At 42.1% G+C, this 49552-nt stretch carries 46 protein-coding genes and 1 pseudogene; 23 read left to right on the top strand and 24 right to left on the bottom strand.

Translation table 11 applies throughout. The annotated features are described in order from the left end of the window. Positions 1-673: 673 nt before the first annotated feature. Both ACPUEY_RS09675 and tyrS read right to left on the bottom strand, forming a co-directional pair. On the bottom strand, positions 674-967 hold the full coding sequence (locus ACPUEY_RS09675) for a hypothetical protein (protein WP_092820916.1): 294 nt from the start codon (positions 965-967) through the stop codon (positions 674-676). A 530-nt stretch (positions 968-1497) separates the two neighbouring features. Continuing rightward, positions 1498-2730 (bottom strand): tyrosine--tRNA ligase, encoded by a 1233-nt coding sequence (tyrS, locus tag ACPUEY_RS09670; protein ID WP_180043256.1) that lies wholly within the window; start codon positions 2728-2730, stop codon positions 1498-1500. 63 nt (positions 2731-2793) lie between these two features. Here tyrS and ACPUEY_RS09665 point away from each other — a divergent pair, with 63 nt between their 5' ends. Beyond that, a complete protein-coding gene (locus ACPUEY_RS09665; RefSeq protein WP_425121930.1) occupies positions 2794-3921 on the top strand; it encodes an anhydro-N-acetylmuramic acid kinase in 1128 nt (375 codons plus the stop codon). A gap of 98 nt (positions 3922-4019) precedes the next feature. On the opposite strand, the gene ACPUEY_RS09660 is transcribed toward ACPUEY_RS09665, so the two are convergent. The 4 genes from ACPUEY_RS09660 to ACPUEY_RS09645 all read right to left on the bottom strand — a co-directional run bounded on the left by ACPUEY_RS09660 (position 4020) and on the right by ACPUEY_RS09645 (position 8148). Then, positions 4020-5306 (bottom strand): lytic murein transglycosylase, encoded by a 1287-nt coding sequence (locus ACPUEY_RS09660; protein WP_425121929.1) that lies wholly within the window; start codon positions 5304-5306, stop codon positions 4020-4022. Between the two features lie 662 nt (positions 5307-5968). Continuing rightward, entirely contained in the window at positions 5969-7090 is a 1122-nt protein-coding gene (locus ACPUEY_RS09655; RefSeq protein ID WP_425121928.1) for a 5-(carboxyamino)imidazole ribonucleotide synthase, read from the bottom strand. 27 nt (positions 7091-7117) lie between these two features. Continuing rightward, complete coding sequence (purE, locus tag ACPUEY_RS09650; protein ID WP_131273565.1) at positions 7118-7630, bottom strand: 5-(carboxyamino)imidazole ribonucleotide mutase; 513 nt, start codon at positions 7628-7630, stop codon at positions 7118-7120. A gap of 179 nt (positions 7631-7809) precedes the next feature. Continuing rightward, the gene (locus ACPUEY_RS09645; RefSeq protein ID WP_092820924.1) at positions 7810-8148 is read right to left on the bottom strand and encodes a DMT family protein; all 339 of its coding nucleotides are present in this window, start codon (positions 8146-8148) and stop codon (positions 7810-7812) included. Between the two features lie 256 nt (positions 8149-8404). Between ACPUEY_RS09645 and mpl the strand changes: the two genes are divergently transcribed. Then, entirely contained in the window at positions 8405-9769 is a 1365-nt protein-coding gene (gene mpl, locus ACPUEY_RS09640; RefSeq protein ID WP_092820925.1) for a UDP-N-acetylmuramate:L-alanyl-gamma-D-glutamyl-meso-diaminopimelate ligase, read from the top strand. 62 nt (positions 9770-9831) lie between these two features. On the opposite strand, the gene ACPUEY_RS09635 is transcribed toward mpl, so the two are convergent. Continuing rightward, positions 9832-10305 (bottom strand): BLUF domain-containing protein, encoded by a 474-nt coding sequence (locus ACPUEY_RS09635; protein WP_425121927.1) that lies wholly within the window; start codon positions 10303-10305, stop codon positions 9832-9834. A 239-nt stretch (positions 10306-10544) separates the two neighbouring features. On the opposite strand from ACPUEY_RS09635, the gene ACPUEY_RS09630 reads away from it, so the two are divergent. Next, positions 10545-10856: a hypothetical protein gene (locus ACPUEY_RS09630; RefSeq protein WP_425121926.1), complete on the top strand. Its 312-nt coding sequence runs from the start codon at positions 10545-10547 to the stop codon at positions 10854-10856. Between the two features lie 358 nt (positions 10857-11214). Then, positions 11215-12299: pseudogene (locus ACPUEY_RS09625) on the top strand (zinc-dependent alcohol dehydrogenase family protein). A gap of 54 nt (positions 12300-12353) precedes the next feature. Here the strand turns inward: ACPUEY_RS09625 and ACPUEY_RS09620 are convergent. Continuing rightward, positions 12354-12638 carry a GNAT family N-acetyltransferase gene (locus tag ACPUEY_RS09620; RefSeq protein WP_261182900.1) on the bottom strand — a complete coding sequence of 95 codons (285 nt, stop codon included), beginning with the start codon at positions 12636-12638 and terminating at the stop codon, positions 12354-12356. A 379-nt stretch (positions 12639-13017) separates the two neighbouring features. Here ACPUEY_RS09620 and ACPUEY_RS09615 point away from each other — a divergent pair, with 379 nt between their 5' ends. The 4 genes from ACPUEY_RS09615 (at position 13018) to ACPUEY_RS09600 (ending at position 16691) form a co-directional block, all read left to right on the top strand. Then, a complete protein-coding gene (locus tag ACPUEY_RS09615; protein WP_425121925.1) occupies positions 13018-13974 on the top strand; it encodes a TerC family protein in 957 nt (318 codons plus the stop codon). A gap of 215 nt (positions 13975-14189) precedes the next feature. Continuing rightward, positions 14190-15506, top strand: coding sequence for a guanine deaminase (guaD, locus tag ACPUEY_RS09610; RefSeq protein WP_425121924.1), 1317 nt, complete (start codon positions 14190-14192; stop codon positions 15504-15506). Between the two features lie 222 nt (positions 15507-15728). Further along, positions 15729-16256, top strand: a complete 528-nt coding sequence (gene hpt, locus ACPUEY_RS09605; RefSeq protein ID WP_092820932.1) for a hypoxanthine phosphoribosyltransferase — start codon at positions 15729-15731, stop codon at positions 16254-16256. Positions 16257-16433: 177 nt separating this feature from the next. Further along, positions 16434-16691, top strand: a complete 258-nt coding sequence (locus tag ACPUEY_RS09600; RefSeq protein ID WP_092820933.1) for a GlsB/YeaQ/YmgE family stress response membrane protein — start codon at positions 16434-16436, stop codon at positions 16689-16691. A gap of 435 nt (positions 16692-17126) precedes the next feature. Here ACPUEY_RS09600 and ACPUEY_RS09595 read toward each other — a convergent pair whose 3' ends face one another. Further along, the gene (locus ACPUEY_RS09595; RefSeq protein ID WP_425121923.1) at positions 17127-17828 is read right to left on the bottom strand and encodes a DsbC family protein; all 702 of its coding nucleotides are present in this window, start codon (positions 17826-17828) and stop codon (positions 17127-17129) included. 81 nt (positions 17829-17909) lie between these two features. Continuing rightward, complete coding sequence (dmeF, locus tag ACPUEY_RS09590; RefSeq protein ID WP_425121922.1) at positions 17910-18890, bottom strand: CDF family Co(II)/Ni(II) efflux transporter DmeF; 981 nt, start codon at positions 18888-18890, stop codon at positions 17910-17912. Positions 18891-18944: 54 nt separating this feature from the next. Between dmeF and ACPUEY_RS09585 the strand changes: the two genes are divergently transcribed. Both ACPUEY_RS09585 and ACPUEY_RS09580 read left to right on the top strand, forming a co-directional pair. Next, positions 18945-19211, top strand: a complete 267-nt coding sequence (locus ACPUEY_RS09585; RefSeq protein ID WP_092820981.1) for a metal/formaldehyde-sensitive transcriptional repressor — start codon at positions 18945-18947, stop codon at positions 19209-19211. Positions 19212-19326: 115 nt separating this feature from the next. Then, the gene (locus ACPUEY_RS09580) at positions 19327-20535 is read left to right on the top strand and encodes an MFS transporter (RefSeq protein ID WP_425121921.1); all 1209 of its coding nucleotides are present in this window, start codon (positions 19327-19329) and stop codon (positions 20533-20535) included. 88 nt (positions 20536-20623) lie between these two features. Here the strand turns inward: ACPUEY_RS09580 and ACPUEY_RS09575 are convergent, their stop codons facing one another. Continuing rightward, a complete protein-coding gene (locus ACPUEY_RS09575; RefSeq protein WP_425121920.1) occupies positions 20624-20959 on the bottom strand; it encodes a DUF1622 domain-containing protein in 336 nt (111 codons plus the stop codon). A 228-nt stretch (positions 20960-21187) separates the two neighbouring features. Between ACPUEY_RS09575 and ACPUEY_RS09570 the strand changes: the two genes are divergently transcribed. Beyond that, positions 21188-21334 (top strand): hypothetical protein, encoded by a 147-nt coding sequence (locus ACPUEY_RS09570; RefSeq protein ID WP_425121918.1) that lies wholly within the window; start codon positions 21188-21190, stop codon positions 21332-21334. A gap of 339 nt (positions 21335-21673) precedes the next feature. Here ACPUEY_RS09570 and mnmE read toward each other — a convergent pair whose 3' ends face one another. The 5 genes from mnmE to rpmH form a co-directional block, all read right to left on the bottom strand. Further along, a complete protein-coding gene (gene mnmE, locus ACPUEY_RS09565; protein ID WP_425121917.1) occupies positions 21674-23029 on the bottom strand; it encodes a tRNA uridine-5-carboxymethylaminomethyl(34) synthesis GTPase MnmE in 1356 nt (451 codons plus the stop codon). Between the two features lie 99 nt (positions 23030-23128). Beyond that, entirely contained in the window at positions 23129-24883 is a 1755-nt protein-coding gene (yidC, locus tag ACPUEY_RS09560; RefSeq protein ID WP_131273576.1) for a membrane protein insertase YidC, read from the bottom strand. 5 nt (positions 24884-24888) lie between these two features. Beyond that, positions 24889-25209: a membrane protein insertion efficiency factor YidD gene (yidD, locus tag ACPUEY_RS09555; RefSeq protein WP_092820943.1), complete on the bottom strand. Its 321-nt coding sequence runs from the start codon at positions 25207-25209 to the stop codon at positions 24889-24891. A gap of 9 nt (positions 25210-25218) precedes the next feature. Continuing rightward, positions 25219-25608: a ribonuclease P protein component gene (gene rnpA / locus ACPUEY_RS09550; protein WP_092820945.1), complete on the bottom strand. Its 390-nt coding sequence runs from the start codon at positions 25606-25608 to the stop codon at positions 25219-25221. A 30-nt stretch (positions 25609-25638) separates the two neighbouring features. After that, positions 25639-25773 (bottom strand): 50S ribosomal protein L34, encoded by a 135-nt coding sequence (rpmH, locus tag ACPUEY_RS09545; protein WP_000831329.1) that lies wholly within the window; start codon positions 25771-25773, stop codon positions 25639-25641. Positions 25774-26435: 662 nt separating this feature from the next. On the opposite strand from rpmH, the gene dnaA reads away from it, so the two are divergent. From dnaA to ACPUEY_RS09520, 5 genes are all read left to right on the top strand, one after another. Continuing rightward, complete coding sequence (dnaA, locus tag ACPUEY_RS09540) at positions 26436-27815, top strand: chromosomal replication initiator protein DnaA (RefSeq protein WP_092820947.1); 1380 nt, start codon at positions 26436-26438, stop codon at positions 27813-27815. Positions 27816-27924: 109 nt separating this feature from the next. Continuing rightward, positions 27925-29070, top strand: coding sequence for a DNA polymerase III subunit beta (dnaN, locus tag ACPUEY_RS09535; RefSeq protein ID WP_425121915.1), 1146 nt, complete (start codon positions 27925-27927; stop codon positions 29068-29070). A gap of 27 nt (positions 29071-29097) precedes the next feature. Next, entirely contained in the window at positions 29098-30180 is a 1083-nt protein-coding gene (gene recF, locus ACPUEY_RS09530; protein WP_425121914.1) for a DNA replication/repair protein RecF, read from the top strand. A 54-nt stretch (positions 30181-30234) separates the two neighbouring features. Beyond that, complete coding sequence (gyrB, locus tag ACPUEY_RS09525; RefSeq protein WP_425121913.1) at positions 30235-32703, top strand: DNA topoisomerase (ATP-hydrolyzing) subunit B; 2469 nt, start codon at positions 30235-30237, stop codon at positions 32701-32703. Positions 32704-32877: 174 nt separating this feature from the next. Then, positions 32878-33273: a hypothetical protein gene (locus ACPUEY_RS09520; protein ID WP_425121933.1), complete on the top strand. Its 396-nt coding sequence runs from the start codon at positions 32878-32880 to the stop codon at positions 33271-33273. A gap of 352 nt (positions 33274-33625) precedes the next feature. Here ACPUEY_RS09520 and ACPUEY_RS09515 read toward each other — a convergent pair whose 3' ends face one another. Continuing rightward, a complete protein-coding gene (locus ACPUEY_RS09515) occupies positions 33626-35560 on the bottom strand; it encodes an ATP-binding cassette domain-containing protein (protein ID WP_425121912.1) in 1935 nt (644 codons plus the stop codon). A 240-nt stretch (positions 35561-35800) separates the two neighbouring features. Between ACPUEY_RS09515 and ACPUEY_RS09510 the strand changes: the two genes are divergently transcribed. From ACPUEY_RS09510 to erpA, 4 genes are all read left to right on the top strand, one after another. Next, positions 35801-36808, top strand: coding sequence for a putative solute-binding protein (locus tag ACPUEY_RS09510; protein ID WP_425121911.1), 1008 nt, complete (start codon positions 35801-35803; stop codon positions 36806-36808). A gap of 234 nt (positions 36809-37042) precedes the next feature. Continuing rightward, positions 37043-38053 carry a putative solute-binding protein gene (locus ACPUEY_RS09505; protein WP_425121910.1) on the top strand — a complete coding sequence of 337 codons (1011 nt, stop codon included), beginning with the start codon at positions 37043-37045 and terminating at the stop codon, positions 38051-38053. Positions 38054-38291: 238 nt separating this feature from the next. Continuing rightward, positions 38292-39302, top strand: coding sequence for a putative solute-binding protein (locus tag ACPUEY_RS09500; RefSeq protein WP_425121932.1), 1011 nt, complete (start codon positions 38292-38294; stop codon positions 39300-39302). A 117-nt stretch (positions 39303-39419) separates the two neighbouring features. After that, positions 39420-39755 (top strand): iron-sulfur cluster insertion protein ErpA, encoded by a 336-nt coding sequence (gene erpA / locus ACPUEY_RS09495; protein ID WP_092820961.1) that lies wholly within the window; start codon positions 39420-39422, stop codon positions 39753-39755. 92 nt (positions 39756-39847) lie between these two features. On the opposite strand, the gene ACPUEY_RS09490 is transcribed toward erpA, so the two are convergent. The 5 genes from ACPUEY_RS09490 to grpE all read right to left on the bottom strand — a co-directional run bounded on the left by ACPUEY_RS09490 (position 39848) and on the right by grpE (position 44581). After that, entirely contained in the window at positions 39848-40225 is a 378-nt protein-coding gene (locus ACPUEY_RS09490; RefSeq protein ID WP_165493289.1) for a hypothetical protein, read from the bottom strand. A gap of 119 nt (positions 40226-40344) precedes the next feature. Further along, on the bottom strand, positions 40345-41256 hold the full coding sequence (locus ACPUEY_RS09485) for a matrixin family metalloprotease (RefSeq protein ID WP_425121909.1): 912 nt from the start codon (positions 41254-41256) through the stop codon (positions 40345-40347). Between the two features lie 140 nt (positions 41257-41396). Next, complete coding sequence (locus ACPUEY_RS09480) at positions 41397-41846, bottom strand: hypothetical protein (RefSeq protein WP_425121907.1); 450 nt, start codon at positions 41844-41846, stop codon at positions 41397-41399. A 119-nt stretch (positions 41847-41965) separates the two neighbouring features. Next, positions 41966-43909, bottom strand: a complete 1944-nt coding sequence (gene dnaK / locus ACPUEY_RS09475; protein ID WP_092820969.1) for a molecular chaperone DnaK — start codon at positions 43907-43909, stop codon at positions 41966-41968. Positions 43910-44032: 123 nt separating this feature from the next. Continuing rightward, the gene (grpE, locus tag ACPUEY_RS09470; RefSeq protein WP_425121906.1) at positions 44033-44581 is read right to left on the bottom strand and encodes a nucleotide exchange factor GrpE; all 549 of its coding nucleotides are present in this window, start codon (positions 44579-44581) and stop codon (positions 44033-44035) included. A 946-nt stretch (positions 44582-45527) separates the two neighbouring features. Between grpE and ACPUEY_RS09465 the strand changes: the two genes are divergently transcribed. Beyond that, the gene (locus tag ACPUEY_RS09465) at positions 45528-45758 is read left to right on the top strand and encodes a hypothetical protein (RefSeq protein WP_131273584.1); all 231 of its coding nucleotides are present in this window, start codon (positions 45528-45530) and stop codon (positions 45756-45758) included. Positions 45759-45996: 238 nt separating this feature from the next. Here ACPUEY_RS09465 and ACPUEY_RS09460 read toward each other — a convergent pair whose 3' ends face one another. Further along, entirely contained in the window at positions 45997-46512 is a 516-nt protein-coding gene (locus ACPUEY_RS09460; protein WP_425121905.1) for a hypothetical protein, read from the bottom strand. 203 nt (positions 46513-46715) lie between these two features. On the opposite strand from ACPUEY_RS09460, the gene ACPUEY_RS09455 reads away from it, so the two are divergent. Next, a complete protein-coding gene (locus ACPUEY_RS09455) occupies positions 46716-47786 on the top strand; it encodes an alpha/beta hydrolase (RefSeq protein ID WP_425121931.1) in 1071 nt (356 codons plus the stop codon). A gap of 55 nt (positions 47787-47841) precedes the next feature. On the opposite strand, the gene ACPUEY_RS09450 is transcribed toward ACPUEY_RS09455, so the two are convergent. Then, entirely contained in the window at positions 47842-48510 is a 669-nt protein-coding gene (locus tag ACPUEY_RS09450) for an acetoacetate decarboxylase family protein (protein ID WP_425121904.1), read from the bottom strand. Positions 48511-48612: 102 nt separating this feature from the next. Here ACPUEY_RS09450 and ACPUEY_RS09445 point away from each other — a divergent pair, with 102 nt between their 5' ends. Then, the gene (locus ACPUEY_RS09445; RefSeq protein WP_425121903.1) at positions 48613-49182 is read left to right on the top strand and encodes a peptidylprolyl isomerase; all 570 of its coding nucleotides are present in this window, start codon (positions 48613-48615) and stop codon (positions 49180-49182) included. Positions 49183-49552: the final 370 nt, after the last annotated feature.

Raw genomic sequence — 49552 nt, 5'->3', positions numbered from 1 at the left:
TTGCTCAAATAAACTTCGAGTAATTTCTACCATCAATCAATGAAAATAATTTCGATCGATCAACCAGTAAAAATCCACACAAGTTGTTCTTCATAATCTCTTAATGATCTTTCTAACACCTCGTCAGTGCCAGAAGCTGGATTCAATAAACTTAACAACTCAACGCTTCGCGTTTTGTTCGTTTCCGTCTATCTCGTCGGTATGGGGTGCATTCTAGAGGATTTCAGAATCATTGCAACCCCCAATTCACTATATTTTTCACGTATGTATCTTTTTTCTACGAATTTTATTAAAAAATCACTTTTTTATCTAAATTTTGAGCATTTTTATCAAATAAATACCGTATTCATTGCTTTTCAAATATAAATAGCTGGATTTTTTAAGACCTGATAGCTATCAAAAAATCATAAAAAATACATAAGAGCTAAAAAATGAATCTCGATCTGCAAAATTTTTCTAAATTCTCTAAACAAGCTGAGCAATATTTCCTACTTTTCTATCAGACTTATAGATTGCACACCCGATTTGACGTCTACTGAATATTTTTATATTTACTTTCCTTATCCATCTAAACTTTTTAGTTAGAAAGTATCGAGCTATTTCGTGATAGCTTTATATCTCTCACAAATAAACTCGATATTTACAGCATACCTGACAAGAATTTAAACACTCATTAAGCCGCATGTTCCTGAGAGTTACACCCCACCCAGTGCCGCATTACTTCCATAATCACTTCTTTCTTGCCACTATAGTCTTCAGCAGCAAATAATAATTTAGCCCGACGTGGTAATCGTTCTTTGACCAAAGAAAACAGAAGATAGTGTGATGCGAGATCTAATTGCTGAAACAAGGCTTGTGCTTGGGCAAAGGATTGTTGTTTCTGTTCAGGCGAATCGTATTCGAACAGGAAACGTAAAATGAAATCAATTTCCTGGTCAAAAATATTTTGAGTCTGGTAATGGTACATAAATAATACTTATCCTCTTTTTATAACTTTTATAGATCTTCTTTGAGACCTCATATCATGAGCATGCTGATAAGGTGATTCAATTTCAGCACTTACACTGCAGTCTAACCTGTATTTTAAATAAATGAAAAATGTAGCAATTGAATCAAAGTCAAAGGAAATAACGAAAATTTGGAAATAAAAAAGGAAGAGATCTCTCCCAAAATCTCTTCCTTGGAGTTGAATCTTTATTCGATCCATCGTGTCATTATTATAGTTATCTACAAAAATTTAAAAAAAGTCTCCTGGGGAAGAGACTTAAAAATTGCGGAGCTTTTCTTATAGAGTTACCCTCTAGATATGTTTTCTACACAATGTCTAGATGGATAAATCTTAAACATAAAATATGACAAAATCAAGACAATTGGAAAAATTTAAGTATTGTTTTTATAAGCTTTTTTTTGAATTTATATATTTATAGAATTCATATATAACTAAAAAAATAAAAGCAGACCGAAGCCTGCTTTTATTTCAACAACTTAGAATAGTACTTAGTCTACAAAAGTCACTTTTGCAATTGCTTTTTTGCTGGCTTGAACGATCAAAGTCACGTTCTCTTTCACAGAAAAATTAGCATCAACCACATTCCAGTCTACTTTAACGGCACCACGACCAATCGCATCTTTGGCTTGAGCCGCATTTTTGGTTAAACCCGCAGCACGTAAAATAGAGGTAATAAAGATTTCACCGCCAAATTCCCCACGTGAAATGGTCACTTCAGGTGTTCCTTCAGGCAATTCACCTTCAGTAATCAGGTTACCCGCACCTTTATGTGCAGTTGCCGCAGCTTCTGCACCGTGGAAACGCTCCACCAGTTCAAGCGCGAGAATCTTTTTCACTTCTTGCGGATTACGGCCTTCAGCCACTTCTTTTAACAGCTGCTGGATTTCTTCAATCGACTTGAAGCTTAACAGATCAAAATAACGCTCGATCAGGGAGTCTGGCATTGAAAGGACTTTTTGGTACATCGCACCCGGTGCATCAAACACGGCAATGTAGTTACCTAAAGATTTAGACATTTTATTCACGCCATCTAAACCTTCAAGAATCGGTACCGTAATACAGACTTGTGCTTCCTGGTCATAACGACCTTGCAAAGTACGCCCCATCAACAGGTTAAAGGTCTGGTCTGTACCCCCCAGCTCTACGTCAGCATGTAGTGCGACCGAGTCATAACCTTGCACCAATGGATATAAAAATTCATGGATCGCAATCGGTTGGTGGCTGTTGTAGCGTTTGGTAAAGTCATCACGCTCCAGCATACGCGCTACAGTCTGTTGTGAAGCTAGCTGGATTAAATCAGCTGCAGTTTTTTGAGCAAACCATTCAGAGTTGAATACCACCTTGGTTTTAGCCGGATCAAGAATTTTAAATACTTGTTCTTGATAAGTTTTTGCATTTTCCAGCACTTTTTCACGGGATAATGGCGGACGAGTCGCGCTTTTACCTGTGGGATCGCCAATCATGGCGGTGTAGTCGCCAATCAGGAAATAAACTTCATGCCCCAAATCCTGGAACACTTTCAATTTGTTAATCAGAACCGTATGACCCAAGTGCAAGTCAGGTGCAGTTGGGTCAAAACCCGCTTTAATTTTAAGCGGACGATTTTCTTTTAATTTCTTCAGAAGATCTTCCTCGGAAATAATTTCATGCGTGCCTCGTTGAATGAGGGCAAGTTGTTCTTCAGCCGGCAGGAAATTTGACATCACAAAACCCAAACACATCAGTTATTCAATTTGTGCGATATACTAACACTTTTTCAGCACATTGCAGGCTTAAGAATAATCATGACAGCGATCTATATTGGGGTAATGACCGGCACAAGCATGGATGGTGTCGATATTGTTGCTGCTTCTTTTGATCCCTTACAGCTTCATGCGACCCTCACTTTGCCCTTTGATCCCGATCTTCGTGACGAACTGATGGCACTCACCCTACCGGGCGACAATGAAATTGACCGTATGGGCAAAGCTGACGTTGCTTTAGCCACCATGATTGGTCAGGGCATTAATACGCTCATTGAAAAAAACAACTTAGATCGTAGCCAAATTAAAGCCATCGGTTCGCATGGACAAACCATCCGCCACCGCCCTGAACACGGTTTTACCCTGCAAATTGGTGATCCCAACATCATTACTGAAATAACACAAATTCCAGTCATTTCAGATTTTCGTCGTCGCGATATGGCGGCTGGCGGTCAAGGTGCTCCGCTGGTTCCTGCATTTCATCAAGCCTTGTTCCAACATGACAGTATTCATCGTGTGATTCTGAATTTAGGCGGGATTGCCAATGTCAGCATGCTGCCTGCCGGCAAACCCGAAGCCGTTTTTGGTTTTGACACCGGCCCTGCCAACATTCTCATGGATGCCTGGTGTCACCGCTATACCGGTCAGCCCTATGATGAAAATGGCAACTGGGCAGCATACGGACAACCGATTCGCAGCCTGCTGGACCGCTTGCAGGCGCATGAATTTTTCTCCAAAGAACCCCCGAAAAGTACCGGCCGTGAAGACTTCAATCTGGAATGGCTGGATGAACAGATTCTCGACTGGCGTAATGACCTAGAATATGACGAGCTAGAAGATACCCCTGAAAATGTTCAGGCGACCTTAATGAAACTCACTACCCGTGCCATTAAAAAAGCCATTTACCGTTCTGACATGGATACCGGTGAAGTCTATGTCTGCGGTGGCGGAGCCTATAACTCGAACCTGCTTGAGCAATTGCGCTGGCGTTTACGCAAACACGAATGGACAGTACAAACCACTGCCGATTTAGGACTGAACCCAACCTGGGTGGAAGCCACTGCTTTTGCTTGGCTGGCGATGCGTTTTGTGAATCAGCAAAGCGGGAATCTGCCTGCAGTTACGGGTGCAGCGGGCTATCGTATTTTAGGCAGTATTACCGCAGTCTAAACATTTTTTGTTTCAAAGCTTCAGCATAGAAAAGGTCTGCATCAAGCAGACCTTTTTTATCTCTATACGTTTATTGCTTCTATACTTTACAGGATCAGTTACCTCATCAGATTTTTGGCATTTTCCTGACGAAAAGCATTCAGAATCTGTTGTCCAGCCCGTCCGGTTGGACTAAGACCCAAACGAATCTGCTCCTGACGGATCGCTTGACGGGTTTTATCCCCAATCAGGCCATCTACGCTGCCAATGTCATAACCGCGATTGATCAGGAACTGCTGAATTTCACGACGTTCTGCACGTGAGGTTCCTGCATCATCGGTAGGCCAAGCTTTACTAAAACCGCCCTGACCTTGTAAACGGTCTGACAAATGTGCAATCGCCAAGGCATAACTTTCCGCCGCGTTATAACTATATATAGCATCAAAGTTCTTGAAGACTAAAAATACCGGCCCATTTGCACCTGCAGGTGCCATAAGGCCCGCAGCAGATGACTCGCTTAAATTACCCTGAATGAGTGCTGTACCATCAGCACGCACCACACCACGACTCACCCAGCTGCTTAAAGCCTTTTTATTGCGACGGCTTTCCCCGGTAATGGACATGCCTTCAGGGATTTTAACTTCAAAACCCCAAGGTTGCCCGGTTTGCCAGCCACGCTTTTTCAGAAAATTTGCAGTTGAAGCCAGAGCATCTGAGGTACTGGACACCAGATCACGACGACCATCACCATCAAAATCCACCGCCAGCTCTTCATAGGTGGAAGGCATAAACTGGGTATGGCCAAATGCTCCCGCCCATGAGCCTTTCATTTGCTGCTCGCTTAAGTCACCGCGTTGTAAAATTCGCATGGTGCTAAAGAATTCGCCACGAAAAAAACCTTGCCGACGCCCTTCACAACTTAAAGTACCCAAAGCCTGCAATAAAGGATAACTTCCAGAAATATCGCCAAAGTTACTTTCCACCCCCCAAACAGCGACCACTGTTTCAGCCGGCACTCCATAAGTGGCTGCAACACGATTCAACACATCACGGTGCTGGGCTAATTTTTGACGCCCGAGTTGCACTCGCTCTTCATCCACCAGACCGGATAAATAGTCCCAAATCGGAGTCGAAAATTCAGGCTGATAATTCAATTTATCAATCACGGAATAATCGGGGGTTAAATTTTGCGTATAGCGATCATAGGTAGAACCACTTACACCCGAGTTCATAGCCTGAGTACGTAAATTAGCAATACATTGCTGAAAATTATTTCGCGGAGTCAAAATTTGATTTGAAGGTGTCGTGGAAGTGACTGTGACAGGTTGACCATTAATAATCAGCTCAGCATTGGCTTGAGTCATGGCAAGGAAAACTGAACCTAAAACGAAAGCTAAGCGCTGCATAGTATCCTTTACGATCTTTGAATTTAAATTATGCTTTTACCATACCACCATCAGCACATCGTTTCTGAATCAAATCGTAAATTTAAATTCATTTTCTTCATTTTAAATTCATATTTCACTTTTGAATTTAAAAATTTTATCCACAGGCTTTATTTTTAGATTTTTTAAATTCAAAACACAGGCAAATATGAATTTAAATTTATTATTTTAAATTTAAAGCAAAATTTTAAATTCAAATAGCTTGTGGATAAGTTAATTCCACTATTTTTATAGTTTTAGAAAGCGAATACTTTAAATTCAAAATCCTATTTTTTAAATTTAAAAGTTTAAATTCATTTCTCCTTAAACCATTTGAATTCATATTTTTTAAATTCAAATGCACGAGTTTAAATTTAAATTCATATTTTTGAATTTATTTTTATCTTTTGAATTTAAAAATTCCTGCATCGTTTTACAACAATAAAACTGAAATACAGAGCCATTCTATTTGTTTGTTTTTTATTTAGTCTATTTATAAATCATTGTACAAATAACATACAATTATTTTTTCCTTGTTCCGATAAATGGCATCTTCCTCGAAAAGAGGCGCAATCATGCCCGAACTGCAGGCATAAAAAAAGCGATCATTGGCATGACCGCTTTTTTATCATTCAAACTTGGGTTTAAATGCTCATATCTTCGCTAAGTGCCAGTGGATTTGGCAAAATTTTCGCCAATGCGCGGCATAATGCAGTCAGATCAGCACGGTCATTTGGCATCAGGGTGATATGGCCAATCTTACGGCCTTCACGCTCAGTCTTGTTGTAAAGGTGCAAATGAGCACCATTTAAAGCCAAGACATCTTCAGACTTAGGATGTTGACCAATAATATTGATCATTACCGTTGGGCGAACCACTTCAGTTGAACCCAATGGCAAGCCAGCCACCGCACGAATGTGGTTTTCAAACTGCGAGCAAACAGCACCTTCAATTGACCAGTGACCCGAGTTATGCACGCGTGGTGCCATCTCGTTGGCATACAAGCCTTTGTCAGTGACAAACAGCTCTAGCGTCAATACACCGACATAATTCAAATGATTGAGCAGGCGAGTGATGTAGTCTTGTGCAACCGGCTGTAAATCGGCACTGTTGGGTGCCGGAACAATCGAATGCGACAAAATGCCGTTGTGATGATGATTTTCAGCCAATGGCCAGGTTTTCACATCACCATTTTGGCCACGCACTGCAATAATTGAAACTTCACGTGAGAAAGTCACAAAACTTTCTGCAATGAGTTCACCGGCAGGACCAAGTTCTGCCCAAGCCTGATCAATCTGATCGGCTGAACGAAGAACAAACTGGCCTTTACCGTCATAACCACCACGTGAGGTTTTCAAAACGATGGGTAAACCAAGTTCTGCCACAGCAGCCTGCAAGCTCTCAAGTGAAGTAACCGCTTTATAAGGCGCTACCGGAATCTCCAGCTCATCAAACAAGGCTTTTTCAGACAGACGATGCTGTGCAATTGCCAGAGCCTGACGTGGCGGATGCAATTGTTTTTGCTGGGTTAAAACATCCACATCTTCCAGTGGGGTATTTTCAAATTCCAGGCTGAACACATCTGCACTTTGAATGAAATCTTGCAGACCATTTTCAGCTTGGCTTGAGATGACCTGGCCCAAAGCTGCAGAAGGGCAATCTGTATTGGCTTCAAAGAAGGTACATTGAATGTTCAGCGGTAGAGCCGCTTGTGCCATCATACGGCCGAGTTGACCACCACCAAAAATACCGATGGTTTTATCCATAACGTGTGTCCCGTTTTAAGCTTGGCTTTAGTTTTGACCAGGAATATTTTTGCTTGCCACTTTTTCAGTTTGCGCAGCGCGGAATTCAGCAACATTTTTGGCAATGTCAGGACGTGTCAGACCTAAAATCTGTGCTGCCATAATGGCGGCATTGGTTGCACCGGCAGGACCAATTGCCAAGGTACCCACTGCAATACCGGCTGGCATTTGCACGATCGAAAGCAATGAATCTACACCGTTGAGGATTGAAGATTTCACCGGTACACCCAGAACAGGTAAATCGGTTTTTGCCGCACACATGCCTGGAAGATGCGCTGCACCGCCAGCACCGGCAATAATTACCTGAATGCCACGCTCACGCGCTGTTTCCGCATATTCAAATAAACGGTCTGGAGTACGGTGTGCAGAAACAACTTCCGCTTCAAATGGGACGCCAAGCTGTTTCAGCATATTGGCAGTGTGTTCCAGAGTTGCCCAGTCAGATTGGGAACCCATGATAATTCCAACGAGAGGTTGAGTGTCTGCAGCAGCCGCATTCATTGCAAATGTTCCATAAACGAATGTAAGGAAGGATAAATCTCGACAAGAGCCAAGTTTTAAATGAATCACAAGCCCGATATTATAGACTGATTTTTCATCTCACCAAAATTTAACAGCACAAGCAGGCGGATATTTTCATTTTTTTTATAGAAATCGCTGAAAATAGGGCAGTGGCCAATTTACTGGCTACGGAATACAAAATAAATACAGCCCACCAAACAGAGACCTGCCCACACATAATCCAGTTTAAAAGGCTGTTTAAACAGAAAAATCATAAAAGGCACAAACACCAGCAAGGTCACCACTTCCTGGGTAATCTTCATTTGTCCCACGGCCCAGCCTTGTTGGGCAAGCAGGCGAGTGGCCGGAATCATAAAGCTATATTCAAGCAGGGCAATCACCCAGCCAAATAAAATTGCTTGCCAGATTGGCGCCCCATGTAAAAATTTAAGATGACCATACCAGGCCAAAGTCATAAAGCAGTTGGAAATAATTAAAAGCAGCAGGGCAAAGTACATAGTCAGTTCATCTGGAATAACTGCAAATATTTTACGTTTTTACCATAAAAAAGCATGTGATTTCCTGACTGATTTTAGCTCGGAGAAATCCCGATCCCAAAGCCTCCTAAACTACTGGATGTAATGCCGGGAATAGATACAAGAAAGACTATCTTTTCCGCAAAACCCTTGATATCGTTGCTTTCAAATTGAATAAATCATGACAACACCACCAACAACAACGTGATGTGTCTAAAAAGCAGTGGAGTTAAAACGCATGCATCTGCATATTTTGGGTATTTGTGGCACCTTTATGGGCTCGCTGGCACTCTTGGCGCGTGATTTGGGACATAAGGTGACGGGTTCAGATGCAAACGTCTATCCACCCATGTCGACCCAACTGGAAAATGCAGGCATCAGCTTGATGCAGGGTTATGACCGCAGTCATTTGCAGCCGCATCCGGATCTGGTCATTGTCGGTAATGCCATGAAGCGTGGCATTGATGCTGTGGAATATATGTTAAATGAGGGTTTACCGTATATTTCAGGTCCGCAATTTTTGGCCGATCATGTTTTGCAAGGCAAACATGTGCTGGGTGTTGCAGGAACCCATGGTAAAACCACAACGACGACCATGCTGGCTTGGGTACTGGATCAGGCCGGTTTAAACCCGGGTTTCCTGATTGGTGGCGTGCCCCTAGGTTTTAGTGAAAGCGCACGCTTAGGTGGCGGTAAATACTTCTGTGTAGAAGCCGATGAATATGATTCTGCCTTCTTCGACAAGCGTTCCAAGTTTGTGCATTACCATCCTAAAACCGCAATTTTAAATAACCTTGAATTTGACCATGCCGATATCTTTGATGATCTGGCCGCCATTCAAAAACAGTTCCATCACCTGGTGCGGACCATTCCCAGCGAAGGCCGCATTATTGCCCCAATCACTGAAAGCAATATTGATGAAGTTCTGGAAATGGGCTGCTGGACCCCTGTGGTTCGCACTTCGTTGGATGCCAATGACAAAGCCTCACTTTCTGCCGAACAACTGTCCGCAGATGGCTCGCACTTTAAGGTACTGGAAAATGGTGTGGTCAAAGGCATCGTTCAGTGGAATATGACCGGACAGCACAGTGTGGCCAATGCCCTGGCGACCATTGCAGCAGCTGAACACGTGGGTGTTGCCATTGAAACTGCATGTGAAGCACTTTCAAACTTTGGCGGGGTAAAACGCCGTATGGAATTGCTGGATACGGTAAAAGGCATTGAGGTGTATGACGACTTTGCCCATCATCCGACCGCGATTGAAACTACGCTGGACGGCGCACGCAAACGCCTGGGTGAACGTAAACTTTGGGCCATTATTGAACCACGTTCCAATACCATGCGTATGGGTAGCCATAAAGAGGGCCTGGCACACTCGGCACGTTTGGCCGATGAAGTGATCTGGTATCAACCGGAAGGGCTGGACTGGGATCTACAGCCCGTAATTGACGCTGCACCGAACAAAGCCGTGGTGGCACGTTCGCTGGATGACATTATTCAAACGGTGACCACAGAAGCAGGCGAGGGCGACGCTGTAGTGATTATGTCAAATGGCGGTTTTGGCGGCTTACACCAGAAACTGATTAGTGCGTTAAAAGCGTAGAGGTTGCACTTCAACTGCTCATCCAAGAATATTAAAAGGCTCACGTCCTGTGGGCTTTTTATTTAAAAATAATTTTGATAGCCCCGTTTAGTCAGACCGGTTCTGGGTTGAACCTCATGCCGGGCTTCTTCCATTTTAAGCAATAAACGAAGAAACTTGCTCATTTCCTCAGCATGCAACTGGTGCGGCTGGAATTTCTCCAAGCCTATTGCTTTGAATAATCTGCTGATCTTGCCATGCTGGTTAACATATTTCATCGACCATTTTTTAAAATGAATCTGCTCAATCCTATGGTCAGGAAAACGCTGAATCTGATGATGGCGAGCATCCTGACTGATCTTTGAAAATAAGCCTTCCAGCTGCTGTTTTTCACCTTCAAGACATTGAAAATAAATGCCTTCAGCATAATAAAGCACGCCATAAATATCATGTGCCTGATTAAAAGATCGTGCCGTCGCTAAAATGTCACTTAAATCCTGTAATAGATCATTGCCGGATTCAACACGACTACTGGCATAACATAATTGAATCAGCATAAAAATTCCTATTTTGACTTATACAACTTTGTAATCGTCCGTTTTTCTTTCACGGCTCAATATCCTAAGCCCCTACCATAATTGATTGTTTTTTAATCAAATGTAATTTTATTCTTACATGCTCATTTGATCAGGACGGCTTAATTTTTCAATGAGATGCTATTAACTTAAAGTTAAACAAATAAAAAATAAACAATTTTCTAAAATCAGGAGATAAGCATGTTAAAAAAGTTTTTATCATGACTGGATTATTGTGCCTTTACTTAAGCTTTATTATTGTGTTACACCGCTTCGGTGTGGAAGAAATGCTGAATATCGCAATTTCATCTTGCCTGTTGGGAATCTCGCTTAAATTCTGGGTACAGCAGCATTTTTATTTAATGGTGAGTCTGGTTATTTTAGCATTGCCTTTTCTGTGGCTCGAACAGTATAAAATGCTTGAAATGATGCTGATGACCGCCTTGCTGGGCGTCACCCTGACCCACCTGGTCCAGTCCCGTAAAAAATACCTGTTAAAATCCAAACCCTATAAATCTGTTTTAAGAGATTGATCAGGCAGATAGAACAGGCAAAATCTGTCTAATCTGTCCTGACATTTTATGAGAGCCGATCAAGCTAAACATATTGCTGTAAGCCCACAATTTCAGGCTTTGTTGAAATCACATCATTCTGTAAGCAAAGCTGTCTGAGTAATGACTTTGTCAACTACTATTGCTAGCTTAGATATACAAACTCTGCGTATTCATGCTCAATACTTCAACGTCCTATAAATACGGCAGGGCATCTGATTAACTTCTTTCTTCCTATCATCATTCAGTGTTCCTCTAATTAAATATTCTGCTTTAATTTTTTTAAAGAGGAGATTAATTTGATAGTGTGAAAGAGATGAAATAACAAAGGAATAAGCTGATGACAACAATGAAAGCAATGGTCTATTACGGCGAAAATGATATCCGCTTTGAAGAGCGCCCGATTCCCCAAATTATTAATCCCGATGATGCGGTGATCCGAGTCACCAAAACCACCATTTGCGGTACCGATTTAGGCATCTGGAAAGGTAAAAACCCTGAAATACAGGAACATGCCAAAACCCTAACCGGACAGTTTAATGGCCGTATTTTAGGTCATGAAGGTATCGGTATTGTTGAAGAAGTCGGTTCCGCAGTCAAAAAATTCAAGAAAGGCGATCGGGTCATTATCTCCTGTATTAGCCACTGCGGTATCTGTGAGAACTGCCAAAAGCAACTGTATTCCCACTGCCAGAATGGCGGAGGCTGGATTATGGGCTACATGATCGATGGTGCCCATGCGGAATATGTACGGACCCCTTTTGCCGACACTTCGCTTTACCTTTTACCTGAAGGCTTAAATGAAGATGTCGCGGTGTTTTTATCCGATGTACTGCCAACTTCACATGAAATTGGCGTGCGATATGGCAATGTAAAACCCGGTGATAGTATTGCCATTATCGGCACAGGACCAATCGGGATGGGTTGCGTGCTGACCTCACAATTCTATTCGCCTTCTGTCATTATTGCAGTCGATACAGATGATCACCGTTTGGCACTGGCCAAGGAATTGGGTGCAACCCATACCATCAATTCAGCTCAAGAAGATGCCATTCAGCGCATTTTGGACATTACCGAGGGCAGGGCGTAGATTGCGCGATTGAAGCCGTAGGTGCAGAACCCACCTGGAATATTTGTCAAAATGTGGTGAAAGAAGGCGGGCATCTGGCCAATGTCGGGGTCCATGGCAAGTCGGTCAATTTTGAAATCAACAAGTTGTGGATTAAAAACCTGACCATCACCACAGGTCTGGTGAATGCCAATACTACAGACATGCTCCTTAAAACCTGCTGTTCCGGAAAATTGCCGATGGAAAAACTGGCATCGCATCATTTTAAATTTGCTGAATTTGAGAAAGCTTATGATGTGTTTAAACATGCCGCAGACCAGAAGGCCATGAAAGTTATTATTGATCTGGATCAGTAGGTTCAAAACATAAAAAAGCCCAAAAAATTGGGCTTTTTAAATCACTTTTTAAACTTAGGCGACAACGTCTGCCAAACTCTGATCACGTTTAAACATCACATCGACATAAGAACAGGTGGGCACAATTTTCAATCGTTTTTGACGGGCAAATTCAACTAAAACATCTAGCAATTTTCGTGCTACGCCTTGGCCACGCAAACAATCATCCACCCAAGTATGGTTGGCGATAATTTTATGCTCACCAGTCCAGATATAAGTGATTTCCGCAATTCGTTGACCTGCATCATTCAAAGTAAAAAATTCACCTTGTTGGCCATTATCGTGGTGTTGAAACTGCATCGCTAGTCCTCACTTTTTATTTGACTGAAACCAGAATACGTTAAAAGTAGATTATTTTAAAACATTGTGAATAGATAAAATTTGCACAATTCACATAAATATGCGATTCTTCAGCCACATTTGGATGAAATCCAAAACAAAATTAAGTTGAACAAGGGGAGTAGCCTCCTCCAGACCTGATCTTTTAATCTTACTCAAAGATCAGGTGTCAGAATATCGTCATTACACTTTGCAAAAAGTCGGTATCTGAGCATCTGAATTTACAAAATATAGATATTCAGATGTAGGCAAGACCTTGATCATGTTGACAGAGATTTTTAAATCATCTGGCAACAGGTCAAGGTTTTTTTATGGCCAGTTGTCAGATGTGGAGATTTTTATGGAATCCATTGGCAACCCTGGATTGTACCTGGCCTTTTTTTTGATGATAGCAGTCATGCTGATTGTCGACTTTATTGGTTTTAAACACACCGAAGACCAGCCCGTTAAAGTGAAGGTAGCCGCCTATTGGAGTGTGGCCTGGGTTACTGCTTCAGTCCTGTTTGCAGGCGGTTTATGGCTGTATTTGCAGCAAACTGCAAGTGTGGCCTTAGCCAATCAAAAAACCATGGAGTTTTTTGCGGGTTATCTGTTAGAGAAATCGCTGGCGATTGATAATGTATTCGTCTGGTTAATGATTTTTGCAGCCTTTGCCATCCCTCCTGCCTTACAGCGTAAAGTGCTGCTTTATGGCGTACTCGGCGCGATTGTTTTACGTACCATCTTTATCTTTATTGGCGCGTGGTTCGTGCAAGAATTCTCCTGGATTCTCTACATTTTCGGTGCCTTTTTGGTCTATACCGGCTTTAAATTCCTGAAAGGCCATGAAGATAATCCGGATATTGAAAACATTGCCCTACTCAAGTGGTTACGTAAACATATGCGTATTACGCCACATCTGGACGGGCATAACTTTTTCGTGCGTCAAAACGGCGTGTTATGGGCCACCCCCTTATTTTTAGTGCTGGTTTTGGTTGAAGGTTCCGATGTCATTTTCGCAGTCGATTCTATTCCGGCAATTTTTGCAGTCACCACCGATCCCTTTATTGTGTTAACCGCTAACCTGATGGCGATTTTAGGCTTACGTGCCATGTTCTTCTTAATGGCCGGGGCGGCCTCTAAAATGCATTACCTGCCTTATGGCCTAGGGGTTATTTTACTGTTTATCGGTTTTAAAATGCTGATGCTGGATGTGTTCCACATGCCAATCTGGATATCGCTCAGCTTTATTGTGATTGTCCTGTCCATTACCGCATGGCTGTCGATTCGCTACAACAAGCAGCAACAGCAACTTTAATTTTCATTCAAATGACCGAGCCTTTCATCGCTGCGATGGAGGGCTTTTTTATTGCCCATCTTTCAAGCGACGGGATAGTTATCCATACAGTTTTTCATCCTTGAGCATGCCGCTCCATGCATCGCACAGGGGAGAGCATGAAACCCATCCGATCGGGTTTAAGGGCAAAATTTCAGGTACAATCAATCGAAAAAATTCAAAATTGCAGGTTTTCAATGTCTTCTGTAGTTGCAACGACGGCGGTTCGCGGTCGCTTCCTAGATATTCAGAATACGGTTGCCCAAGCGCGTGATATTCACGACCAAGTGCGATATGTAGAAGATGGTTTACTGATTGCCGAAAATGGCAAAATTCGCTGGTTTGGCGACTGGCAAAGCGGCCAGCAGCATGTTCCGGCTGATGTTGAAGTGCATCATTATCCCGACAAGCTGATTGTGCCAGGTTTTATTGATACCCATATCCATTTCCCGCAAACCGAGATGGTCGGGGCCTATGGGGAACAGCTGCTCGAATGGCTGAATACCTATACTTTTCCGACGGAATTGCAGTTTAAAGACAAAGCTTATGCCGACAAAATTGCGCAGTTTTTTGTCCAGGAATTATTAAAAAACGGCACCACCACAGCTTTGGTTTTTTGTACAGTACATGCGGAATCGGTCGATGCCTTATTTGCAGCCGCAGAACAGTATCAAATGCGTTTAATTGCCGGCAAAGTGATGATGGACCGTCATGCACCAGAAGATTTGTGTGACACGCCAGAGACCGCTTATCAGGACTCTAAGGCATTGATTGAAAAATGGCATGCTAAAGGCCGCAACCTGTATGCCATTACCCCACGTTTTGCACCGACCTCGACGCCAGAACAACTGGCCAAAGCAGGGCAGCTAAAAGGGGAGTATCCCGATGTGTATGTGCATACCCATTTAAGTGAAAACAAGAATGAAATCGCCTGGGTCAAAGATTTATTTCCAGAGCAAAAAGGCTATCTGGATGTCTATCACCATTATGGTTTAACCGGGCAGCGTTCGATATTTGCCCACTGCGTACATTTGGAGGATGCCGAGTGGGACTGTATGCATGACACCGACTCGGCCATTGCCTTTTGTCCGACCTCAAATCTATTTTTGGGGAGTGGTTTATTTCCCTTGAAAAAAACCTGGGAAAAACAGGTCAAAGTCGGTTTGGGCACAGACATTGGCGCAGGCACGTCCTTCAGCCAACTGCAAAGCTTGAATGAAGCCTATAAAGTACAGCAGCTTCAGGGCGATAAACTCTCGGCATTCGAGTCTCTGTATCACGCGACCTTGGGCGGCGCCAAAGCCTTGGATCTGGAGGATAAACTGGGTAACTTTAACCTGGGCAAAGAAGCCGATTTTATTGTGCTGGATTTAAAAGCCACTGCACTGCAGGCACTGCGTCAGGAACATGCTAAAAGCATTGAAGATGCTTTGTTTGCCCTGATGACCATGGGCGATGACCGTAATATTCATGCCACCTATATTTATGGAGCAGCAGCCTATGTCAAAAAGTGAAGTGAGGAAAAAATCCGCTAAAAAGATCATTGTGTGGAGTGGAATTGCCCTGGTGTGTGCATTTTTACTGAAACGTGATACGGTGCAGCACAAGGCCTGATGAGATTTACAAGCGCAAAAAAGATGCATCTCTTAAACAGATGTATTAAAATTAAAACAACTTTAGAGGTGTTGCTGGTCAACACCTTTTTTATTTTTTGATTTGCTTTTAGGTATCTCCCCATGACCGTTCATATGAGTGTGATGATCTCAACTGAAGAAATTCAAGCCAAAGTCAAAGAGCTTGGTGCAAAAATTGATGCTCACTATGCCAATAGTGACAAAGAATTGGTGCTGATTGGCTTGCTTCGCGGTTCTGTCATTTTTATGGCGGATTTATGTCGCGCAATCAGCAAGCCACATGAACTCGATTTTATGACCGTATCCAGTTACGGTGGCGGTACGGTTTCAAGCCGTGATGTCAAAATTCTAAAAGATTTAGACGGCGAAATTCGCGGTAAAGATGTGCTGATTGTGGAAGATATTATCGACTCTGGTAATACCCTGAGCAAAGTTCTGGAAATCCTGAGCACTCGCGGTCCCAACTCTATTGAACTGTGTACGCTTATCAGCAAACCTTCACGCCGTGAAATTGAACTTGAAGTGAAATTCCTGGGCTTTGAAGTGGAAGATAAATTTATTGTCGGTTATGGCCTGGACTATGATCAAAAATATCGCCATATTCCATTTATTGGTGAAATTGGTTTATAAGACTAAGCAAAGATACTTAAAGTGGCCGAAGGCCACTTTTTTATGCTTTAAATTGCACGCGGCACAAAAAAACAACAGTTATTAGCAGGATTCATCTGTTTCGTATTTGATAAATGATTAATTATAAAAATGAAAGCGAATTGAAAGTAAATAAATGATAACAAAAGGAGAAGACTGATGTGGTCACTTATCGTTGCTATCGTGGTCGGTTTTATTGCAGGTTTAATTGCACGCGCTATTCATCCGGGTGATGATAAGGCAGGATTCTTCATTACTGCCTTGCTCGGTATTGCAGGTTCATTATTGGCTACTTATGGTGGACGCTTGCTCGGGCTGTATGGTGAAAACTCTGCAGCAGGTTTTATTGCTTCGGTGATCGGGGCCATCATTATTCTGTTTCTTTATAATCTGGTGACCAAGAATTCCAGGGGTTAAATATCCTGTCGAATTATGCAGTCAGCCATAAAAAAAGCACCGTACACGGTAATGCCAGTCAGTTAAGAAATTGACTGACATTTTCTTTTTTAAATTCATGACTGTATTTAATATATGGGAAAAGTCATCCGCAACTGTTTGAGGCCGGACTATATTAAAAAACGATTGTTTCTGCGACAAATTTGTTAGTTGATAGTGGCTGACGAGTTTTGCGGTGAGGAGCATTGCTCCGCAAGATGCCTTTGGTCTTACGAAGCAGTGCTTCTCAGGGCAAAACCAAAGTAACAAATGAGCTGCAAGGAATTGATTTAAAACGGTAAGACTCCGCCATGAATTACTAAAAAATTAAAGAGTTTATTTCTAAACTCCTTAACTGATCAGCATTAACCGTACATGGTGTTTTTTTATCGTTTCTTGCATCAGCGCAAATCTATTTTATAAACCCAGTTCTTTCCAGATTTTTTCAATTTCCTGGGCAGGGTAGGCACCCATGACTTTAAAGCCATTGGAGAAAATAATGGCGGGTGTCCCGGTTAAACCTAAAGTTTTACCTAAACTTAAATTACGCTCAATCGGATTGGCACAGCTTTTATTGGCACCAGGTTTAATCCCTTTAGCGATCAAATTTGACCAGGCCAAAGCTGGATCTTTCTCACAAAATACCTGTTTGGAAACCGCCACAGATTGGGTTTTAATGGGGTAAATAAAGGTGTAAATCGTCACGTTCTTTAATTTGCTTAGTTCAGTCTCAAGCTGTTTACAATATGGGCAATTTGGGTCAGAAAAGATCGCGATCTGGCGTTTACCATTACCTCGCACGGTTTTGACCGCATCCTGTAACGGCAATTTTTTCCAGTCAATACTGTTCTGCTTCAGTATTAAATCTTTGGTCAGGTTTTTCTGGTCACTTAACCGGAACATGGAACCGACCAGAATATGTTGGGCATCTTCCCCCAAATACACCACTTGGCCATCCATTGAGCCGCTATAAATCCCTTTCATTTCGGTGGCTTGAATATTTTCAATGTTCAGTTTGGGATGCTGCTTGCTCAGGTTAGTTTTCACCGTATCGACATTTGCCAAAGTTAAAGTGGAAATAAAACTCATCAAGGCACATGCCAATGTTTTTTTAATCATCTGTTTTGCTCATTGCTTTAAAATCCTTCCCGCTGATTCTACCCAAAAACTAGCCAGCTCATCTTAAAATTTTAGCTCGCCTTACTGAAAACCCACAGATTTACCCAGCAAGGTTTCACGTGGAACATTAACTGATCGCGGATTAATTTCCACCGAAACATGTACGATTTTTTCATGAGTGGATAAGGCCTCACGAACCTGGTCTGCATTCAAACTGGAATCGGTGGCCAAAGCTAAAATACAGGAAAATTTACCTTTACCCACTTTCCAGACGTGCAGATCGGTAATTTCTACTACTGGAAATTCTGCAATCACCTCGCGAATTTCGTCTACCACAGGATGATCCATTTCTGCATCCAACAAGGTTTTTCCAGTTTCCTTGATCAATCCCCAAGCCCATTTTGCTACCAGAATGGCTCCGATAATACCCAATAAGGCATCCAGAAAAGTCCAATTCAAATACTTGGCAGCAAACAGCGCAATAATGGCAAAGACTGAAGTCACCGCATCGGCAACCACATGCATAAAGGCGGCTTTCTGGTTCAGGTCATGCTCGGTATGAGTATGTTCATTTTCGTGAGCATGATCATGGTGATGGTGATGGTGATGGTGATCATCATGCAGCAACCACGCACAGATTAAATTAATCACCAGGCCCAGAATTGCAATCGGAATGGCTTGATTATAAAGAATATCAATCGGGTTAAGCAGTCGTTCAACCGATTGAAAGGCCATAAACACCGCCACCACCATCAGCAAGATGGCGCTGCTATAGCCTGCCAAAATTTCAATTTTCCAGGTGCCAAAACTAAAACGATGATCCTGCGCATAACGGCGTGCGGAACGGTAAGCAAAATAAGCCAGTCCCAGCGCCAGCATATGCGAGCTCATGTGCCAGCCATCCGCCAGCAAAGCCATAGAATTGTAAATCCAGCCCCCAATCACTTCTAATAGCATCATCACTGCCGTTAGAATGGTCGCCAATAAAATACGTTTTTGTGCAAGCGGATTGCCTTCATCAAACTGATGATGGTGGGTTCGGGTGAATGGGGCGTTTTGCATAATCTAGTTTTTCAATATACTCCCCTATAGTATATTTATTTTTGGAGAATAATGTTGGGACATTTACATCAGGACAAGAAAATTCAAAACCGGGTCAAACGCTTACAAGGACAAATCAATGCCGTAGAGCAAGCGTTAAATCATCCGGAGAATTCATGTATCAGCATTTTGCAACAAGTCGCAGCCATTAAAGGTGCAGTGAATGGCCTGATGAACGAGCTTATTGAAGCGCATTTGCGTCATCACGTGATTGGAGAACAGACAGCAATTAATGAAGCAGAACTGGAAGAATTTCTTCAGTTATTAAAACGTTATAGCTAGATTTCTTACATTTTATCCATTGACGCTATATAGGGATTGCCAGTACGCTAAATTCTCCTTTTTCTCCCCATATTTGCCCTTTTGAATGCTGTGGCAAATATTTTTGTGACACTCTATGACAAATCAACAATCCTGGCGCCCATTTTTAATGGTCAGCCTGGCACTTTGTATTGGAACGATGGGGACGGCACTGGCCAGCCCTTTATATCCCATCTATCAGCAACTTTGGCATTTGCTGCCGAGTCATATCACCTATATTTTTGTCACCTATATGTTGGGCTGTTTAGCCACGCTGCTGTTTTTAGGCCGCACCAGTAACAGTATTGGCTTTTTAAAAACCTTAGAACTGGGTTTGGTCATCATCACAGTTGGGCTTCTGCTGTCCATGTTTGCAAATAATGCGCTATGGCTGTCTTTGGGGCGTTTTATTATCGGAATTGCCTCGGGATTAATGACCACATCGGCATTGATTGGACTGATGTGGAGCATTCCTGAATCGCATAAAAGCCATGCACCACAGCTCAGCTCGGTGATTACCGCCGTTGGCTTTGGTTTAGGTCCCCTGGTCGGTGGACTGATTGCCCAGTTTTCTGCCACCCCATTATTTACCCCGTATATTCCGGTTATTATCGGGGCAGTGTTGTGTTTTATAGGCTTGTTACGTCTGCCTCAGCCTGAATTTACCGCACAAGCTTTTTCAATTGCACCCCGTTTAGAACGTCCTGAAGCACAATTCCGTCCTGAATTTTATATTACCGGTTTGACTGCCTTTTGCGCCTTTGCAGCGTTCAGCCTATTCGCTTCGCTTTCCCCCTCATTTGTACAGGTCATCATTCCCTGGCATGGTCCTTTGGTCAGTGGACTGGCCATTACCTGCATTCTGCTGATTTCTGCAATGGTACAGTATTTTTCCAGATCGATTCCTGCAAGAAAATGCCTGAATTATGGGCTGTATACGCTGTTGTTCAGTTTATTGATTTTGGGTTTATGTATGTACTTACACTGGAGTTTTCTGTTTTTCATCAGTGATGTACTGCTTGGCGTTGGGCATGGATTAGCCCTGATCGGGGCATTTGGCTTAATTCACGCCATGACCAATCCACACAATCGAGCTGCAGTAATGTCGACCTATTTATTTGTCGCATATTTAGGCACCATTTTACCCATTATTGCGGTGGGCTATCTTGCCGATCATTTCGGTTTAAACGCAGGCGTGCTCAGTTTTTGTGCCGCGTTCTGTTTACTCTGTCTATATTTATTAATTTGGCATAAAAAATTAAGGCAGAAAAACACTTTGCTTAAACCAGATCTAAAAACGGAATAGCGAGGGCGCTCATGGAAATGTAAGCCCCATGAAGATAAATCATTAAAGCAAATGCAGAGCTGTTTTTATATTTAGTCTTTCCCTCACCTCATTTTCCCTGCGTAGGTTGATGTTCAAGCTCTTTAATTAAGAAGTAATTCAAGAAAGTACGAATTACGGCAATGATGGACAATTTAATCAAGCTATCCAGATCTGGATCGACAGTGGTGGCTAAAATATCAGCGGCGAGCTGAAATTCAAGTGCAGTGGCAAGCCAGTCTCCAAAACAATAACGTGCTGTGCGACCTGATTTAAGCTGGATGAACACCATTGAGGTTTTGATCAAGCCAATGATTACACACACCACGGAAATCATTTCTAAAAATAATTGGAGGAAATGAACCCAGGAAATTAATAATTCACGCAAAAACATGACATCAAACATTCACCACCTCCATAAGAGATATTATCTCTTACTTTCTAATATCAACATCTGTCCACATTGCCTCAATGATAAAAAATTATTCTCAGTTTTAATTGTCTGATTCACAAGTCCAGGTTGTAGGCTTAATACTATTAGACTTCTTGCATAAATCATTTTAAAAACTAAAAATTGTTCGTAAAGCTAAAATTTAAAATAGATTTTAGTCGATATTAGATTCATGAGTGTGGCATGAATGCCACACGTTTCCCATCCCTTGCGCTGCATTTTAAAGCAGTGCTTAAAACTGGCTCAGGATGTCGTGTATGGGAAACAAAAGGTTTTTCTTGCGGACTCAAAATATATTTTGAGATCCTCATTTTGACCTTTCAAAAGTAGAAAGATTGCCTACGAGAAAGTAAAAAAAATTAACACCAACAAATGAGGCCGTGCTAATTTAAAAAACTAATATTGAACATTTTTTGATTTATGAAAGAGATCTATTGAACGCCTTGTATTCACTCTCGGCAGAATTGAATTGCCCAAATTTTCATTAAGATATTCTTCTATGTAGTGAGGTATGTATAGCCGAGTAAAATATCATGCCATTCGATCCAGGTTTAGACGATAATGAATCATCAAATGACATAAAAAAAGCACTAAGTAATTAAAACTTAATGCTATTTAATTTACATAGTAATCTATTGGAACTTATTAGAATATAGGCTTAAATTGAAATTACTTTCCGATACAGAATGAACCAAAAATCTTGCCCAATAAGTCATCTGCACTGAAGTCCCCGGTAATTTCGCCCAAGGCATTTTGAGCCAGTCGCAGGGATTCCGCCACCAACTCGCCTGCGTTATACACCACCAGTTGTTCACGCGCTTCTGCCAGATAGGCCTGAGTGCGCTTCATTGCGTCTAAATGACGCGTACGGGCAATAAAGGTATCTTCTTCCGGCTGGAAGCCTGCATGCGCTGTAATCGCCTCTATGAGTGACTGAACTCCGGTTTCCTGCTTGGCAGAAACGGTAATATGACGGAAACCCTGATAATCACCCATTGCAGCAGTTGCTCCAGTTAAATCACATTTATTGGCAATCAGCATTAAACGGCGCGGTTCCAGATGTTCAGCAAAATAGTTTTGCGCCAACTGCAGCGGATCTTCGCCCTGGCTTAAGTCATAGACCAGCAGCAACAAATCGGCCTGTTCAATTTCTTTAATCGCGCGGCGGATGCCTTCTTTTTCCACCACATCACCGGTTTCACGCAAACCTGCGGTATCGATCAGGGTAATCGGCAAGCCATTCAAGGTGATTTTTTCATGCAAGACGTCACGGGTGGTACCGGCAATATCGGTCACAATGGCGCGTTCATTGCCCGCCAGGGTATTCAGCAGGGAAGATTTACCCGCATTCGGTTTACCCGCAATCACCACCTGCAAACCTTCGCGCAATAGCTGGCCTTGGCGTGCCGAGGTCTGAACGGCAGCGACAGAACTTTGCACATCTTCCAGCAGGGCTAAAATTTTACCGTCTGCCAAAAAGTCGATTTCTTCTTCCGGGAAATCAATAGCAGCTTCCACATGCAGGCGCAGGTGAATCAATTTCTCCAGCACGGTATTGACCCGGGTAGAAAAGGCACCTTGCAAGGAGCGTACCGCAGAACGCGCAGCGGCCTGGGAGGTGGCATCAATCAGGTCGGCAATCGCTTCGGCCTGAACCAGATCCAGTTTGCCATTTTCAAAGGCACGCATGGAAAACTCACCGGCTTTGGCAGCGGTTGCACCCAGTTCCAGCAAACGGCCGAGCAGGGCATTTTGAATCACCGGACCACCATGACCCTGCAACTCCACCACATCTTCACCGGTAAACGAGTGGGGATTAGGAAAGCAAATGGCCAAGCCTTCATCCATGACTTCACCGGCCGCATCATAAAACTGGCGGAAACCGGCAAAACGGGCTTTAGGCAGGGCTTTTTGGGTTAAAGCTTCAGCAATGGCATAAGATTTTGGACCCGACAGACGAATTACCCCCACGCCACCACGTCCGGGCGGAGTTGCAATCGCAGCAATCGTAGTAAGGTTTTGCATAAAATTCACCTAAAAAATCCCAAATCACAGCCAAAGAAAAATCCGCCTAAGATTACCATCTTAAGCGGATTTATTCAGCTATTCGCAATCAGTCGTTACTTAAACAACGTCACGTTTTTCGCGTTCTTTCTCGACACCTTTGTTGATCAGACCTTGCTGCAAGATGGTAATACTGTTGTTGACAATCCAGTACAACACCAAGCCCGCAGGGAAGAACAGCATAAATACGGTGAAGATAATCGGCATGATCTTGAAGACTTTCGCCTGCATCGGATCAGCCGGTTGCGGATTTAAGGACTGCTGGATAAACATGGTTAAGCCCATCAGTAACGGCAGGATAAACCACGGATCCATTGCAGACAAATCTTGAATCCAGCCTAACCATGGTGCATGACGAAGTTCTACCGACTCCATCAATACCCAGTACAAGGCCAGGAAAATCGGCATTTGCAATAGCAATGGCAAGCAACCCGATAATGGATTGACCTGTTCACGCTTATACAGCGCCATCATTTCTTGCGAGAAGCGCATACGGTCTTCACCGAACTCTTCTTTCATGCGTTGCATTTCAGGAGCAATCACACGCATTTTCGCCATCGAACGGTAGCTCTTGGACGACAATGGCCACAGAATCAGTTTGACCAATACGGTCAACAGGATAATTGACCAGCCCCAGTTGCCCACAATGTTATGGAAGAATTGGAGGCCCAGGAACAATAATTTGGCAATTGGCCATAACCAGCCATAATCTACAGTTTGATTCAGGCCCACAGCGAGGTCTTTCAATTCAGACTGAATTTTAGGACCAGAATAGAAGGTCGCATCCACTTCCGCCGTGGTACCGGCAGGTACATTCATGGTCGGTGAAGTGAAACCAATAATGTTCATGTTATCGGTAGATTGGCGAGATTCCAGTTTGGCACTATAAGGCTGACCATTGGCTTGAGTCAGTTTAATATCCCCCGGAATCCAGGCACTGACAAAATAATGCTGCACCACAGCAACCCAGCCGCCTTTGGCTTCCACATTCAACTTTTCATCGTTGAAGTTGTCAAATTTCAGCTTGTTATAATGTTCATCTGGCGTTCCCCACGCACCGCCCAGGAATGTGCCGAGGGTGAAAATACCTTGGGAAGATTTACCTGGATCATCCGAATTATCACGCTTGATCTGGCCAAACATCTGGCCCTGCCAGTTCTGGCTACTGCGGTTCACCACTTTGTGGCTGACACTAATCGGATATTCACCTTGTTTGAAGCTAAAGGTCTTAATAATCTCGACACCATCAGCAGTTTTATAGACCATCGGTACCGATAAAACTTTAACCGCTTGACCATCTTTGGTTTTTTCCGCTTTGGCATCTGCCAAGGTATAAGACGCTTTTTCAATCTCATATACCGGACGACCGTTGCGGTTACTGTCTGGTCCATTTAAACCAATCAATCCAGACTGAGCCACATAGGTGCGCTGAGCATCGCTTTCCAGCATCACGAACGGCGCATTACTGTCTTTATCTTTATCATGGTTCAATAATTCAATACGAACAATGTCACCACCTTTAGGATTAATCCAAAGATGATAAAGGTCAGTCTGTACTGAAATAAGCTGTTGACTTACAGGTGCAGTGGCATCTGTTGTAGTTTGCTGAGTCGCAATATTCGCTTGAGGCATGTCAGACGCAGTAGCAGCGGTTTGACCATTTGGCAAATCTGCAGATACTTCATGTGAAACAACGGCAGTTTGTTGCTGCGGTTGAGTTTCTGCATGACCATAATCTTTTTGCCAAGCCAAAATAAGCAAATATGCGACGACAAACATGGCCCCTAGAATTGCAAACCTGGCCCATTGTTGCATATCTATTATCCCAAGTAGTTAGAGTGATTTCGGTTCAATAAACGATCACGAAAGGGTACAACAACGTGAAGCGTTTGAGAATCTATTTGCTGAAATGAAATAAAACGAATTGCCTTTGGCGGTACCGGATCATAACCTGAGCCCCCCCAAGGATGACAACGACAAATACGCTGAGTAGCTAACCACGCACCACGCAGAGCCCCATAAGTATGGACTGCTTCCAAAGAATATTGAGAACATGTTGGAATATAACGACAGCGAGGTCCCAATAAAGGACTAATCGCGATCTGATAGAATCGAATCAACCAATGCAGTAAACGTACCATTGGCCTTCTCTACTTTTGTGGGGAGGGAGCTATCTTTTTATGCTTTTTGGCAAGGCGTTGCAATTTCTGCCAAGCAAATTGTAATTGCTGCTGCAATTCTGCATTAGGCACTGCTTCAATGCCCATTTTAGGCATGACCACAATATCTAATAAATCTAATTGCTGCTGATGCAGGCGAAAACTTTCACGAGCAAGACGTTTTACTCTATTTCTTTCATGTGCACGACGCACTTTCTTCTTCGCAACAACAATACCCAAACGGCTTTTCGGCTGTTCGGAATTTTTTGCAAGAAATAGAAAATGGGGTTGATGCACTTTAAAAAGCGCACCATCAAACACACTTTTATAATCGGCAGCACAGCGTATACGTACATCTGTGCTGAAGCCATAAAGTGTCATAACACCCAAAATCGTAATAGCGTTAACAGATTAAACAGTTAAGCTATGACGACCTTTTGCACGACGGCGAGCTAATACTTGACGACCAGCTTTAGTAGCCATACGAGCACGGAAACCATGAACACGCTTACGCTTTAATTCTGATGGTTGGAATGTACGTTTCATATTGAAACTCCAAAAATGATCTTTCTATGAAGGTTCGCGATTTTAGTGTTCATTCAGTGAGCTGTCAATCAAAAACAAACTTTCTTTCAAAATAAGCCGGTTTTTACAAGATTGACGGATTGAGCATATCGTTAGATTATTAAAAATTGTATCTATTTTATACACAGTGTAAATTATTGATTAATAAAACAACATAAGTTATAAACAGAAATACTCACAATATTATCCACAGGCTGTTGTGAATAAACATGATTGTGTTGGGTAATGAATTTAAATTTATAACTTTTTAGAGTTATCCCCACAAAACCGCATTTCTATAAATAAATTCAAATTTATAAATTTAAATTTATTATTATTAGGGTGGGTTTTTTTTGTGGAAAAGCATATTTTATTTTTAATAAACATAAATTTAAATTGTGGATATATATGTTTTTATGATTTTATTAATTTGTGGATAACTTTGTGCTATATTTTATCCACAGCTTGCGGATAAACTTATCCACACCATGATTTAAATTTAAATTTAATCGGAAATTTGCTTTTTTGAGTGATATTTCCTGAATTTTGCCATGACAGATGTGGATAACTTCGATAGAATGGCGACCCGCTCGGTCGGGCTCGCATGATTTTTTTACTAACAATGGAATGAATAGGGGTTTCACATGCTTTGGACAGACTGTCTAACTCGTTTGCGACAAGAGCTTTCGGGAAATGTCTTTACCATGTGGATTCGCCCTCTGGTTGCTGAAGAGCTGAATGATACTTTAAGACTCTATGCACCCAATCCGTATTGGACCCGCTATATTCAGGAGCATCATCTGGAGCTGATTACGATTTTGGCTGAACAGATGTCTGAAGGCCGGGTACGTAAAGTCGAGATTCTGGTGGATTCACGTCCGGGTGCAATCTTGTCAGCCAATGAACAGCCAGCAACCACCACGGCTGCATTGCAATCTGTTCCGGCAGTTGTTTCCAAACCGAAAAAAGAAAAAGATGAAACCGGCAGTAAAAACAGCCGTAAACGTTTACTCAATCCCTTATTTACTTTTTCACTATTTGTTGAAGGCCGTTCCAACCAGATGGCAGCTGAAACATGCCGTAAAGTGTTAACTCAGTTGGGCGCTTCACAGCATAACCCGCTATTTTTATACGGACCGACCGGTTTGGGTAAAACCCACCTCATGCAAGCTGTCGGCAATGCCCTGTTACAGGCCAAACCCAATGCACGGGTGATGTACATGACGGCCGAGAGTTTTGTACAGGATTTTGTCAGCTCTTTACAGCAAGGCAAAGTGGAAGAGTTTAAAAAGAATTGCCGCTCGCTCGATCTGTTGCTGGTGGATGATATTCATTTGCTGGCCGGTAAAGAAGCCAGCTTGGTGGAGTTCTTTTATACTTTTAACGCGCTATTGGATGAATCGAAACAGATTATTCTGACTTCCGACCGTTATCCCAAAGAATTGACGGAACTGGATGCACGTCTGGTTTCACGTTTTTCCTGGGGATTGTCAGTTGGAGTTGAGCCACCGGATATTGAAACCCGAATTGAAATTTTGCTGAAAAAAGCCGAAAGCAGTGGAGTGGAGTTGCCGCGTAACTGTGCCCTGTTTATTGCTCAGCAAGTGGTGGCCAATGTTCGTGAGCTGGAAGGTGCGCTGAACAAGGTGGTGGCGATTTCCCGTTTTAAAGGCACGCCGATCGATCTGGATGTCGTGCGTGAATCCTTAAAAGATGTGTTGGCCATCCGTGCCCGTACCATCAGTACTGAAAATATCCAGCGCGTGGTGAGTGAATATTTCCGTATTCCTTTAAAAGAAATTGTCGGTCCCAAGCGGACCCGTATTTATGCCCGTCCACGTCAGCTGGCCATGGGTTTGGCACGTGAACTGACCGGGGACAGTTTTCCCGAAATTGGCATGGCCTTTGGTGGGCGTGATCACAGTACCGTAATGCATGCCTGTGAAAAAGTGATCAGCCTTCGGGAAGAAGATCCGATCTTTAATGAAGACTATAAAAACCTGCAACGGCTGTTGCAAAGCTGATCTGAATTGATCAAATTCTATTCTTGCAATGCGGCATATTCTGCCGCATAGTACACTGCTAAAAAACACATTTATTTATTTTCATCTTCAGTTGTTAGAGGAATGTACCGTGCGTTTGAAAATCGCGAAAGAAAGCTTACTTAATGTTCTGTCACATGTCGTAGGAGCGGTTGAACGTCGCCATACTTTAAACATTCTGTCTAACGTCAAAATTCAAGTAAATAATGAATCCTTAACCATTACCGGTTCTGATCTGGAAGTGGAACTGGTGGCCAGTACCACCCTGGCTGAAGGCGCTTGCCTGCAGGCGGGTGAAACCACTGTACCGGCACGTAAACTGATGGATATCTGTAAATCCTTGCCTGCTGCGGCATTGATTGACCTGCAAATTACCGAAGATCGCTGTGTTTTAAAATCGGGCAATAGCCGCTTTGTACTGGGGACTTTGCCAGCTGAAGACTACCCGTTGTTAAGTACCGAAAATGCCCAGGGTACGCAAGTGACCGTGACTCAGCGCGAATTAAAACGCCTGTTTGAAAAAACGGCTTTTGCAATGGCGGTACAGGATGTACGTTTTTATTTAACCGGAACACTGCTTGAAATTGACCAAAATCAGTTGCGTGCTGTAACGACTGATGGTCACCGTCTTGCGCTGTGTGAAACTGTTGCACAATCTACTGCAACTCAGCCTATCCAGGCGATTGTGCCTCGTAAAGCAGTCGCAGAGTTACAGCGTCTGCTCAGCATTGAAGATGAGCAATTGTCTTTATTGATTGGTCGTGAATTGTTAAATGTGACCATTAGTACCCCGAGTCGTGATAAAGAGCAGGGCGATATTACCGTTCGTTTCACGACTAAATTGATTGATGGAAAATTCCCGGATTACCGTCGCGTGATTCCACGTGGTGGCGATAAAAACGTATTGATCGCGCATGACGTATTCAAGCAATCCTTGCAACGTGTGGCCATTCTCAGTAATGAGAAATTACGTGGCGTGTTCCTGAATTTTGGTGCCGATTCTTTGCAGCTGCGTGCCAATAACCCGGAGCAAGATGAAGCGATTGAAGATTTAGCCATTCAGTATGCAGATGCACCGATGGAAATGTCTTTCAATGCACAATATCTGCTTGATGTGCTGAATGTGTTGGATGGTGAAGATGTCGCCATGACCATGACTGAAGCCAACCAGTCGGTATTGGTGCATGATCCGGCACAACAGGATCAGACCTATGTTGTCATGCCAATGCGTGTTTAATTCAACGCTATTGAATCAGATTTAACCATGCATATTACGCGTTTAAATATAGAACGTGTTCGAAACTTAAAGACGGTTGCACTCCAGGAGTTGCAGCCGTTTAATGTCTTTTACGGGCAAAACGGTTCAGGCAAGACCTCGATTTTGGAAGCCATTCATCTGCTGGCGACCGGACGTTCTTTTCGTACCCATATTCCGAAAAATTATATTCAGCATGAAACCGGCGACGCGATTGTGTTTGCACAATCGGCAACGGAAAAAATCGGCATGCAAAAGCTGCTCTCCGGTGAACAGCTGATTAAGGTCAATGGCGATCATATCGCGACCCAAGGGCAACTGGCCAAAATACTGCCTTTACAGCATATTGACCCACAAAGTACCGATATTATCGATTATGGGGCCAAACCGCGCCGGCAATTGCTGGACTGGCTGATGTTCCACGTGGAACCGGATTTTTATCATGCCTGGCAGTACTATGCCCGTGCCTTAAAGCAACGCAACAGTTTGCTGAAATCGAGCAGAAATCTCAGTTTGCAGGATCTGGAACCGTGGAACAAAATGCTGGCGGAATATGGTGAAATGCTGAATTCGCAGCGTAGCGGTATTGTCGAGCAGTGGAAGGTTTATTTTGAGCAGGATTTGCAGCATTTGCTGCCCAATCTTGCGGTTGAACTGGAATATAGTCCCGGCTTTCATACCGAACAGGGCTTGCTGCATGACTTGACTCTGCATCATCAGAAAGATGTCGATCGCCGTTATACCGAATACGGACCGCATCGTGCAGATTTTCGTTTAAAAACAGCCATGGGCGATGCCGATGTGGTGCTTTCACGCGGTCAGAAAAAGCTCCTGATTATGGCTTTAAAACTGTCACAGATTGCAATGCTGCATGCCTGTAATAAGGAAACTGTGGTATTATTAGATGATCTGACAGCAGAATTAGATTTAACTGCACAACGACGATTAATTGAGCGATTGAGCCAGTTGGGTAGTCAAGTTTTTATTACCACTTTAGAGCATGAATCGGTCAAAAAACATTTACATGATTTGTCTATTTCATATCAATTATTCAAAGTTGAAAATGGTCAAGTTCAGGTTGTTGTGCAATAACTTTTTAAATTTTACCCATCTTTGGATAGACCTATATTTCACTAGGGAGAAACCATGAGTTCAGAAGATCAAGCTGCTTCTCAAACAGAACCAACCCATGAAAAGGCTTATGATTCCTCTAGTATCAAGGTATTACGAGGCCTCGATGCTGTGCGTAAGCGTCCAGGTATGTATATTGGTGATACTGACGATGGCTCGGGCCTACATCACATGGTGTTTGAGGTGGTCGATAACGCCATTGATGAAGCCTTGGCAGGTCACTGTGACGAAATCTTGGTGACCATTCATGAAGATGAGTCTGTCAGCGTATCCGATAACGGCCGTGGTATTCCGACCGATATTCACCCTGAAGAAGGCGTGTCTGCAGCTGAAGTGATTTTAACCATTCTGCATGCCGGCGGTAAGTTTGACGATAACAGCTATAAAGTCTCTGGCGGTTTGCACGGTGTCGGGGTTTCGGTCGTCAACGCCCTGTCCAGCAAACTGGAATTGACCATTCACAGAGCTGGCCATATCCACCAACAAGAATATAAACATGGTGACCCGGTCTATCCACTCAAAGTCGTGGGCGATACTGATAAAACCGGGACGACAGTACGTTTCTGGCCAAGTGCCGAAACCTTCAGTCAAACCATTTTCAATGTCGATATTTTGGCACGTCGTTTACGTGAACTTTCATTTTTAAATGCGGGTGTACGTATTGTGCTGCGTGATGAACGTATCGATGCTGAGCATGTATTTGATTATGAAGGCGGTTTGTCTGAATTTGTGAAATATATCAATCAGGGCAAAACCCATCTGAATGATATCTTTCATTTTACTGTTCAGGCAGACAATGGCATTGGTGTGGAAGTTGCCTTGCAATGGAACGACACTTATCAAGAAAACGTACGCTGCTTTACCAATAACATTCCCCAAAAAGATGGGGGGACGCATTTAGCCGGTTTCCGTGCAGCTTTGACCCGTGGTTTAAACAGCTATATGGAAAGCGAAAACTTGCTCAAAAAAGAGAAAGTGAACGTTTCTGGGGATGATGCGCGTGAAGGCTTGACCGCGATTGTTTCGGTTAAAGTACCTGATCCGAAATTCTCTTCACAAACCAAGGAAAAACTGGTTTCCAGTGAAGTGAAGCCCGCCGTAGAACAGGCAATGAATAAATCATTTGCTGAATATCTTCTGGAAAATCCAACAGCGGCCAAAGCAATTGCGGGTAAAATTATCGACGCGGCACGTGCGCGTGATGCGGCGCGTAAAGCGCGTGAAATGACCCGTCGTAAGAGTGCACTGGATATTGCAGGTTTACCAGGCAAACTGGCGGATTGCCAGGAAAAAGATCCGGCATTGTCTGAACTGTACCTGGTCGAAGGTGACTCTGCGGGCGGTTCTGCAAAACAGGGCCGTAACCGTAAGATGCAGGCAATTCTACCGCTAAAAGGTAAAATCCTGAACGTAGAACGTGCACGTTTTGACAAGATGATCTCGAGTCAGGAAGTGGGTACGCTGATTACGGCGTTGGGCTGTGGTATTGGCCGCGAAGAGTACAATCCGGACAAATTGCGTTATCACAAAATCATCATCATGACCGATGCTGACGTCGACGGTTCGCACATCCGTACGCTGCTGTTGACCTTCTTCTTCCGTCAAATGCCTGAACTGGTAGAACGCGGCTATATCTATATTGCACAGCCACCGTTATATAAACTGAAAAAAGGCAAGCAAGAGCAGTACATTAAAGATAATGATGCGCTTGAAACCTATCTCATTTCTAATGCAATTGATGAGCTGGAACTGCATGTCAGCGCCGATGCACCTGCAATTCGGGGTGAGTCTTTAGCCAAAGTCATTGCTGACTATCAGACTTCACAAAAGAGCTTGCAACGTTTAACGCTACGTTATCCAGCAAGCTTGCTGGACGGTTTACTGGGCTTGGAAGCATTCAAGCTCGACCATAGCCATGACGAAGACTATGTAAAACAGTGGGCTGAACAGTTGCGTGCAGCCATTGAAGTTCAACAGCCGAGTTTACGCCCTGAAATCACGCTTGAACTGTTTGAAAAAGAACATGCAGACGGTAGCAAAGTGGCACATTACTGGCCACGCGTAACAGTTTATGTACACAACTTGCCGCATCATTATTTACTGGATGCCGGATTGCTCGGTTCAAGTGAATACAAGCGTTTGCTGCAAAATTCAAAGAGCTGGTTTAGCTTGCTTGAAGAAGGCGCTTATTTGCAGAAAGGTGATCGCAAGATCCAGGTATCGACTTTCCATCAGGTTTGGCAGCACATTTTATCCGACTCACGTCGTGGTATGATGATCCAGCGCTATAAAGGCTTGGGCGAGATGAATGCGGAACAGCTGTGGGAAACCACCATGGATCCTGAAAACCGTAACATGCTGCAAGTGACCATTGAAGATGCTATTGAGGCAGACCGCATGTTCTCCTGCTTGATGGGAGATGATGTGGAACCGCGTCGTGCCTTCATTGAAGAAAATGCCTTGAATGCGGATATTGACGCTTGATGCATTGATGAGTGAAATTGTAAAAAGCATCCTTCGGGGTGCTTTTTTTATGCTATTTTTATCTTAATCCGATTAACTTTTAGCCATCTTTATTTTTATTAAAATGACGTATTCCTCTGTCATGATGACTCTAAGCAAGAGGAAATCATCATGCAATATGACGAGGTGGGCGCTATGGATCAAGAATTGAAACAGATACGCGATATCTGGACTCAGGCCTTTTTTAGCGGAGATTACGAGGTTCTGGCTCAGTATGAACATGAACAGTTCAAAGTGGTCTACGAGCAGGAAGGTCGTGTGGAAAGCAATTTTGTCCGTTATGACCGGATTGCGCATGCTGTAAAAAATGGTGTCTGGAAGCCCCAAAAACTCGCAGTTGAGTTTGAAGAATTTGATTATGATAAAGATTTAAAGCATTGCCAGGTCTTGATTGGTTTGCAGGATCAGAAACAGATTCGGGAATTATGGGTCAGGGAGGGCGTCTGGAAAATAATCGAACTCAGGTTTTTAAAACGCAAAAAAAAACAGCTCAAGATAAGTCAAAAAACTAATTTTAAACGACCAACATAGTGGAAAGCTTTGTGTGGATAAGTTTTTAAACTGCCATTTTAGCTCAATAGAAAAGTGAAAAATAACTTATCCACAAGATAAACTGATCTTTTATTTTAAATTTAAACTGGAATTTTGAAGGGTTGTGGATAAGGTATTTAAATTTAAAACCTTGTTTTAAATTTATTTTAGGATGATTTTGAATTTAAAACTTGATCGCGTTGTTAAATTGAAAATAAGCCGTCATAGTTGGCTAAAATGGCTATAAGAATGGTTGTGTAGAAAAATTAAAAAATCGCAGCACGCCTTAAATATTGTACCGCGATCATAAAATAAGCATCACTTTAGCTTTGCTTAACAATGGAAAAATGCCTTATTCAAAAGAACTTTCAAGCTCTTCCAGTTCCATCATCAACTCTAGCATCTGTTCTTCTGCCGTTTCCAGCTGGCTTTTTAACTGAGTTTGCTCATTCATCAGCTTGAGTAGATCATCTTTACGATTTGCTTCATACATTGCCGTATCACCCAGTAATACTTCAATTTCAGCCAAACGTGGTTGCAGCTTGCTGATCTGTGCTTCATTTTTTTCAATATTTTTACGAATCGGGCGGCTCAGTTCACGGCGGCGCGCAGTTTCTTTACGTTGAGCCTCTTTATCGAGTTTTGAAATTGCCGGTTTTACTTCTACTTGTGACTTCACGGGTTCAGCAGGTTTCTGACCATTTTTCATCAGGTCAATCCGTGCCTGGCGTAACCAGTCTGCATAGGCAACCAGATCACCATCGAATTCACGGCATTGACCATTGTGGACGAGCAATAATTCATCACAGACGCTGGCGATCAATTGACGCTCATGCGATACCAACACCACAGCACCTTCAAAGTCTTGTAAGGCCATGGTCAGGGCATGACGCATATCAAGGTCCAGATGGTTGGTCGGTTCATCCAGAATCAACACGTTAGGACGTTGCCAGACAATTAAAGCCAAAGCTAGACGCGCACGTTCACCGCCGGAGAAGCCTTCACTTGGGGTGTCCATACGTTCGCCACTAAAACCAAAGCTGCCGAGGAATGAACGTAACGTTGCTTCACTGATTTTCTTGTCCGCAATTCGTGACAATTGCAGCATTGGGCTGGCACTCCCATCCAGGGCGTCCATTTGATGCTGGGCAAAATAACCGATATTCAGCAATTCAGAATCTTTGCGCGTCCCTTTGAGCAGTTTCAGATCACCCACCAAAGATTTGATCAGTGTCGATTTACCGGCACCATTCATCCCGAGTAAACCAATCCGGCTGCTGGGTGTGATTTGCAAATTGACGTTGGTTACAATTAGCTTGTCTCCATAGCCAATATCTGCATGTTCCAGTTGCAGCAGCGGTGAGCTCATTTTAGTCGGTTCACGGAAACTGAAGGTAAATGGTGTATCCACATGTGCAGCAGAAAGTTCCTGCATGCGTTCTAATTGTTTAATCCGGCTTTGTGCCTGTTTGGCTTTGGTGGCTTTGGCCTTAAAGCGGTCAATAAATTTTTGTAAATGTGCCCGTGTTTCAAGCTGTTTTTCATAAGCTTGCTGTTGTTGTGCCAGACGTTCACTACGGGTACGTTCAAATGTGGAATAATTTCCGGTATAGAGCGTCAGCTCCTGATTTTCGATATGTAGAATATGATCGGTAACGGCATCCAGAAAATCACGGTCATGCGAAATTAAAATCAGGGTGCCTTCATAGGCTTTTAACCAGTCTTCCAGCCATAAAATGGCATCCAAATCGAGATGGTTGGTCGGTTCATCCAGTAACAGCAAGTCGGAACGGCTCATCAGGGTACGGGCCAGATTTAAACGCATGCGCCAGCCACCCGAAAAACTTGAAACATCCAGTTGAGACTGATGTTCAAAGAAGCCCAGACCGGCCATCAATTGTGATGCTTTGGATGGTGCAGAGTAGCCATTAATTTCATCAAAACGACCATATAAATGCGCTAATTCCTCATTATTGAGGTCTTCAGGATGTTCCAGTTTGTGCTGGATGTCCCAATATTCTTCATCTCCGGACAGAACAAAATCGATGGCTTTCATCTCCAGCGCTTTAATTTCCTGGGCCATATGGGCCACCGTCCAGGCAGCAGGACGGGTCAGGGAACCACCATCCGATTCCATTCCACCCAACAATGCCGCAAACAAGGTCGATTTTCCTGCGCCATTGACACCGGTTAGGCCAATTTTCCATCCTGGATGTAGCTGCATAGACGCTTTTTGAAATAAAACACGTCCACCGCGACGTATAGAAAGTTGATCTAACTGAATCATTGAAATATCTAAATGAGAAGAATGGTGAGCGTATTCTAAAGGAAGCGGCTCAGAAAATAAAAAGGCAGTGCATGATTCTTTTTTATAAAGGGATGATTTTCAGTAAATTAAGAAAAATGTGACAAATTGTGCAAAAAACAGCCTTTTGTCAGAAAGATAGTGCTAATGCTATTTTTACTATTAAAACAAAACTATAGTGATTTTCTAAGAGGAATAAGTGAAAAAAGAAGAAGGGGTATTATGAATAAAGGAACTTTTATTTTATCAACACTCACACTTTTGAGTTTTTCAGGCTTGGCTCAGGCAAAACAAAATATCTGTGTATTCGATCTACTCGGTAAAGCCGGTGAGTCCTATAAATTAATTGAAGAATGGGGCTTAGCCAGTAAAAACTGGGGTGCTGAGGTCAATTTAATACCCTATCAAGATGAGGCAAAAATAGAAAAAGATTTTAAAGCCGGTGTCTGTGATGCCTTTTACATGACCTCAATGCGCGCCCGTGCCTATAACAAATTTGCCGGTTCAATTGATGCACTCGGTGGCGTTCCAAGTAATCAGATTGCACAAAAAGCCATTTCTTTTGTATTAGACAAACGCAATAAAAAGCGGCTGATCAGTACCATTGCCAATGAAAAATATGAGGTGGCAGGGATTGGGCAAATTGGTACCGCCTATCTTTTTGTACGCGATAAATCAATTAATTCTATAGAGAAAGCAAAAGGTAAAAAATTTGCGATTCTGCATTATGATCAGGCGCAAAAAATTGTTGTCCAGCGTATTGGTGCGGTACCGGTGATGGCTGATATTTCTAATTTTGTGAAAAAATTCAACAATGGTGAAGTCGACATGATTGCGTCACCTGCTTATGCTTTTAAGCCGCTAGAAATTTATAAGGGTTTAGGCTCTAACGGGGCCATGATTAATTTTCCAGTGGTCAATGTGACTGCCGATCTGGTGATTCGCCCGGAAAAATTTCCTGAAGGTTTTGCAGACCAATCGCGTAGCTGGTTTATAAAGCTTTTACCGAAAAGCTTTGCGATGGTGCAGCGCCTGGAAGCAGGAATTCCTGCCAGATATAAAGTGAATTTAACCAAGGAAGATCATGATAAATATCAGAAATTATTGCGGGATGGACGTCTAGACCTGACCCGGCAAGGAATTTATGAGCCGACCATGATGACGGTGCTGAAAAAAGCCCGTTGTACTGTGGAACGAACCAACTTTGAGTGTTCATTAAGCGGTGAATAAAGACATCATTATTGTATTCATTTGTAAAATAGCGCAAATTCCATAAATTATAGCTAAAAATCGTTATTACATAAGTTTATGATTTTTATTGTGAACTTAAAAAATGGAAAAAGATTGGCATTTTAAGCCTGATTAATTGGAGTAAATGCTCTATTTTTTTAGAATAAACTTGCTTAATATTTGTGGCGTGAACGGATACTCGTCAAACAACAAGATTCCAAAAGGACCGAAATAATGAAAAAAACGATTTTCACATTGGCAACATTTGCTGCTGTCGGCTTAGCGAGCACAGCGCAAGCTGCCAAAGTCGATGTATGTGTATTCGATTTACTGGGTAAATCGGGTGAATCTTTTCAAATGGCCCAGGAATGGGCACTGGCTGCCAAAGGATGGGGCGCGGAGATTAATCTTATTCCACGTCAAGACGAAGCAGTTGCGGATAATGACTTTAAAGCCGGTAAATGTGACGGCGTGTTTATGACCGCGATGCGTGCTCGTCAATACAACAAATTCGCAGGCTCTATTGATGCTCTCGGTGGTGCACCAAGTAATGCGATTGCTCAGCGTGCCATCACTTTTGCTTTGGACAAACGTAATGCGGCGAAAATGGTCAGTAATTTAGGCGGCAAAAAATATGAAGTGGCGGGTATTTCACCTTTAGGTTCGGCTTTTATTTTTGTACGTGATAAACAGATTGACTCGATTGAAAAAGCAGCAGGCAAAAAATTTGCCGTATTGGGTTATGACGATGCACAAAAAATTATGGTGCAGCGTGTAGGGGCGCAAGCGGTGATCTCTGACGTTTCTAACTTTGTCGCAAAATTCAATAACGGACAGGTAGATATGGTGGGTGCACCAGCCTATGCGTATAAGCCTTTAGAAATCTATAAAGGTTTAGGTTCCAATGGTGCAATGTTTAATTTCCCTGTACTCCAGGTGACCGCAGATTTTGTGATCCGTCCAGACCAATTTCCGGCAGGCTTTGGTCAAAAATCACGTGATTGGTTTGTGAAAAACTTACCAAAAAGTTTTGCCCTGATTAATCGTCTGGAAGCCAATATTCCAGCCAAGTTTAAATTGAACCTGACTGCAGAAGATAAAACCAAATACCAGAAATTATTGCGTGAAGGCCGTATGGATATGACCAAACGTGGTATTTATGATGCAGGTATGATGGGGATTTTGAAAAAGGCTCGCTGTTCTGTCGATAAAGCGAATTTCGAATGTTCACTTGGTGGTGAATAATATTGATTTTTAAAAAGAAAGCCTAGATTAAATCTGGGCTTTTTTGTCGCCTGGATTTTGTCATCTTTGCAATTGTGGTGAGTAAAAAAAGCGTAATCTTTACAAAACAGTAAAATTTTATCAGCCTCAAAAAAAAGGTCTTCAAGACCAACCGTTAATGGCTGATGAATAAAAAAAGCAAAAAACCATTCAATCCGAGATTGAATAAAATAATGATACAAGGAAGAAAAAAATCATGATGCCATGCTCTAAAACACTGCTGCTTGGTCTGGGTTTATGTGCAGTTACCAGTATGACTCAAGCCAAACAAGTAATTTGCGTATTTGATTTAGTGGGTAAAAGTGGTGATGTTTTTGCCTTGATGAAAGACTATCAATTGGCAGCCAAAAATTGGGGTGCCGATATTGAATTGCGTGTAGGCCAGAACGAAGCGGTCATCGCTGAGGATTTTAAAGCTGGAAAGTGTGACGGGATTAGTGTGACCGGTATGCGCGGTCGTCAGTTTAACCATTTTACCGGTTCACTGGATGCCATTGGTGCGATTCCCGATTTAAAACTGGCGGTAAAAGTCATGCAGGGTTTAGCCAGTCCGACTTTTGCCAAACATATGGTGAATGGTAAATATGAAGTGGTCGGTGTAATTCCAGTCGGCGACGCTTTTTTAATGGTCAATGACCGTAATATCAATACCGTTGCGAAAGCCGCAGGCAAAAAAATTGCCGTACTTGATTACGACGAAGCACAAAAAATTATGGTTCAGCAAGTAGGTGCACAAGCGATCAGTGCAGATGTCACCAATTTTGGCGCTAAATTTAACAATGGCCAGGTCGATATTATTGGTGCACCTGCTGCCGTATTTAAACCTTTAGAACTCTATAAGGGTTTAGGGAATAAGGGCGCAATTGTGAATTATCCTATTTTACAGGTGACTGGTAATGTGATTATCCGTCCAAATAAATTTCCGGCAGGATATGGGCAAAAGTCACGTGAATGGGTAAAAAGCCAGTTACCTCGTGCCTTCGGGATTTTAGGCAAAATGAAAGCCGATATTCCGCAAAAATACTGGATGCAAATTCCTGAAGCAGATAAGGCAGGCTATCAAAAACTCATGCGCGAGTCGCGGGTCGATTTAACCAAACGCGGTGTTTATGATAAACGGATGATGAAGTTGCTCTGGCAATTCCGTTGTAAGCAGGATCCAAAGAATTTCGAATGTAGTCTGCAGGATGAAAACTACAAACAATCTTGAGAAAAATACTCTGATTTAACTTTAAATCTGTAAATACTGACCATATATTGGGTATGCTATACTTGATATATGGTCTTTTATATTTCAAGACACCTGAATTGAACAGAGGAATCCCACATGAATGCCCAAGCTCTGGTGCTGACCGACAATGCTGCGAATAAAGTACGCCAATTGCGTGATAGCGAAGGCAACCAAGAATTAATGTTACGCGTTTATGTTACAGGTGGCGGTTGTTCCGGTTTCTCTTATGGCTTTAACTTTGCTGAAAGCATGAATGAAGATGATGCTGAATTTGTCAATGGCGATGTGAAAATGCTGGTCGATTCACTCAGCTATCAATATCTTGTCGGTTCGGAAGTTGATTATGTAGAAGGTCTGGAAGGTTCACGTTTTATTGTGAATAACCCCAATGCAACAACAACCTGTGGTTGTGGTTCATCTTTCTCAATTTAATCGAATAATCAAATATAAAAAGCCCTCCAAACATGGGGGCTTTTTTATGGCAGTTCAGCCTGCTGAGTTGCAGTTTCAAGCTATTTAAATGATTAAGCTTGTAGTTTAGCTGCTTCTAAAATATCAAAAATAACGGTAGTCACATCTTGGCTTAAATCGCGATTGTTAAAAATCTCATAAGCGCTAATGGTGATATCGGTATCACTTGGCAATAAGCGCTGTTCTTCTTCAATCAAATCTTGAATAGGCAACAGGGTCTGTTTGACTTGTAAATGTAGAATATCTTTATATTCAATATTTTCATCTTCAAGTTCAATCTGTTGCTCATTGAAATAAGGTAAAAGAATGGAATGGAGATAAGGCTGAATCTCAATAATATCAAAAATTTCAATATCGCGAGTCTGCTCAATCGTACTGATGTGATCATTTACTTCAATAAGAATATGGTAGTAACTCACATGCATCTCCACAGGTTTCTGTTGTCATTTCTTGTTATTACCATAACATGAAATTTGCCTGATTGCCGATATCTTACTATTCATAGATTTATAAAAAGTAAGGTTTTTTTGCATTGTATCTCAAGTTGGGCCTAACGTGCCTGCAACAAGGCAATATCAGCAGCGGACAAGCGGAAATTTTGCATGTTTTGATCTTTCATGAGCGGATACATCAGCGCTTGCGGGTCCTGATTATGTTTCAAGCCTAAGGCATGGCCGAATTCATGTGCCAGCGTCAAGCGTAAATCTTCAACCGATTCAAATTCGTAGATGTTAATTTGCTTGCCATTAAATGAACCTTTATCAAATAATCGCGGCTGAAAGCGCTGATTAAAGCTTTTTACAGAACTATCAATCTGTTGATTAAGCTGATTCAGTTCATCGACCTGAAGATTAAGCTGTTGAATTTTTTGGTTATAAATACTGATTTCCTGCTGCAGTGCAAAGATTTGCTGTTGTAATTGATTTTGCTGCTGCATGAGCTGGTCACGTTGTGAAGGCGGGATTCCGCCATGCTGATTAATGACGGCTATCTGCTGATTGTAGTGTTGTAACTGCAGATCTAATTGATGTTTTCTCGCTTCGAGCATGGCATTGGTACGGTCTAGCTCATCTTTGAATTGCTTCAGTTGCTGGTTTTTATTGACCCACACTTGCTGGTTGTGTTGAATCTGTCCGATTTGCTGGCGACGTTGCACCGATTCATCTTGGCGTTGGTCATAAATTAAATGGAGGGTGAGCCGGGCATCGGGATCATAAACAAAATAGTCTTGGCCTGTACCCGCTTTCCAGATGTCAGTGGCTTGCTGGCTGATCTGTTTCAGTTCATTTTCACTCAGGCCAAAACGTGGATCAATTTCAGCAATGCGGTAACGTAACCGGGTATCGAAAGGATGCTGAATACGATCCAGCAGCTTGTTGTTGCGAATTTGGGGATGATTTCGGGTTTGATAGGTCATGCCTAAAAGAAAGATGACCAAAAGGCTGAGGAGCACTAAGCGCATAAAAGCTTAAAAACATTATTTTTTTATACTGTATAACAATTAAGCAAAAATAAAAATCAAAAAACCGCGCTTTTGTGCGGTCTTTTCTTAAATTCCATACATTAGTTTTTGTCATGCTTAAGTTCAGGAAATTTAGCATCTTAAGCTTTATTTTTTGTTTTTTTAAACTGATCAATTTGTTTGGGCAAATTAGAATGATAGATGAAGATTAGACCTAAAAAATTGAATAAAAAAATAATAAGTTCAATTAAGTATTTAACATGGTAAGCATTCACATTTCGATGATTGAAAGTATAGAAACTCACTTCATATTTATACACCTGGAAAATAATATAGCTGATTAATCCCAAGCCCAATAAGATAAAGCCTTTTCCATAAGGGTAGCGCTGAGGTACCGATAATATCAGCAACACTATTGCTGATATTAGGAAACCAAGAGCAAAGGCCGCCTCTATACCTAAAGCTTGCAAATAATTAAATGGAGAAAGAAAAACACTAGAGGGTAATACGATAAACAGACTACCCATCGGGTAGAGCATCATGATTGCAAAGCCAGAAGCAATCAGTAGAAGCTTGATAAAATTATGCATATTTTTATTTTTTAAGTGATTTATATAGTTATATGTTAGTCAAAATCCCTCCTGTTGCCTATAAGATAACCAAAAAAAACCGCGCTTTTGCGCGGTCTTTTTTCTGTTAATTCGACAAATTATTTTTTGTCATCTTTAACTTCAGTGAACTCAGCATCTACAACGCCATCATCCGCTTTTTGTTGTTGACCTGCATCACCTTGGAATGCATTTGGGTCAAAACCTTGTGCGCCGCCTTGAGCACCTTGAGCAGCTTCATAAGCGCGTTGAGTGATCGGCATGATGATGTTTTGCAGTGCTTCAGTTTTTGCTTTGATCGCTTCAACGTCATTTTCTTTGGTTGCAGCTTCAAGTTCAGAAACCGCAGTTTCAACCGCAGTTTTTTCGTCAGCAGTCACTTGTTCGCCAAGATCTTTTACTGCTTTTTGCGCGCTAGAAACCAAAGCATCAGCTTCGTTACGTGCTTTTGCAAGTTCTTCGAACTTACGGTCTTCTTCAGCATTTGCTTCAGCATCTTTGATCATTGCTTCAATTTCAGCATCGCTCAAACCAGAGTTTGCTTTAATTTGAATGGATTGCTCTTTACCAGTGCTCTTGTCTTTCGCAGATACTTTCAAGATACCGTCAGCGTTGATATCGAACGATACTTCAATTTGTGGCACACCACGTGGAGCAGGTGGGATGTCGCCTAACTGGAAGTTACCCAACAATTTGTTTTGTTGAGCCATCTTACGTTCACCTTGGTAAACCGAAATGTCTACAGCAGGCTGGTTGTCTGCAGCAGTTGAGAACACTTGAGATTTCTTCGCAGGAATCGTGGTGTTTTTCTCGATGATTGCTGTTAACACGCCGCCCATCGTCTCAATACCAAGAGTCAATGGAGTTACGTCAAGTAAAAGTACGTCAGTCTTGTCACCAGACAATACCGCACCTTGAATTGCAGCACCAATTGCAACTGCTTCGTCCGGGTTCACGTCTTTACGTGGCTCACGACCAAAGAATTCTTGTACTTTTTGTTGTACAAGTGGCATACGAGACTGACCGCCCACCAGAATCACGTCAGAGATGTCTGAAGTTGAAAGACCGGCATCTTTAAGCGCAATACGGCAAGGTTCAATAGTACGTTCAACCAGATCAGCCACCAAACCTTCAAGTTTTGCACGCGTTACGTTGATCACCAAGTGTTTAGGACCAGTCGCATCTGCAGTGATGTATGGAAGGTTGATTTCAGTTGCATTAGATGAAGAAAGCTCGATTTTTGCTTTTTCAGCAGCTTCTTTCAAACGTTGTAATGCAAGTGGATCTTGTTTCAAGTTCACGCTTTGTTCTTTCTTGAATTCTTCAACCAGGAATTCAATTAACGCGTTATCGAAGTCTTCACCACCTAAGAAAGTATCACCGTTTGTAGACAATACTTCGATTTGCTGGTCACCGTCCAGGTCCGCAATTTCAATGATGGATACGTCGAAAGTACCACCACCCAAGTCGTAAACTGCAACTTTACGGTCGCCTTCTTTCTTGTCCATACCGAACGCAAGAGCCGCAGCAGTTGGTTCGTTAATGATACGTTTCACATCAAGACCGGCAATTTTACCAGCATCTTTAGTGGCTTGACGTTGTGCATCGTTGAAGTATGCAGGAACGGTAATTACCGCTTCAGTGACTGTTTCACCCAAATAGTCTTCTGCAGTTTTTTTCATCTTTTTCAAGATTTCAGCAGAGATCTGTTGTGGTGCAAGTTTCTTGTCGTTGACATCAACCCAAGCATCGCCATTGTCTGCCTGAATGATTTTGTAAGGTACCAGACCGATATCTTTTTGTACCGCTTGGTCCTGGTACTTACGGCCGATCAAACGCTTGATTGCGAATAGTGTATTTTTAGGGTTTGTGACTGCCTGACGTTTAGCAGACTGACCAACCAGGATTTCGCCATCTTTATAGGCAATAATAGATGGAGTGGTACGAGCGCCTTCAGCGTTGTCGATAACTTTAACTTTGTCGCCTTCAAGTACGGCAACGCAAGAGTTTGTTGTACCTAAGTCAATACCAATGATTTTAGCCATTTGGATGCTTCCTCAAAATTATTTTTTGCAATGTTTTTGCTTGTTATCCGATATGAGAGCCATTCAAAATTTTTCAAGTTGTTTGCATGAAAAAAAGTAGAAAAACTCTCGAATTTCTTTACCTTATTGACCCACGAGGACCATTGCCGGACGCAGTAAACGGCCTGAAAGGGCATAACCTTTTTGTAATACCGTACCGATTTCACCTGCTTTGACATCAGGTGCAATACCGACTGCCTGATGTAAATCCGCATTGAAACCGTTATTCATGTTGACTTCTACAACATTAAATTTTTCCAGCGTACTGAGTAACGATTTATGGGTCAGTTGAACACCTTCAAGTAATGGCGATTCAATATCACCAGCCGCCTGAATGGCACGTTCTAAATTGTCGACAGTTTCCAGCAACTCTTTAGCAAACTTCTCAATCACCGTTTCTTTATGCTTTTCAGCATCACGTTGAATACGTTCTACGCTTTTTTGTGCTTCATAGACCGCATTGGCTGTACGTGCTTTTTCAAGTTTTAAACTTTCTTCCAACTGGGTAATTTGGGCTTGTAAATCTTCAACTGAAACTGCGGCTTGTTCTGTTTCAGCTTGAGATTCTACTGTTTTTTGCTCAGCTTGCTCTTGCCCTAGATCTTGAGCGTCTTGATTTTGCTCAGTTGCCATAGATTTACTCCGTTTGAATGGGTTTTTAAACATGTCAGTCCTTTTGGCCTCAGTGCTAACCGCGTTAATCCTGAACTGCCATGAGTGATAATTCATGATTACTACAGAGTTCGGGGCAGACGCTAAAAATTCAAGCGAGACAAGCAATTAAATCTGTTTAATTTGATTAAAATTATTAAAAAGCATTATTTTTCTAAAATAAAATGTCAGATGATGTGGTAATTGCGGGTAAATATCAGGATTTAGACCCGGTTAAGCAGAGCATAGGTGGACCCCTGGTGACTAGCGCATCCTGATCTAAGTAAGCCTATTATTTATAGTGGAGTGAACGGCAGAAATAGCCGTTTCAATAGCCTAAACCGAATTAAGCTATTGAGAATAATATGTATGAGAAAGTTCATAGCATGTAAGCAATGAACTTCTTGAAGTTTATTTAGACTTAAAAACGATCAATATGCTATAAATTATATATTTCACAAAATTGCTAAGTACGCTTATTATTTAACCCAGATTCTATCGCTGTAGTTTCTTCTTGGTATTTAGAAATGTGTTTTCTAGGCTTATCCAATCTCCGGATAAGCTTTTTTTTTGCCTGAAATTTTCCGAATACAGAAAAGAAGAGAATTGATGTATTTATTTAGCAAAATTTTATCAGGATTTTGATAGATCTTTACAATTTCAATACTCATCTAAATGATGGGGAAATGCGTCATATTTCTGAGTTTTATATTGGATTAATAATATTAAATACAAAATGTTAATGGTCAAATTTGCGCTGAAACAAGCAAGTCAATTGAAAATTTTAATATTATAAAAACAAGTGAATAATTACATGATTTCGCAAAACTACAACTCAACAGGTGGGCAGTTACAATAAAAATTTTGAATGATAGGCAGCGCAAAGTTGGACTTTGCTTCATAAACTTAACCAACAAGGAAAATATGGATGAAAAAAACGGCTTTATTATCTTTAAGTGTGATTGCTGTTTCATTGACTGCGGTCGGTTGTACTTCTGCCGAAACCACACAAAATCCTGAGACTGCTCAAGTAACCACAGGTCTGGGTGTTTCCACTCAGGCACAACTGGGGGGAATTGGCGTTCAGGCAGATACTTCAGTTCATGCGGGCGCTACCCACTCTGGCTCTGCTTCTCAAAGTTCACAAGCTGCCCAGTAATCACAGGGCTATCGCCAGGATGAGATGATTTCTTCTTAGAGTCTTAGAGAAAGCTTTCAGCTGATGGTTGCAATAGATGGTAGCTCGGCTTTTGCTATCATCTATCTTAAAAGTTATCGCAAAGTTTCGTTGCGGAGAGAATAATGATTTTATCAGCACAGTATTCAATTCTAGGCCGGATTGTTGATTCATTAAATAAAGGATATTGAGGGGGAGGAACTTGCAGTGGTGAATGAGATCATCTCTCACGCTGCTGATGTTCTCGATGATCTGAATCTCGACGGTGATCCCTGCGTTTTTCCTGCACTTTATGCAGTTGCCGTATATCCACCTTTTTACGCTGCTGTTCTGCGCGCTTACGTTCAAGTTCACGCTTTTGGTGATTCCAGCCGGACTGGTTATTGCGACGCTGTTTGGCGATTCTTTTCCGCTGTTCCAATAGATGTTGCTGTTCACGTTTTTTACGTTCCCATTCAAACTGTTTCTGGCGGTTCTGTTCCCACTGACGACGCTCAGACTCACGTTTTTTGCGTTCTAACTCTAAACGGTTTTGGCGTTGTTGATATTCCCAACGTTGACGATCCCGCTCACGTTCATAGCGATAGTCATAACTTGAACCATAAACGCGATCATAACGACGGTGGTAGCGATCATCATAAGCGCCATTGTAATAGCCACCATCTTCAGGAAATGCCACACAGCCTACAGCTAAAAATGTCGTAGCTAATGAGAGTATAATCAGTCTTTTAGCCATAACGTATATCCTTCTTATGGCAAGGAGTAGCAAAAACACTCCGAAATATACATGGAAATAGTCAATGACAAGGTATAAAAAGAAGATTAGCGTATGAATGTTTTTACTGTGTATACAGATGATTAGACTTATATAAGATTATGGTCACGCATGGGCTGACCATGTAGAAAATGTGAAGATTAAAATAAAAGGAAGATGCAATGATGGTTGCTTTTAGCCGAACTTTACAGACCGTGTTAGAAAAAGGTCAAGGTACAGCTGCACGTACTCTGGACCGGTTACCCAGTTTTGCACAAAAATCTTTAGTTAGAATTTTAAGATATCCCCACCAGTATCCTGAACTTGATCCCTTAATCCAATGCATGATGGCAGCCCAGTTAAAACGCGGCAGTAATGGCTTTGTGAGTGAAGATATTATCCATGCGCGTAAAAGCTTTGATTTGCAAATGCAGTCCATCAAAGCTAAACCTACACCGGTAAAACAGGTGGAAGATCTGCGTTTACCTTTACACAGTGGAACCATTTTCGCGCGACATTACCATCCTGCACCTACTAAAAAATTGCCCATGGTGGTGTATTTTCATGGGGGTGGCTTTGTTGTCGGCAGTCTGGATTCGCATGATGAAGTCTGTCGTTTACTGGCAGTGCATGCCAAAGTACAGGTTTTGAGTATTGACTATCCTTTAGCACCTGAAGCGAGTCCGAATAAACTGATTCAAACCTGTGAAGATGCCTTGGCATGGGTCTATCAAAACAGAAAGCAGCTTAAAATCTTGAAAAATAGGATTTCAGTTGCGGGCGATAGCGCTGGAGGAAATATCAGCACCGTAGTTGCACAACGAGCTGCTCATAAAGTGTATGCACCGCAAGCCCAATTACTGCTCTATCCGGCAGTGGATTTTAAAAGCCGTCATCCTTCATTTTATGCCTATAATGAAGGGCTGGTTTTAACCGGTAAAGATGTGGATTTTGTGACCCACTATTATGCAGATACCCATCAGGTCGAACTGGATGATCCGCTCATTTCCCCGACCTATGGCAAGCATGACAAATTACCTCCTACGTTTGTGGTGACTGCGGGGCATGATGTATTACATGATGAAGGGGAAATTTATGCTCATAAATTACGTCATCGCGGTGTGAAAGTGCATTATCAGGAATATAGCGATCAAGCGCATGGTTTTGCCAATCTAACGCCAGTGTCTTATCGTGCTAAAAAGTATTTTATTGAAATTAGTAAAAACTATAAAAAGTTTTGGGATAAACACGCTTAGCTGTTTAGCTTGAGAACAAGCTGGAATATAAAGGTGTTTCACGTGAAACACTTTTTTATTTTTTCTCAATTTTAGCTTTAGGTAAGGTGAGGCTAAATTCTGGCACGTAAAAACTGTGCAAATAGCGGGCCTGAGAAAAATCGGGGAATATGTCCTGGGTGTTTTTCCAGCTGGCTTGTTTTAATTTGCTGAGTTTACCGCGAAATTGTGGAGTGAATTGATAGCGTAAACCTTGCCAGGCTTGGTAAATGTTGAGCAGCCGTGCAGGTAAATGGTGACTATTCACATAAAACGTCTGACTATGTTTATATTTCTGCAAGTGCAAACTCATTTCTTGCTGTTCAAAGCAAATCTTGCAATACACCACATCATCATGGATGAGCCATTCAAACTGGGCCAGCTGTTTTGGAATTCCCCAAAAGTGTTGACCGTTGACCATCGAACTTTCGGTAGAAACATAAATTTTAGGAATAGAAGACAAGCGCCTTTTACTGATTAAAGGATGATCCAAGATCAGCAATTCATCATATGGACCTACAGGAGAATCATGATAACGAACCAAAATCACCTGTACCACGCGGCCAATCGGAGAGGGAGCAATATAAAAATTCTGATGCTGCTCAATAAATTTGGGTGTTAACCAGTAATTCAAAATAAAAGCATCCCCATGTAAATGCCACGGTGGATAAAGGGAAAAAGTAGTTGTGTTTAATTCTTTGCTCATTGTCATACTCGTTTTATCTCAAAAAGAGAAGCTGTTATATTTATATTGAAAGATTAATATATCGACATTCACAATTACAACTTAACGTAGAAGAGTAAAGAAATGTTAAATAAAGCCTTATTTGCTATTAGTGTTGCATGTATGAGTTTGCAGGTGATGGCTGCAAATACCTTGGTAGAAATGAAAACGTCTATGGGAAATATTGAAATAGAGTTATTTAATGACAAGGCACCTATTTCTGCAAAAAACTTTGAAGGCTATATAAAAGATAACTTTTATAACGGCACGATTTTTCACCGGGTGATTCCCGGCTTTATGATTCAGGGTGGGGGAATGAATGCCAACATGGTAGAGAAACCGACCAAAGCACCCATCCAGAATGAATCTTATAATGGAGTAAAGAATGCACGTGGCACTTTGGCCATGGCACGAACCAACAAGCCAAATTCTGCAACAAGCCAATTTTTTATTAATACGGTAGACAATGACTTTTTAAACAGAAGTCAGATGAATGCCGGTTATGCGGTGTTTGGTAAAGTCACTAAAGGCATGGATGTGGTCGATAAAATCAGTCAAGTACCGACTGCAAACTTTGGCATGCATCAAAATGTACCCAAGCAAGCTGTGAAAATTATTAGTGTGAACATTAAAGCAGCAGAAGAGAAAAAGTAATAAAAAATAAAGCAGAAATATTTAATTCATATTTTTGCTTTAAAATTATATGTTTATATTTAAATTAGAATAAAAATGAACCAAAATAGTGCATAAAAATACATCACTCAATAAAACAATCAGTTAAAAGCACTTGCACGTGTACGAAATTGCCCTATAATGAGCTCATCCCGACGCGATACAGCAAACGAACTTAGCTGAACAGGTTAAGTTGTTAGATGTGTATTGTGTTATATTTTCTACTGACGAAGTGGAAAATAGATCATTAAGAGATTATGAAGAACAACTTGTGTGGATTTTTACTGGTTGATCGATCGAAATTATTTTCATTGATTGATGGTAGAAATTACTCGAAGTTTATTTGAGCAAA

The sequence above is a fragment of the Acinetobacter sp. G11 genome, from assembly GCF_049808495.1.
In the GTDB taxonomy this organism is placed as follows: domain Bacteria; phylum Pseudomonadota; class Gammaproteobacteria; order Pseudomonadales; family Moraxellaceae; genus Acinetobacter; species Acinetobacter kookii.
Note: the sequence above shows the minus strand (reverse complement) of the source record. Positions and strands in the feature narration are given on the sequence as shown.

Coding starts and splice junctions, on each gene's coding strand:
- ACPUEY_RS09630 (WP_425121926.1), top strand. CDS start 10,545: ATGACTGGATTATTGTGCCTTTACTTAAGCTTTATTATTGTGTTACAC.
- yidD (WP_092820943.1), bottom strand. CDS start 25,209: ATGGTACGTTTACTGCATTGGTTGATTCGATTCTATCAGATCGCGATT.
- ACPUEY_RS09465 (WP_131273584.1), top strand. CDS start 45,528: ATGAAAAAAACGGCTTTATTATCTTTAAGTGTGATTGCTGTTTCATTG.
- purE (WP_131273565.1), bottom strand. CDS start 7,630: ATGAATGCGGCTGCTGCAGACACTCAACCTCTCGTTGGAATTATCATG.
- ACPUEY_RS09505 (WP_425121910.1), top strand. CDS start 37,043: ATGAAAAAAACGATTTTCACATTGGCAACATTTGCTGCTGTCGGCTTA.
- ACPUEY_RS09500 (WP_425121932.1), top strand. CDS start 38,292: ATGCCATGCTCTAAAACACTGCTGCTTGGTCTGGGTTTATGTGCAGTT.
- dnaK (WP_092820969.1), bottom strand. CDS start 43,909: ATGGCTAAAATCATTGGTATTGACTTAGGTACAACAAACTCTTGCGTT.
- ACPUEY_RS09520 (WP_425121933.1), top strand. CDS start 32,878: ATGGATCAAGAATTGAAACAGATACGCGATATCTGGACTCAGGCCTTT.
- ACPUEY_RS09570 (WP_425121918.1), top strand. CDS start 21,188: ATGAATGCCACACGTTTCCCATCCCTTGCGCTGCATTTTAAAGCAGTG.
- ACPUEY_RS09665 (WP_425121930.1), top strand. CDS start 2,794: ATGACAGCGATCTATATTGGGGTAATGACCGGCACAAGCATGGATGGT.
- ACPUEY_RS09580 (WP_425121921.1), top strand. CDS start 19,327: ATGACAAATCAACAATCCTGGCGCCCATTTTTAATGGTCAGCCTGGCA.
- ACPUEY_RS09645 (WP_092820924.1), bottom strand. CDS start 8,148: ATGTACTTTGCCCTGCTGCTTTTAATTATTTCCAACTGCTTTATGACT.
- rpmH (WP_000831329.1), bottom strand. CDS start 25,773: ATGAAACGTACATTCCAACCATCAGAATTAAAGCGTAAGCGTGTTCAT.
- ACPUEY_RS09455 (WP_425121931.1), top strand. CDS start 46,716: ATGGTTGCTTTTAGCCGAACTTTACAGACCGTGTTAGAAAAAGGTCAA.
- ACPUEY_RS09600 (WP_092820933.1), top strand. CDS start 16,434: ATGTGGTCACTTATCGTTGCTATCGTGGTCGGTTTTATTGCAGGTTTA.
- yidC (WP_131273576.1), bottom strand. CDS start 24,883: ATGCAACAATGGGCCAGGTTTGCAATTCTAGGGGCCATGTTTGTCGTC.
- ACPUEY_RS09445 (WP_425121903.1), top strand. CDS start 48,613: ATGTTAAATAAAGCCTTATTTGCTATTAGTGTTGCATGTATGAGTTTG.
- mnmE (WP_425121917.1), bottom strand. CDS start 23,029: ATGCAAAACCTTACTACGATTGCTGCGATTGCAACTCCGCCCGGACGT.
- ACPUEY_RS09635 (WP_425121927.1), bottom strand. CDS start 10,305: ATGCTGATTCAATTATGTTATGCCAGTAGTCGTGTTGAATCCGGCAAT.
- grpE (WP_425121906.1), bottom strand. CDS start 44,581: ATGGCAACTGAGCAAAATCAAGACGCTCAAGATCTAGGGCAAGAGCAA.
- ACPUEY_RS09655 (WP_425121928.1), bottom strand. CDS start 7,090: ATGGATAAAACCATCGGTATTTTTGGTGGTGGTCAACTCGGCCGTATG.
- ACPUEY_RS09460 (WP_425121905.1), bottom strand. CDS start 46,512: ATGGCTAAAAGACTGATTATACTCTCATTAGCTACGACATTTTTAGCT.
- rnpA (WP_092820945.1), bottom strand. CDS start 25,608: ATGACACTTTATGGCTTCAGCACAGATGTACGTATACGCTGTGCTGCC.
- dmeF (WP_425121922.1), bottom strand. CDS start 18,890: ATGCAAAACGCCCCATTCACCCGAACCCACCATCATCAGTTTGATGAA.
- ACPUEY_RS09485 (WP_425121909.1), bottom strand. CDS start 41,256: ATGCGCTTAGTGCTCCTCAGCCTTTTGGTCATCTTTCTTTTAGGCATG.
- ACPUEY_RS09480 (WP_425121907.1), bottom strand. CDS start 41,846: ATGCATAATTTTATCAAGCTTCTACTGATTGCTTCTGGCTTTGCAATC.
- tyrS (WP_180043256.1), bottom strand. CDS start 2,730: ATGTGTTTGGGTTTTGTGATGTCAAATTTCCTGCCGGCTGAAGAACAA.
- ACPUEY_RS09660 (WP_425121929.1), bottom strand. CDS start 5,306: ATGCAGCGCTTAGCTTTCGTTTTAGGTTCAGTTTTCCTTGCCATGACT.
- mpl (WP_092820925.1), top strand. CDS start 8,405: ATGCATCTGCATATTTTGGGTATTTGTGGCACCTTTATGGGCTCGCTG.
- ACPUEY_RS09620 (WP_261182900.1), bottom strand. CDS start 12,638: ATGCAGTTTCAACACCACGATAATGGCCAACAAGGTGAATTTTTTACT.
- ACPUEY_RS09675 (WP_092820916.1), bottom strand. CDS start 967: ATGTACCATTACCAGACTCAAAATATTTTTGACCAGGAAATTGATTTC.
- erpA (WP_092820961.1), top strand. CDS start 39,420: ATGAATGCCCAAGCTCTGGTGCTGACCGACAATGCTGCGAATAAAGTA.
- ACPUEY_RS09515 (WP_425121912.1), bottom strand. CDS start 35,560: ATGATTCAGTTAGATCAACTTTCTATACGTCGCGGTGGACGTGTTTTA.
- hpt (WP_092820932.1), top strand. CDS start 15,729: ATGACCGTTCATATGAGTGTGATGATCTCAACTGAAGAAATTCAAGCC.
- ACPUEY_RS09510 (WP_425121911.1), top strand. CDS start 35,801: ATGAATAAAGGAACTTTTATTTTATCAACACTCACACTTTTGAGTTTT.
- ACPUEY_RS09450 (WP_425121904.1), bottom strand. CDS start 48,510: ATGAGCAAAGAATTAAACACAACTACTTTTTCCCTTTATCCACCGTGG.
- ACPUEY_RS09575 (WP_425121920.1), bottom strand. CDS start 20,959: ATGTTTGATGTCATGTTTTTGCGTGAATTATTAATTTCCTGGGTTCAT.
- ACPUEY_RS09595 (WP_425121923.1), bottom strand. CDS start 17,828: ATGATTAAAAAAACATTGGCATGTGCCTTGATGAGTTTTATTTCCACT.
- dnaA (WP_092820947.1), top strand. CDS start 26,436: ATGCTTTGGACAGACTGTCTAACTCGTTTGCGACAAGAGCTTTCGGGA.
- guaD (WP_425121924.1), top strand. CDS start 14,190: ATGTCTTCTGTAGTTGCAACGACGGCGGTTCGCGGTCGCTTCCTAGAT.
- recF (WP_425121914.1), top strand. CDS start 29,098: ATGCATATTACGCGTTTAAATATAGAACGTGTTCGAAACTTAAAGACG.
- ACPUEY_RS09615 (WP_425121925.1), top strand. CDS start 13,018: ATGGAATCCATTGGCAACCCTGGATTGTACCTGGCCTTTTTTTTGATG.
- gyrB (WP_425121913.1), top strand. CDS start 30,235: ATGAGTTCAGAAGATCAAGCTGCTTCTCAAACAGAACCAACCCATGAA.